We start from the raw sequence: 57,671 nt of genomic DNA, 5'->3' as shown, positions 1-57,671 counted from the left end.
ACAGATGGCTCTGGTCGTCGACCACCGGCCCGCACACCAGGTTGTAGGCGGCGAAATAGCGCGTCACCGCGGCCAGCGGGGTTTCCGGTGTCAGCGTCAGCAGGTCGGTGTCGACGATCCCGCCCACCAGTTCGGCCGGCGGTTCGCGAAGCAGTCGCTGCAGTTGCACGCAACCCAGATAGTGGCCGGTCGGGGTGGCCGTCGGCGGACGTGCCACAAAGACCATGGACGACAGCGCGGGGGTCAGGTCGGGATCGCGGACCCGGGCCAGTGCTTCGGCAACCGAGGTGTCCGGGGTGAGCACCACCGGATTCGAGGTCATCAACCCGCCCGCGGTGTCGGGCGAGTGCTTCAGCAGCCGTCGCACCGAATTGGAGTCGTCGGGATCCATTCGGGTCAGCAACGCCTCGGCATCGTTCGGATTCAGCACCCCGAGCAGGTCGGCGGCGTCGTCGGGATCCATCTCCTCGAGCACATCTGCAGCGCGATCGGTCCCCAGTTGGGACAAAACTTCGGCCTGATCCGATTCGGGCAGCTCCTGCAGGATGTCGGCCAGCCGTTCGTTGTCGAGCGCCCGGAACACCTCGTAGCGGCGTTTGGACGGCAGACCGCGGATGGCGTCGGCGACGTCGACCGGGCGCCGCCCCTCGAACTGGTCCAGCAGTTGTGCCACGGCCTGACCGGGCATGGCCAGGGCAGATGGCGTCAATCCGTGCACGAATTGCCAGTCCACGATGTGTACCGGTCCGCGCCGGCCCAGCCGTCGGTGGGTGCGGACGGCGACCCTGGTCACCAACCAGTCGCGGGTTCGCGTTTGCTCGATGCCCAGATCGGTCACCACCAGGTCGGCGCTGGCCAGCTCCGGCAGGGCCGGGTCGTTGACCTTGACGGGCGTGTCGAGCACTTGGCCGATTGCCAGGACCTCACCCGGCCGCTGTTCGAAGTGGCGTAACGACACGCTGCCGGTGGCGAGTGTCACCGCGTCCGGCTCGATCGCGGCGACTCGCAGGATCGGTATGAAGATGCTGCGGCGGGTCGCCAGATCGACCACCAATCCCAGCACACGCGGTTGCTGGCGGACAATGCTGATGCTGATCACGACGTCGCGAACCCGGCCGAAGGATTCGCCAAGCGGACCCAGCACCATCATCCGCGACAGCCGCGCCACATACACCCTGTTGACCGAGCCCATGATTGAGAGCGTAGGCAGCCCGATGGCAGGTGCTAACGGGAGCTAACGGGTTCTCATGGGACGGAATGCTGAAGGTCGCGACGATCAGATAGACCAGCAGCGTCGCGACGCTGATTACGACGCCGCCAACCGCCAGGCCATAGCCGTCGTCAGGCCATGGCCGTCGTCTCGGGTTTGCTTGATCTGGTTGAGCGTGATCGTGCCCAGCACGACGGACACGATCGAGCCGATGCAGCAGAACACGCCCGCGAACGACGACACCAGCGAGACGATCGCCATGGTGTTGGTGCCCGGCATCAGCCGGGCCCGCCGGGGGCCAACAGCCGCCCAGATAATTCGGCGGCGGGAAATTGCCGTGGGGGAACCAGGCTGCTCAGGGCTTTGCCCACCGGCCGCGGGAGGTGGGGTCGTGCAGTCGTGAGCACCCTCCTCGGGCGAGCCGCCGGAAGCTGTCGTGGTGATCAACCTAGTCGACGGGGCCGGGCCGACGCCCGTGTGCGGGCGGCGCCGGGCGCCCGTGAAATGACGGCAAACTCATTCGTCGGGCTCATTCGTCGGGCACGGCCCTCGCCGGGCGAAATATGGGTAGTACCCGGTGCGAGCCGACCGGTTCGCGGTCGTCCTGATAATGCGCGGACGTCGCGAAGATGAAACGATGGCCAGGGCATAGCAGGGCAGAGGAGAATGAAGACCGATGACTAGCCCATTCCAGCCAGGACAGGTTCCCGGTGCCACACCGCCCACGGGGCCTGCTGGTCGACGGGTTGTGCCCGGATTGCCCACCCCGCCCAAAGGCTGGCCGGTCGGGTCCTATCCCACCTACGCCGAGGCGCAGCGCGCTGTCGACTACCTGTCGGAGCAGGAATTCCCGGTTCAGCAGGTGACCATCGTCGGCGTCGACCTGATGCAGGTGGAACGGGTGACGGGCCGCCTGACCTGGCCAAAAGTGCTCGGCGGCGGTGTGCTCAGCGGCGCTTGGCTCGGCTTGTTCATCGGCTTGGTGCTCGGCTTCTTCAGCCCCAACCCGTGGGCCGCGCTGGTCACCGGCTTGGTGGCCGGGGTTTTCTTCGGGCTGATCACCTCCGCGGTTCCGTATGCGATGGCGCGCGGCACCAGGGATTTCAGCTCCACCATGCAGTTGGTGGCCGGCCGCTACGACGTACTCTGCGATCCACAAAACGCGGAGAAGGCACGCGATTTGCTGGCGCGTTTGGCGATCTGACGCCGGTGCCGGTGGCAAAGGTGAGGCGGCGGCTGGGCGCGGCCGTGCTGGCGGCGCTGATGGTCGCGTCCGCGGTCTCGGCATGCGGGTCGCACAGCCATGGACTAGTGCTCAGCTTCTACACCCCGGCCACCGACGGGGCGACGTTTACCGCGGTCGCGCAGCACTGCACCGAGCAGGCCGGCGGCCGATACGTCATCGAGCACGTGAGCCTGCCTCGATCACCCGACCAGCAGCGACTACAACTGGCCCGGAGACTGACCGGAAATGACCACACCCTCGACGTGATGGCGATGGACGTCGTCTGGACCGCCGAGTTCGCCGAAGCCGGATGGACACTGCCGCTGTCGGAGGATCCCGCCGGGCTGACTGAGGCCGACGCCACCTCCGATACACTTCCGGGCCCGATCAGGACCGCCACCTGGAAGCACCGGCTGTATGCCGCGCCCGTCACGACGAATACCCAATTGCTTTGGTATCGGTCGGATTTGGTGCCTCAACCGCCGGGGGATTGGAACGGCATGTTGGCCGAGGCGGCCCGATTGCGCGCCGCCGGCCAGCCGAGTTGGATCGCGGCGCAGGCGAACCAGGGCGAGGGTCTGGCGGTGTGGTTCAACACCGTGCTGACCAGCGTCGGCGGTCAGGTGCTCGCCGAGGACGGCAAACGGGTCACCCTGACCGACACTCCCGCTCATCGGGCCGCCACCGTCGCCGCACTGCGGGTCCTGAAATCAGTGGCCACCGCACCCGGAGCCGACCCGTCGATCAGCCGCGCGGAGGAGGGCACCGCCCGGCTGGCGTTCGAACAGGGAAAGGCGGCTCTGGAGGTCAACTGGCCGTACGTGTTCGCCTCCCTGCTGGAGAACGCGGTCAAGGGTGGGGTGCCGTTTCTGCCGCTCAACCGCCTTCCCGAGTTGGCCGGCAGCGTCGACAGCGTCGGCACCTTCGTGCCCAGCGACGAACAGTTCCGCATCGCCTACCAAGCCAGCCAGAAGGTGCTCGGCTTCGCGCCCTATCCCGGGGTCGTGCCGGGCCGGCCGGCCAAGGTGACCATCGGCGGGCTGAACCTGGCCGTGGCCAGTACGACCCGCCATAAAGCCGAGGCGTTCGAAGCGGTCCGGTGCCTGCGTAACCTGCAGAACCAGAAGTACGTTTCGATCCAGGGCGGTCTTCCCGCGGTGCGGGCCTCGCTGTACTCCGACCCGCAGTTTCAGGCGAAGTATCCGATGTACGAGATCATCCGCCAGCAGCTCACCGACGCCGCCGTGCGGCCGGCGACGCCGGCCTACCAAGCGGTGTCGCTGCGGCTGGCGGCGGCGCTGAGTCCGGTCACCAAGATCGACCCGGAACGCACCGCCGACGACATCACCGCGCAGGTGCAAAAGGCCGTCGACGGCAAGGGCTTGCTGCCGTGACGCACGCTTTCGTGCGCTCGGGGAACCGCCGGGCCGAACAGCGGCTGGCGTTCATCCTGGTGGCGCCGGCGGCGCTGTTGATGCTGGCGGTGACGGCCTATCCGATCGGTTACGCGGTGTGGCTCAGCCTGCAGCGCAACAACCTGGCTACCCCCGACGAGACGGCGTTCATCGGATTGGAGAACTACCGAACCGTTCTGACCGACCGGTATTGGTGGACGGCGCTGACGGTGACGCTGGCGATCACGGTGGTGTCGGTGACGCTCGAGTTCGTGCTGGGTCTGGCGCTGGCGCTGGTGATGCACCGCACGCTGATCGGCAAGGGGCTGGTGCGCACCGCGGTGCTGATCCCATACGGGATCGTCACGGTGGTCGCGTCGTACAGCTGGTACTACGCCTGGACCCCGGGCACCGGATACCTGGCCAATCTGCTCCCGCACGGTAGTGCCCCGCTGACCCAACAGGTCCCGTCGCTGGGTGTCGTGGTGATTGCCGAGGTGTGGAAGACGACGCCGTTCATGTCGCTGCTGCTGCTGGCCGGGCTGGCGCTGGTGCCCGAGGATCTGTTGAAGGCCGCACAAGTCGACGGGGCCGGGGCTTGGCGGCGGTTGACCAAGGTCATCCTGCCGATCATCAAGCCGGCGGTGGTGGTGGCACTGTTGTTTCGGACTCTGGATGCCTTCCGCATTTTCGACAACATCTATGTGCTGACCGCTGGCGAGAACAACACCGAGTCGGTGTCAATCCTGGGCTACGACAACCTGTTCAAGGGTTTCAACGTCGGTCTCGGCTCAGCGATCAGCGTGCTGATCTTCGGTTGCGTGGGCATCATCGCGCTGACGTTCATCAAGCTGTTCGGCGCTGCAGCTCCAGGGAGTGACGCGGATGGCCGCTGAGCCGTTGAGCGCCCGTCGCACCATGGCCTGGGCCATCATTGACGTATTGGTCGTGGTGTACGCGTTACTTCCGGTGCTGTGGATTTTCAGCTTGTCGCTCAAGCCGACGTCAACGGTCAAGGACGGCAAGCTGATTCCGGCGTCGGTGACCCTCGACAACTACCGTGGTGTCTTCCGGGGCGAATTCTTCAGCTCGGCGCTGATCAACTCCATCGGTGTCGGGTTGATCACCACGGTGATAGCGGTGCTGCTCGGTGCGATGGCCGCCTATGCCGTGGCCCGGCTGGCGTTTCCGGGCAAGCGGGTGCTGATCGGCGCGACGCTGTTGATCACCATGTTCCCGGCAATCTCGTTGGTGACACCGCTGTTCAATATCGAGCGCGCTGTCGGCCTGTTCGACACCTGGCCGGGCTTGATCCTGCCGTACATCACTTTCGCTCTGCCGCTTGCCATTTACACGCTGTCGGCCTTCTTCCGGGAGGTCCCCTGGGATCTGGAGAAAGCGGCCAAGATGGATGGCGCGACACCGGGGCAGGCCTTCCGCAAAGTGATCGCGCCGCTGGCGGCTCCGGGGCTGGTGACCGCCGCGATTCTGGTGTTCATTTTCGCCTGGAACGACCTGCTGCTCGCGCTGTCGCTGACCGCGACCAAGGCGGCGATCACCGCGCCGGTGGCGATCGCCAACTTCACCGGTAGTTCGCAGTTCGAGGAGCCGACGGGATCCATCGCGGCCGGCGCTATGGTGATCACGGTTCCGATCATCGTCTTCGTTCTCGTCTTCCAACGACGGATTGTCGCCGGCTTGACGTCCGGGGCTGTGAAGGGATAGTGCAATGGCCGAGATCGTGCTCGAGCACGTCAGCAAGAGTTACCCCAACGGCGCGGCGGCAGTAGACGACCTCAGCCTCACCATCGCCGACGGTGAATTCCTGATTCTGGTCGGGCCGTCCGGCTGCGGCAAGACCACCACACTGAATATGATTGCCGGACTTGAGGATATCTCGTCGGGAGAACTGCGCATCGATGGTCAACGGGTCAACGAGAAGGCGCCCAAAGACCGCGATATCGCCATGGTGTTCCAGTCGTATGCGCTCTATCCGCATATGACCGTGCGACAGAATATCGCGTTTCCGTTGACCTTGGCGAAGATGAAGAAGGCCGACATCGCGCAGAAGGTCTCCGAGACGGCCAAAATCCTCGACCTGACCGATCTTCTGGATCGCAAGCCCTCGCAGTTGTCGGGTGGGCAGCGCCAGCGGGTCGCGATGGGCCGGGCGATCGTGCGCCATCCCAAGGCCTTCCTGATGGACGAGCCGTTGTCGAATCTGGACGCCAAACTCCGGGTGCAGATGCGCGGCGAGATCGCCCGGCTGCAGAAGAGGCTGGGCACCACCACCGTCTACGTCACCCACGACCAGACCGAGGCCATGACGCTGGGTGATCGGGTGGTGGTGATGCACGGCGGTGTTGCGCAGCAGATCGGCACTCCCACAGAGCTTTACGAGCACCCGGCCAACGTATTCGTGGCCGGCTTCATCGGCTCGCCGACGATGAATTTCTTTCCCGCGACTCTGACGTCGATCGGGTTGACCCTGCCCTTCGGTGAGGTGACACTGGCGCCGGAGGTGCAACAGCTGATCGCCGCCCGCGCGAAAACCGAGAACATCATCGTCGGCGTGCGGCCCGAGCATCTTCAGGACGCCGCGCTGATCGATGCCTACCAACGCATCAAGGCACTGACCTTCCAGGTCGGCGTCGACTTGGTCGAATCGTTGGGGGCGGACAAATACGTCTACTTCACCACCTCGGCTCCCGCCGTGCACTCGGCTCAGCTGGATGAGCTGGAGGCGCAGGGGGAAATGCGCGAAAACCAGTTTGCAGCAAGGGTTTCCGCGGAATCGAAGGCGGCTATCGGGCAGTCGCTCGAGTTAGCTTTCGACACCACCAAACTGGCCGTTTTCGACGCCGACTCCGGTGTCAACCTGACTATTCCCGTTGTAGGGTGATTTTCGGCGGATCTGCTTGTGGTTGGCGTCGAGTGTGCGTCCGTGGTGTCCAACGTGTATCCAGGGCGGCGGAATCGCGAGAATGCCGCCGTCGGCTCACGCTGGGCGCCGTCGGCTCACGCTGGGCGCCGTCGGCTCACGCTGGGCGCCGTCGGCTCACGCTGGGCGCCGTCGGCTCACGCTGGGCGCCGTCAGAGCCAGTTCCGATTGCGGAAACTGAGGTAAAGGAACAGGCAGACGAGGACCATGCTGCTGATCACCGCCGGGTAACCCCACCTGGAGTCCAGTTCGGGCATGAAGTGGAAGTTCATGCCGTAGATGCCCGCAATCATGGTCGGCACCGCAATGATGCCGGCCCAGGCCGAGATCTTGCGCATGTCCATGTTCTGTTGCATACCGACCCGGGCCAGCGCGGCCTGTATCAGGGAGTTGAGCATGTCGTCGTAGCTGGCGATCTGCTCGGCGGCCTCGGTTTGGTGGTCGGCGACGTCGCGCAGGTAGCGCCGGACCTCTTTGGAGATCAGGTCCTTGTTCTCGGTCTGCATCCGCTGGAACGCGGCCGACAGCGGGTTGACGCAGCGGCGCAGCTCGAGCACCTCGCGCTTGAGCAGGTAGATCGGTTCGACGTCCAGCTTGCTGCCGGGCGCGAAGGCAACTTCCTCGATGCTGTCGATGTCGGTTTCGATCAGTGATGTCACTGCCAGGTAATGGTCGACGACGTAGTCGGCGATGGCGTGCATCACCGCGTACGGCCCCAACCGCAGATGTTGCGGATCGGCGTCCATCCGGTTGCGCACATCCGACAGTCCGCCGTGTTCCCCATGCCGGACCGTGATGACGAAGTCGTCGCCGACGAAGATCATGATCTCGCCGGTTTCGACGATCTCGCGGGCGAGCACCACCGAGTCGTGCGGCACGTAGTTGACGGTCTTCAGCACGAGGACCAGCGTCTCGTCGTAGCGTTCCAGTTTGGGCCGCTGGTGGGCGTGCACGGCGTCCTCGACGGCCAGCGGATGCAGCCCGAAAACGTCTGCGACGTCTTGCATCTGGTGATGGTTGGGCTCGTGCAGCCCGATCCACACGAAGGCCTGTTCGCCTTCCAGTTCCCGCTCGCGCACCTCGCGGACGGCATCGGTGTAAGCGTACTTGCCGGGCATCCGCCGTCCGTCGACGTAGACGCCGCAATCAACCAGCGCCTGCGCTGGGGAACTGGGTGTGGGATGGACGTGCTGCGGCCGCGATCGCGCGACCGTCCGCAGCGATTCGGGCAGCGCGTCAAATCCTTGAAACATCCTCAGCCTCCGATCGCAGCGCAGGTCTGACCGGGCGGTGGTCCATGCTACGCCGTTTAGCCACGTCAACGCGGCAGGAGCAGTGCCGGCGCGGGTCCATAGATTACGGACAGGGCCGGTGCGCTAGTTTCGACGCGATACCCGAACCCTTCGTAAGCCTGTGAACCTCTGTTACGCAGACATCTCCCAACAAGGAGCGAACCGACGTGAGCGCAAGTCCCCTCAAGGTCGCCGTCACCGGTGCTGCCGGCCAGATCGGCTACAGCCTGTTGTTCCGCCTGGCCAGCGGCTCGCTGCTGGGTCCCGACCGGTCGATCGAGTTGCGGCTGCTCGAGATCGAGCCGGCGCTCAAGGCGCTCGAGGGTGTGGTGATGGAACTCGACGACTGCGCGTTCCCGCTGCTGGCCGGCGTCGAAATCGGCGCAGACGCCAACAAGATCTTCGACGGCGTGAACCTGGCCCTGCTCGTCGGCGCCCGCCCGCGCACTAAGGGCATGGAGCGCGGTGACCTGCTCGAGGCCAACGGCGCCATCTTCACCGCTCAGGGCAAGGCGCTCAACGAGGTCGCCGCCGCCGACGTCCGCGTCGGCGTGACCGGCAACCCGGCCAACACCAACGCGCTGATCGCGATGAGCAATGCCCCCGACATTCCGCGCGAGCGCTTTACCGCGCTGACCCGTCTGGACCACAACCGGGCGATCTCGCAGCTCGCCAAGAAGACCGGCGTGAAGGTCACCGACATCAAGAAGATGACGATCTGGGGCAACCACTCGGCCACCCAGTATCCCGACGTCTTCCACGCCGAGATCGGCGGCAAGAACGCGGCCGAGGTGGTGGGCGATCAGGCCTGGATCGAGAACGACTTCATCCCGACCGTCGCCAAACGCGGCGCGGCTGTCATCGAAGCGCGCGGCGCATCCTCGGCCGCGTCGGCCGCCTCGGCGACGATCGACGCTGCGCGTGACTGGTTGCTGGGCACCCCCGCGGACGACTGGGTGTCGATGGCGGTCCTCTCCGACGGTTCCTACGGCGTCCCGGAGGGGTTGATCTCGTCGTTCCCGGTGACCACGAAGGACGGCGACTGGACGATCGTCAGCGGTCTGGAGATCGACGAGTTCTCCCGCGGCCGTATCGACAAATCGACCGCCGAGCTGGCAGACGAGCGCAGCGCGGTCACCGAACTGAAGCTGATCTGAGCGGAGGGCGCGTTATCGTCGCGGGGTGAGCGGGGTCCGGACCCCCGGACGCACCGCCCCGGATCAGCCGTCCAGACCGTGCTGTCCGTTAGCGCCGGTTGCGCCCTGACTGCCGGGAGTTCCCGGATTCCCGAGGTTCAAGCCGATCCCTCCGGCGCCGCCGGTGCCGCCCACGCCGCCTGAACCGCCGAGACCACCGGCGGCGCCGGCGCCAGGGCTACCGGACTGGCCGAAGAGACCGGCCGCACCGGCGGCGCCGCCGTTTCCGCCGGCGCCGCCGGCCCCGCCAGCACCGCCATCGCCACCATCGCCGCCATTACCGGCCAGGCCGGTATTCAGCGGTCCTCCGGTGCCGCCCGCGGCTCCGCCGTCGCCGCCGTCGCCGCCGTAGCTGCCGTTGGCGCCGATTCCGCCGTTACCACCGACACCGCCGACGGCCCCGGCGCCCCCGGTACCGAATAGCAGACCGCCGCGCCCACCCGCACCCCCGAAGCCGCCGGCACCGCCCGCGGCCGCGGAAGCACCGACACCGCCGGGTCCGCCGTCACCGCCATCGCCCCCGTATGCCAGACCGCCGGCTTGAGTGGCCGCTCCGCCATTGCCGCCGGTACCACCTGGGGCGCCGACGCCGCCAGCACCACCGGTACCGCCGGCGCCACCGAAAACGGTGCCGATGCCAGTCGTCGTGGTGGCGTCGCCGCCAGTGCCGCCGTCGCCACCGGCCCCGCCGGCACCACCGGCCCCGCCGGCGCCGCCGGCGCCGCCTCTGGTGTCGCCGGCGCCGTTATTCGTGGCGGCTCCGCCGACGCCGCCGTCACCTCCCGAGGCGAAGGTGCCGCCGGCGCCGCCAGCCCCGGCGGCACCTCCCGAAACGGCGCCATTAGCGGTTCCGTCCCCGCCAGGGCCTCCGTCCCCGCCCCCTATGCCCGGGTTGACGCCGTTGTCGCCGTCTCCCGCGTTGCCGCCGTTGCCGTTGGTGTTGTTATGCCCAGGATCGCCGATAGGCGCCCGCTGAACCTGGTGATAACCCGGGTTGACAGCGTCGGCGCCGGTTGCGCCGGCCGCACCGGCCCCGCCCGCGCCGCCGTCGCCCCACAAACCGGCGTTGCCGCCGGCGCCACCATTACCGCCGTTGCCCCCCACGATGCTGGCCGCCCCGCCGGCTCCGCCAGCCCCCCCGTTGCCATAGAACAGCCCGCCATTGCCGCCTGCACCTCCGTTGGCGCCGGCTCCGCCGGCCCCGCCAGCGCCGCCGTTGCCGACCAGCCCGGCCGCACCACCGTTACCGCCCGGCTGGCCGGGAGTGGTACTCGAACCGCCGTTGCCGCCATCGCCGTACAACAATCCGCCGTTTCCACCGTTTTGGCCCGGCCCGCCGTTGGCGCCGTTTCCGATCAGTGGCCGCCCCAATAGCAGCTGGGTGGGCGCATTGACAACATCCAAGGTTTGCTGCAGCGGCGACACGTTTGCCGCCTCGGCAGCGTGATACATCCCTGCACCCGTCGTCAACGTCTGCACGAAGTGGGCGTGGAATGTGCTGACCCGAGCGCTCCACGCCTGGTACTCCTGAGCATGCCGACTGAACAACGACGCTACCGCTGCCGACACCTCATCGGAACCGGCGGAAACCAGCACGGTGGTTGGACCAACTGCCGTCGCATTGACCGCACTCAACCTTGAGCCGATGCGTTCCAAATCCGTTGCCGTCGAAGCTAATAACTCTGGAATCGCCATCACGTGCGACAACGTTGCGCTCCTTGGGGGCCCCTTGAACTACCGGAAGGGGTACACCGTACAACGGACACAACTGGCAGAGCCCGCAGTTTGGTCAAACGCATAGACGTAGCAGGAAACCCGTGTGTTCGCCACCGATCGGCGATAGGGCAGTCGGCGTCGCACCCGGGTAGCCCTGCGCCAAGGTAGATATGACCGCCTCAGCCGTATCCGGCCCATAGGGTTGTGCGCGCGGCAACGTACCCTCATGGCTGTGTCAAACGTCGAGCCGTTAGCCGCGCATAGCTCATCCGCCTCGGGCCCGCAGGTCGCCATCAGGAGCGACGAAATCTTCGCGGCGCATGTAGGCGGCAAGCTTTCGGTAGCGCTGAAGTCGCCGCTGGACACCCAGCGGGCTCTGTCGATCGCCTATACCCCGGGTGTGGCGCAGGTCAGCCGTGCGATCGCCGCCGATCGGACCTTGACTGCGCGCTACACCTGGGCGAACCGGCTGGTGGCCGTCGTCAGCGATGGCAGCGCGGTCCTCGGACTCGGCGACATCGGACCCGCGGCCTCGCTGCCGGTGATGGAGGGCAAGTGCGCCCTGTTCCAGGCGTATGGCGGGCTGAATGCGATCCCGATCGTGCTGGACACCAAGGATCCCGACGAGATCGTCGAAACCCTGGTGCGGCTTCGGCCGACGTTCGGCGCCGTCAACCTCGAGGACATCTCCGCACCCCGCTGCTTCGAGATCGAGCGACGGCTCGTCGAGGCGCTGGACTGCCCGGTGATGCATGACGACCAGCACGGCACCGCGATCGTCGTGCTGGCCGCGCTGATGGGCGCCACCAAGTTGCTAGGCCGCGACATGTCCTCGCTGCGGGTGGCGGTGTCGGGCGCCGGGGCCGCAGGTGTTGCGTGCACGAATCTCCTTCTGGCCATGGGTGTTTCGGACATCACGGTGCTTGACTCGCGCGGCATCCTGCACACCGGGCGCGACGACATGAACAGCGTCAAGGTCGAGATGGCGCAACGCACCAATCCCGACGGTCGCACCGGCGGCCTGGTAGAGGCGCTCGACGGCGCCGACGTTTTCCTCGGGGTGTCGGCCGGCGTGGTCCCTGAAGAGTTGATCGCCACCATGGCGGCCGACGGGATTGTTTTCGCGCTGTCCAACCCGGACCCGGAAATCCATCCCGAGGTTGCGGCCAAGTACGCGACGGTGGTGGCCACCGGCCGCAGCGACTTTCCCAACCAGATCAACAATGTGCTCGCGTTCCCCGGGGTGTTCCGCGGCGCGCTGGACGCCGGGGCGCGCCAAATCACCGAGAAGATGATGGTGGCCGCAGCCGAGGCGATCTACTCGGTCGTCAGCGACGACCTGGCCCTCGACCGGATTGTTCCCAGCCCACTGGACTCGCGTGTCGGGGATGCGGTGGCCAAGGCGGTGGCTCTCGCGGTAGAGCCTTCAGACACCGCAGGGTGAGGATCGGCAGGCTGGCCCCGCTGCTACTCGCCGCCGTGTTGGCGGTGGCCGGCTGCGCGGCCGGCGCCGGCAAACGCCCGGCGGAGTTGGTGGTCGGATCCCGGCCTGACACCGAATCGATGCTGCTGGCCGACATCTATGTGGCCGCGTTGCGGTCGTACGGTTTTGCCGCGCGGGGCGACACCGCCGCCGACCCGATGACGAACCTGGACGCCGGGGCCTTCGCCGTCGTGCCGGCATTCACCGGCCAGGTGTTGCAGAGCTTGCAACCCGGCGCGTCGGCCCGTTCCGACAAGTCGGTTTACCAAGCGATGGTTGCCGCGCTACCCGAGGGCGTGGCCGCCGGCGACTATGCCACCGCCGCCGAAGACAAGCCCGCGCTGGTGGTGACGCCGGCGACCTCGACGGCCTGGGGCGGTAGCGAGCTGGACCTGTTGCCACGCCACTGTGACGGCTTGGTCGTCGGGATGCTCACCGGTGCCCACCCGCCGGCGGCGGTGGGATCGTGCCGATTGCCCACGCCGCGTGAATTCGCTGACTACCCAGCGATGTTGACCGCGTTACGTGCCGGACAGCTGACCGCGGGATGGACAACCACCGCCAACCCCGCGAACCCCGCCGATCTCGTGGTGCTGAACGACGGTAAGGACGCGTTGATCCAGGCTGAGAATGTGGTGCCGCTGTATCGCCGCAACACGCTGACTGATCGGCAACGGCTGGCCATCAACGAGGTGGCCGGTGTGCTGGACACCGCCGCCCTGGTCGAGATGCGCCGCCAGGTGGCCGGTGGAGCGGACCCGCAGGCGGTGGCTGCGGCGTGGCTGGGCGAGCACCCGCTGGGCCGCTGAGGATCGGGGGCATCGAGTCTGCGGCCAGAGACGCCCCGCGCGATCAAGAGGCGCGCTGATCGCAGGCTCGATGCCGGCGCTGCAGGCTCGATGCGACTCGGCGGGATCAGCGGTGCGGCGCCGGGATCAGCTTGCCGAATAGCGGCATGAACAGCCGCTGATATCCCGAACCGGTCACCCGCACCACCAGGTCCAACACCTTTGCATCCGGACCGACGAGCACCCGCGCTTTGTTTTTGCGTACCGCGTCGAGAATGACCTTGGCGGCCCGCTCCGGGCTGGTGCGCGCCGCCCGCTTGTCGAACAGCTTGGCCAATTCGGCGGCATCGAGCCCCTCGGCGGCGGTGGCATTGCGGGCGATCGCGGTCTTGATGCCGCCCGGGTGGACGGTGGTCACCCCGACCGGATGGCCGGCCAGGATCATCTCCTGGCGCAGCGCCTCGGTGAAGCCGCGGACGGCGAATTTCGCCGCGTTGTACGCCGCCTGCCCGGCGCACGAGAACAATCCGAACACGCTGGAGATGTTGATGACGTGGCCGTCCCCGGAGGCGATCAGGTATGGCAGAAACGCCTTGGTGCCGTTGAGCACACCGCCGAAATCGACGTCCATCACCCGGTCGATGTCCTTGAATTCGCAGACCTCGACGTCGCCGGTGTGGCCGATGCCGGCATTGTTGTAGATCTGGTTCACCTTGCCGAAGTGCTCGTTGACGGCGTCGGCGTAGGCCAGAACGGCCTCGCGTTCGGTGACGTCGAGTCGGTCCGCCTTGACCGGCGCGCCGATCGCCTTGAGCATTTCCTCGGTCTGCGCAAGTCCGTCGCTGTCGACGTCGCTGATCGCCAGGCTGGCGCCGGAGCGGCCCAGCTCGAGGGCCAACGCCCGCCCGATGCCCGATCCCGCGCCGGTCACCACCGCGACCTTTCCGGCAAACCCCTCCACGAATCCCTCCTCGGTAACAAGCGACCTACTGCGGCGTCGACCAGGCATGTCAGCCCTGCGAGTCGACACTCGGCTGACTACCCGAACGCCGTGTCGAGGATCTCCTGCTGCTCGACGGCATGCACCTTCGACGAACCCGACGACGGTGCCGACATGGCCCGGCGCGAAATCCGCTTGAGCCCGGTCAGCTTGTCGGGCAACAACTCCGGCAGCTCCAGGCCGAACCGCGGCCAGGCACCCTGATTGGCCGGCTCCTCCTGCACCCAGAAAAATTCGGTGGCATTGGGATAGCGGTCCAGCGTCTCGTTGAGACGGCGTTTGGGTAGCGGGGCCAGCTGCTCGATGCGCACAATCGCGATGTCGTCGCGGTTGTCCTTGGCCTTGCGTGCGGCCAGCTCGTAATAGATCTTGCCGCTGGTCAGCAGGATCCTCCGGACCTTACTGCGGTCGCCGATGCCGTCTTCGTAGGTGGGTTCCTCCAACACCGAACGGAACTTGATCTCGGTGAAGTCCTTGATGTCGCTGACCGCGGCCTTGTTGCGCAGCATCGACTTGGGCGTGAACACGATCAGTGGGCGCATGATCCCGTCCAGAGCGTGCCGGCGCAGCAGGTGGAAGTAGTTCGACGGGGTCGACGGCACCGCGATGGTCATCGACCCCTCCGCCCAGAGCTGCAGGAAGCGCTCGATTCGGCCGGAGGTGTGGTCGGGCCCCTGTCCCTCGTGTCCGTGCGGCAGCAGCAGCACCACATTGGACAATTGGCCCCACTTGGCCTCGCCAGAGCTGATGAATTCGTCGATGATCGACTGTGCACCGTTGACGAAATCGCCGAACTGCGCCTCCCACAGCACCAGGGCATCCGGGTTGCCCACGGTGTAGCCATATTCGAAGCCGACGGCGGCGTACTCCGACAACGGCGAGTCGTAGACCAGGAACTTGCCGCCGGTGGGGGTGCCGTCCTTGTTGGTGGCCAGCAGCTGCAGCGGCCAGAACTCCTTGCCGGTGTTGCGGTCGATGATCACCGAATGCCGTTGGGAGAACGTGCCGCGGCGGGTGTCCTGCCCGGAGAGCCGTACCAGCTTGCCCTCGGCCACCAGCGACCCCAACGCCAGCAGTTCGGCGAACGCCCAGTCGATCTTGCCTTCGTAGGCCATTTCCCGGCGCTTTTCCAGCACCGGTTGGACGCGCGGATGCGGGGTGAACCCGTCCGGGAAGGCCAGGAACGCATCGCCGATGCGGGCAAGCAGCGCTTTGTCCACCGCGGTGGCCAGGCCGCGTGGAACCTGCTGCTCGGACTCCACCGACATGCTCGGTTGCACGGCGTGCTTCTCCAGCTCGCGGACCTCGTTGAACACCCGCTCCAGCTGGCCCTGGTAGTCGCGTAGCGCATCCTCGGCTTCCTTGAGCGAGATGTCGCCGCGGCCGATCAGGGCTTCGGTGTAGCTCTTGCGGGCCCCGCGCTTGGTGTCGACGACGTCGTACATGTAGGGGTTGGTCATCGACGGGTCATCGCCCTCGTTGTGCCCGCGGCGCCGATAGCACAGCATGTCGATGACGACGTCCTTGTGGAATTCTTGCCGGAAGTCCACGGCCAGGCGCGCCACCCACTCGCAAGCCTCCGGGTCGTCGCCGTTGACGTGGAAGATCGGCGCGCCGATCATCTTGGCGACATCGGTGCAGTACTCGCTGGACCGCGAATATTCCGGCGCGGTGGTGAAACCGATCTGGTTGTTGACGATGATGTGGATGGTCCCGCCGACCCGGTAGCCGGGCAGATTGGTCAGGTTCAACGTCTCGGCCACCACACCCTGGCCGGCGAAGGCGGCATCACCGTGCAACATCATCGGGACCACGGAAAAGCGCTGTTCGCCGTCGGAATCCAGCAGATCCTGCTTGGCCCGCACCAGGCCCTCCAGCACCGGGTCGACAGCCTCCAGGTGCGACGGGTTGGCGGTCAACGACACCTGAATGTCGTTGTCGCCGAACATCTGCAGGTACACCCCGGTGGCGCCGAGGTGGTACTTGACGTCGCCGGAACCGTGCGCCTGCGACGGGTTCAGGTTGCCCTCGAACTCGGTGAAGATCTGCGAGTACGGCTTGCCGACGATGTTGGCCAGCACGTTGAGCCGGCCGCGGTGCGGCATCCCGATGACCACCTCGTCGAGACCATGCTCGGCGCACTGGTCGATCGCCGCGTCCATCATCGGGATCACGCTTTCGGCGCCCTCCAGCGAGAATCGTTTCTGACCCACGTACTTGGTCTGCAGGAACGTTTCGAACGCCTCGGCGGCATTGAGCTTGCTCAAGATGTATTTCTGTTGGGCCACAGTCGGTTTGACGTGTTTGGCCTCGACCCGCTGCTGCAGCCACTGCTGTTGTTCGGGCTCGAGGATGTGGGTGTACTCCACGCCGACGTGGCGACAGTAGGCGTCGCGCAGTATCGAGAGCACGTCGCGCAGCTTCATATAGGGCGATCCGCCGAAGCAGCCGTCGACCTTGAACAACCGGTCGAGGTCCCACAGCGTGAGCCCGTGGGAGCACACGTCGAGGTCGGGGTGGCTGCGGAACCGGGTTTTGTCCAGCCGCAGCGGATCGATGTCGGCCATCAGGTGGCCGCGGTTGCGGTAGGCGGCAATGAGTTCGATGACCCGGGGGTTCTTGTCGACGATCGAGTCCGGGTTGTCCGAGCGCCAGCGCACCGGCAGGTAGGGGATGCCCAACTCACGGAAGATCTCGTCCCAGAAATCGTCGGCGAGCAGCATCTGGTGGATGGTGCGCAGGAAGTCCCCGGATTCCGCGCCCTGGATGATGCGGTGGTCGTAGGTCGACGTCAGCGTGATCAGTTTGCCGATGCCCAGCTCGGCGATGCGCTCCTGGCTGGCTCCCTGAAACTCGGCCGGGTATTCCATGGCGCCGACGCCGATGATGGCGCCCTGCCCGGCCATCAGCCGCGGCACCGAGTGCACGGTGCCGATGGTTCCGGGGTTGGTCAGCGAAATCGTCACGCCGGCAAAGTCTTCGGCGGTCAGCTTGCCATCACGGGCGCGACGCACGATGTCTTCATAGGCGGTGACGAACTGGGCGAATCGCATGGTCTCGCAGCGCTTGATACCGGCCACCACCAGTGAGCGTTTGCCGTCTTTGCCCTGCAGGTCGATCGCCAGGCCCAGATTGGTATGCGCCGGGGTGACGACATTCGGCTTGCCGTCGACCTCGGTGTAATGGCGGTTCATGTTGGGGAACTGCTTGACCGCTTGCACCAGCGCATAGCCCAGCAGGTGGGTGAACGAGATCTTGCCGCCGCGGTTTCGCTTGAGCTGGTTGTTGATGACGATCCGGTTGTCGATCAACAGCTTGGCCGGGACGGCACGGACACTGGTCGCCGTCGGCACGTCCAGCGACGCCGACATGTTCTTGACGACGGCCGCCGCGGCGCCGCGCAGCACCTGCAGCTCGTCGCCCTCGGCCGGTGGCGGCGCAGCGGCCTTGGTTGGAGCAGCGGCGGGTGAGCCGTTGCCCGCGCCCGCGGCGCCGGCCGGCTTTGTCGCGGGCCGGACGGGCTCTGCCGCGGGCCGGACGGGCTCGGGCGGCGGGGCGGTCGCAACTTGCTGGTTGTCGGCCGGGGCGCTCTGAGCCGGCTCGGGGTTGTAGTCAACCAGGAATTCGTGCCAGCTTGGATCGACCGAGGAGGGGTCGTCGCGGAACTTGCGGTACATCTCCTCGACCAGCCATTCGTTTTGCCCGAACGGTGAACTTATGTTGGCCACGGCCGCTGCTCGCCTCGATTCTCTGTTCTTGACGTCCTACAAGCGCCATGGCGCGACGCCTGCGATTTCTTGCCCGCCCCGGCTGATGGGGCACCTCATACCCATGGCGGTCCGGCACGCTGCCGCCTCATAAAGGCTAACGCTTTGCTGGCGATTCGCCAGAGACACCCGAGCCGGCCTGCCCGCTAGCTGGCGTCCCGAACAGTCGGCAGTACGTACAGCGTGACCGGCCAGCGAGCCGGCGGCGCGCCGAACGCCGAGCGCGCATTGCGGACCAGCTTTTTGCCCACCAACCGGTTGCCGATGGCGCCGATGACAGCGCCGATGCCGGCCGGCAACAGCTTGCCGAACATCAGCGCCCCGCGCTTCAGCGCGAATCTCTTGGCGAAATACTTGAACATCCGGGTGTTGAACTTCGACACCGCCGGGAGTGGCAGTGACGCAACGCTTTCCGAGACCCAGCCGCCGCTGGTGCGACCGGAACCCATCAGCTCGGCAACCGCACTCTTGCTGTTGTCGCCGACCAGCACCGCCAACACCAGGGCACGACGCCGTTCCCGGTGGTCGAGTGGAATGCCGTAGACCGAGGCCAGCGCCAGCACCAGGAGCGCGGTGGCCTCGAGGAAAACCGCGGTCTCGCCGGCCGCCGCGAGCAGCGCGGCCAGGGTGCCGATTCCGGGCAAGGTGGCGACGATACCGATGGCCGCGCCACTGGCCGTCACAGCGGCCACGAAGCGTTTCTCGATCTTGGCGACAATCTCGGCCGGGCCGGCAGCCGGGTGTGCTCGACGCAGGCGGGCCACGTACGCCTCCGCCGCCGGGGCCTGAACATGTGCGCTGCGTTCGATGACCTGTGCCAACGCCCGCGAGGACGCTTTGGGCCGGCCGGTGGCGGCCGGCTGCTCGTCGGGGTCGGACCTCTTGGTTCGTCGAGCGCTCATGTTGCCTCTCCTGGGAACGGCGTACCTTCAGGCTAACCCGGATGTTTGGTGGGGTTGACGTGGTGGCCTGATCGGTCCGGATCGTGGTTCTCGACTCTGATCAATGGATGGCGGACGTGAGGGCGGGTCCTCATCCAAGCGCCAGCACTACCGCCGTATCGAGCATGACCCTGCCGGGATCGTGGCCGGCCATCGGCTGACGCCAGGGCTCTAACAACTCCGACAACGCGCCGGTCAGGCCCCCTGGTTCCACACGGCAGGACAGCAGCACCGGCGTGCGACACGACACTGGTTGCCCGGCTATCCGCCGACTCCTTCAGATTGGTGCTCGATGAAAGCCGTAGACATGACCGTCACCCGCTGGCTTGAGGATTCCTGCACAGGGAAGGCGGGGTCAGCGTGGGGCGGTGACTCGACGCGCTTCGACGTGTTGTCTGCGCTGTCAGATGCCGCAGGCTGAGCGTGGTTTCGCTCAAGGCGTCCTCCCTGCCATAAAGCAGCTCACCGTCTCCGCCGTTTCCGCCTGCGCCGCCCGGGATACCGTCGCCGGCACCCTTGCCGCCGGCTCCGCCGTTGCCGCCTGCGCCGCCGTTGCCGGCCGGTAGTCCGCCGTGGCCGCCAGGGGGATCCAGGCACGAGGTGGTTGACGTGGCTTAGGATGACCCGGTCGTCAGCAAGCCGAAATTATCGAAGTGCACGGCACCTTTCTTCGTTCAAGACCCTGCAATCAACTACAGCCTGCGTGGCAGCGGAGGCTAACGCTGGCGCACGGGTTGCGCGCCGAGCGGAGTTGCGACTCCAGGGCATTCAGGCGCATGGCGGTCGAAAGGGCGCTCCGGAATAATGCACGTGGATTCGGTAGCCGAAACGAGGTGGGTAGATGACCACGGCCACGAGCCGGATGCCCGCAGCCAGCTACTCGGGGAGCCCGTGGAACGCGCTGTGGTCGATGATGATCGGCTTTTTCATGATCATGCTCGATTCGACCATCGTCGCCATCGCCAACCCGACCATCATGGCGGTGCTGCACGTCGGCTATGCCACCGTGGTCTGGGTGACCAGCGCCTACCTGCTGGGGTTTGCGGTGGTATTGCTGGTGGCCGGCCGCCTCGGCGACCGGTTCGGGCCCAAGAACCTGTACCTGACAGGACTTGCGGTGTTCACCGCCGCATCGATGTGGTGCGGCCTGTCGGGCAGTGCCGGCGCGCTGATCACCGCTCGAGTTGTGCAGGGTGTGGGCGCCGGGCTGCTTACCCCGCAGACGTTGTCGATCATCACCCGGACCTTTCCGGCTGCCCGTCGCGGTGTCGCGATGAGCATGTGGGGAGCGACGGCGGGCGTCGCCAGCCTGGTCGGGCCGCTAGCCGGGGGGGCGCTGGTCGGCGGGCTGGGTTGGGAGTGGATCTTCTTCGTCAACATCCCGATCGGCGTGCTCGGGCTGGCGCTGGCGGCCTGGCTGGTCCCGGTCCTGCCGGTGCGGGCACAACGGTTCGACCTGATCGGGGTGGCGTTGTCCGGAATCGGCATGTTCTTGCTTGTTTTCGGGCTGCAGGAGGGTCCGTCCGCCGGGTGGCAACCGTGGATCTGGGCGGTGCTCGTCGCCGGCCTGGGATTCATGTCGGCGTTCGTCTACTGGCAATCGCTCAACCGACACGCGCCGCTGATCCCGCTGGAGATCTTCCGGGACCGCGACTTCAGCCTGTGCACCGTCGGGGTGGCCATCACCGCGTTCGCGACCACGGCGATGATGCTGCCGCTGATCTTCTATGCGCAGTCGGTGTGCGGGCTGTCGCCCATTCGCGCTGCTCTGCTGATTGCACCGGTGGCGATCAGCAGCGGCGTGCTGGCACCGTTCGTCGGCCGCATCGTCGACACGTCCCACCCACTGCCGGTGGTCGGGTTCGGCTTTTCGGCACTGGCGATCGCGATGACGTGGCTGTCGATCGAGATGGAACCGGATACCCCCGTCTGGCGGCTGGTGTTGCCTTTTTGCGCGATAGGCGTCGGGATGGCGTTCGTCTGGTCGCCGTTGGCCGCCACCGCCACCCGCAATCTGCGGCCCGACCAGGCCGGCGCGAGCTCCGGCGTCTACAACGCCACCCGGCAGATCGGGGCGGTGCTGGGCAGCGCCAGCATGGCGGCGTTCATGACGTCGCGGATCAGCGCCGAGATGCCGCCCCCACCTGACGGGGCGCCCGGATTCGGCGGCGAGGGTGGCGGCCTGCAGTTGCCCGAGTTCGTGCGCGCGCCGTTCTCGGCCGCCATGTCGCAGTCAATGCTGTTGCCCGCGTTCATCGCCTTGTTCGGAATCGTGGCCGCGCTGTTCCTGGTCGGCGGCACCGGTGCGACGGCCTCGCGCCGGCTGCTGCCGCAAGGGGACCACGGCGACGACTATCAGGAGTCGGACGAGGATTTCGATGACGACGATTACGTCGAGTACATCCTGCAGCCGGAACCCGATCGGTGGCACCGGTCGGATGGCGAAATCCCTTGGGCTTATAGGCAATCTTGCGGCGAACCGGTAGACGTCCCCAGCGACGTCGTGCGCAATGGCTCGCACATCGACTCGTCACCGCAGACATCGACGCCGTCGCTGCTCGGGTCAGGCCAGTCGGCATACCGCGCGCATTACCTCGACGATCCACACGGCCCCGCCGGCTAGCGTTTTCTCCGGCGTTGCCCCGCTGGGGGTGACGGGCGGGGTGGCGGTCGAGGCCGTGGTGGTCGGCGTCGTCGTGCTCGTCATCGGGGGTGGCGTGACGCCACTGCCTGTGCAGGCCTGGCCGTTGATCGTGCAGTTCGAGGGTGTGCGGCCCAGAATGACGTCGCGTCACTGACCCGCCGGTCGCAGGCGATCGCCAATTTGCAAGCGGACGGCACGGCCGCGGGTAACCCGGTGCGCGTCTCGTTCACGCTTACGGTGCTTCCGACCGGTCTGACCGCCGACGGGCTACGGGTGGTGCAGAACGCCATTGCCAACGGTGTAGACATCGGCCAGGTGGACGTGATGGCGATGGACTACGACGACCCGGCCTTCGATTACAGCGGCAAGATGGGCGACCTTGCGATTCAGGCGGCCCAGCGCGTCCACGATCAGCTGGCTCCGCTGTATCCGTCGAAGTCCGACACCCAGGTCTGGGCGATGGTGGGAGTGACACCGATGATCGGAGTCAACGATGACCCCAGGGAGGTGTTCACGGTTGCCGACGCCGACAAGCTGACGGCTTTTGCCCGGCAAAAGGGCCTGGGCCGGCTTGCCATGTGGTCGGCCAACCGCGACTCACAATGCCCGGCCGAACTCCGCAACCGTCGAACACGTGCAGCGGTGTGACGCAAACCGCCTGGGCGTTCTCGAGTTCCTTCAAGCAGTTCGGCGGGTGATCGAAGTCGGTTGCGTCAGCGCGCCGCCCCGTTGCTATGGGGGTGGCCTCGAGGTCAATGCCAGGAAGGCCCCCAAGTCGATCAATCCCGCGGGTGTGGTCGGCAGATATTGGGTCAGTATCTCGGAGCGCACGACAACCGCCGCGTACTGTGCCCGGCTGATGGCCACATTGAGCCGATTCCTGTTGAGCAGGAACGACATTCCGCGGGGAACGTCGTCTGCCGAGGAGGCTGTCATCGAGATGAAGACGACTGGTGCCTGCCCGCCCTGGAACTTGTCGACGGTGCCGACTCGGATTCCGTCCAGGCCGGCGGACCTCAATCGCTGCCGCAGCAACCCCACTTGGGCGTTGTACGGCGCCAGCACCAGCAGGTCGGAAGCCGCCAATGGCCGGGTACCGCGCTCGTCGCTCCACGACCGTCCGAGCAGCGCCAGGATCTCGGCCAGTATCGCCTCGGCCTCTTCCGGGCATTCGATCGAATTACCTTGGTGTGCAACAGAAAGCGCATGCACGCCGGGCTGGTAGCCAGCAACGCGGCGGGCGGTGGTGCACGCGGCGTGGGACTGCAATCTGCCCTCGTACGACAGCATCGAAACGGCAGCGCAGACCGCCGGATGCATTCGATATGAGCGGTCCAGAAAATAGCCACGCTCGTCGGGCAGAGTGCGCTGCCCGTCGACCAGCCAATCCAGCGCGGAGGCGTCGACTGGTTCGGGATGAGTGCCCTGACTGACCTGAGGAAGCTGTTGCGGGTCGCCGAGCAGCAACATGTTCGTCGCCGCCGGCGCCACCGCGATGGTGTTGGCCAGACTGAACTGGCCGGCCTCGTCGATCACCAGCAGATCCAGGCTGCCGCGGGGCACGCGTTGCTCGTTGGCGAAATCCCAGGCGGTGCCGCCGATCACGCATCCCGCATGGTCAGCGATGAATGCCGGGTAGTGCTTCTCGTCGATCTGCTGCCAGCGCGGAGCAGTGCGGTCATACTTTTTCTTGGCGACGCACCCGGGATCCAAGTCGGCGTCGATCACACAATCCAACAGGTTCTCCACGGCGGCGTGTGATTGCGCGACGACGCCGATGCGCCAGGAATGCTCGACGACCAATCGCTTGATCACCCGTGCGGCGGTGTGCGTCTTGCCTGTCCCCGGCGGTCCATGTACCGCGACGTATGAGGCGTCCAGTCCCAGCACCGCCACCGTAATGTCGGCGACGATGTCGGTTCCGCGCGGTAGCCGGGTGCGCGGCGGATGCCGCAGCAGCACGTCGACCAGCGCGGTACGGGGCAGTCGTGGCAGCCCGCCGGCGACCGCGGATGCGGTGGCCTCGATGGACTTGCGCAGCACCGTTGTCGGTACGGGTGGCCCGGGAGTCAGCGCGAACGGCAGTTGCTCAAACGTGTTGCCGTCACTGCCGGTTCGCTCCAGGATGACCACCTCGGTCGGCAGACCGGGGTCGTCGACCCCGACAACCTCGGCGTGGCCCGCGGCCCGACGGTCGGGGTCGTCGCTGATGCCGGGCGGAGCCGGCGGGTTATAGAGGGCGAACACGCTCGTCTTGAGGTCGCCACGCGCCAGCCCGCCGGTCAGCCGCACCCGCCGTTGCGGTTTACGCGCTCGCGCAGGCGTATGCCAGGCGGCAACCACCGACGTTTCGTCGGCAACGAAAACGTCTGTGCTGTCCGACCATTCGTCGAGCGGGTAGTTCAGCCGGTCGAAGTGCCCCCACCAGAACGGCTTATCCTCGCGGCGGTGGTAGCCGCGCGCCGCCGACAGCAACGCGACAACGTTCTGTTCCGGTGTGCGGTTGGTCGCTGCGTCGTCACCGACGAAGGTCGCCAATGCTGCGGCCAACTCATCGTGATCTTCGACCCTGCCGCTGTCGGCAACCGGCTGGACCCCGATCGGTGTGACCCCTGCTTCCCAAGCGCGCATCAGTAACCAATCGCGCAGTTCGCGGGTGGAGCGGCAGTCGTAGTGGTTGTAGTCTTCGATCTCCTTGAGCACCGCCGCGGCCTCATCCGTGCAGCCTTCGGCGCGTAAGTCGCAGTAGCGCGCGTAGCAGGTGATCGAGTCGGCTGCCGTCGTGACCTCACCGGCACGCAACCGGGCGCCCATATAGAGCGGCTCCAGCGCCTTGAGGCTGAACGACTCCGCGCCGGCGCGAAGACTTTTGCGCACCAACGGGTAGAGGTCGACGAGAACACCGTTGCGCAACAGCTCGTCGATGTCGTCCTCACCCACGCCGTAGCGCCCGGCAAGCCGCAGCAGTGCCGTTTTTTCGTAGGGCGCGTAATGGTAGATGTGCATGTTGGGATGGCGACGGCGACGTTTGGCAACCAGCGCCAGAAAATCCTTGAGGGCCTGACGTTCCTGTGCCCGGTCGTGCGCCCATAGCGGCTGGAAGGCTCCCGCCGGCCCGGCTTCCAATACGCCGAACAGGTATTCCAGCCCCCACTCGTGGCCATCGGCGGTCCACAGCGGATCGCCTTCGAAGTCGAAGAACAGGTCGCCGGCGTCGGGTTCCGGCAATAGCGCCAGCGGCTGCGGGTCGACGATCTCGTATTGCGGTTCACCAGTATTACGTTGCCGCACTTGTAGTTTGGCTTGCGCGGTCAACTTGCCGAGGACGCTTGGAGCCAGGCCCGGCACCGGTTGGGTGTGTTCGGCCAGCTTGTCGATTGTGGTGATGCCGGCGTCTAGCAGCTTTTCCCGCTGGGTGACACGCATACCGGCCACCAGCAGCAGGTCGTCGGTTGCGCGCAGTTGCTCGGTACACAGCGGACAGCGAAAACAGGCGCGAACGCCAGGATCGTCCCAGCACACCGCGGTGCCCGAGGCGTAATGATTATCGAGCAGCCGCTGCAATACCGCGCGCTGGGACCGGTAAACGGGGATCAGGTCGCTAATCCGGTACCGCACGACGGTGCCGTCGCCAAGCTCCAACTCGGCCTCCGGCGCTACCGGCACCCCGCAGCCGGCTAGTGCGTCAGCGTAGGCCGCCAGCTGCAGCAGTGCGGTGACTTGAGGTGAGCGCGCCAGCTTGGTGTCGGCGATCCGATAGCGTTCACCGTCTCGGATCAGGAAGTCGGCGAACCCCACGAAGCGGCCGTCGAACAGCGCAGCCTGATACACCACCCGGGCATGGTTGGCGATGGCGTGCCGAGTCGCCGCGGCGGCGGCCGTCAGCCCGGCGAGTGTGTATGCCGGACGGCCGATGACAGCGACGCCGTCGCCGAACTCGTCGCGCAGTCGGTCGAGGCGGCGTCGTTCGTGTTCGTTCCCCAGTACGGCTGCTCTGGCGAGCAGTTCGTCCGCAACCGGCGCTGCCGGGCCGCGGCCGAGCTTCGCGTCGAAATCCCTGAGCAGCGCATACTCGCAACGCGCGGCGGAGGCGAGATCCGATGCGCTGTAGACCAGGGTGTCGTCGCTGAGGAACACAACCGCAACGGTAGGTCAAGGGTCCGACATCGATGGCGAACAGGCGTAAACGCCTTGTTGGCTTTGGTGGTAGGAGCACGCCGCCGGGGGGCGGGGGCGGGCCAGGTGCCGCCGCTCGGTGCGAAAAGCCGGTGATCTGACCGGAAATCTGGCGACCATGCTCCGCGACTTATTCGGTTACCCGCCTGGTGTGTTGCCGAGGACTTCGACGCCGCTGCCGTTCCACCGGAATTTCACCAGGCTGTTCAAGCCGGTGATCCCGCCGGAGTACGTCAACGCGACCGTGTCTCCCGTGGACTGCGACTCGTCCACACCGGTGAACCCGTAGGTGTCGGGGACCCCCTGCTTGATGAATTGGCCAAGGTGGAACATCACCGCGCGGGTGGTGGGATTGGTGTCGTTTGTGTTGGCCTTGACGATCACCGCGGACAGCTGCGCGCACTCGTTATAGTTGCCGGCCAGCGGTTCCGGATTCCAGGGCTGCTGACTGCGGGGATCGCGAGGCAGCTCGGACACGACCCGGACGATTGCGGGCGAGGCGAGGTTGACCGCACACGGGTCGGCCGGGGCCGCACTACTGGTGGGTGGGAGAGCCGCCGCCGACGACGGGGTCGTCGGGCTCGACGCGCTGGAGGCAGCGACCGGAGGTGTGGTTGCCTGCGGCGTCTTCGCGACCGTGGAATCCCCCGAACCACAGCCCGTCAATGTCGCGGCGACCAATGCCGTCGCAGACACGCCTATCAGTGGCGCGGCACGGCGGGGGAGCGACCACACGACGGGAACCGTACCGCGATCGGGCTGCAGATTGTGTCAGGCGTGGCCGTGCCAGCGAGATCCGGCGCGGGCTGGCCCGCCGCATTCACCCCGCACGGTCCGTCGGTGGTTTGAGGTGAAGCCTGAATCACAGGTGCCACAGGTGTCACCGGCGGACACAGTGTTGTCGGTTTGCCCGGCTACCAGCGACACTCTTCGAAGCGAATGTGCGGCAGCGTGATTTGCTCAAAGCCGGTCAAATAGGCACACCCGACCTCGGGGTGATTGCAGCAGTTGTCAATCGTGAGCCAGGTCGGTGTACTTCCTGTCCGCGTCAGCGACGCGGTGCTTGTCCGACGGGGCGACACGGAATACCGATATGCCGAATGACTGCCGCGAAAAGCATTGCATCGAGCCACAATCTGCGACTACCTACTTGACCGGTGGCGGCATCGGCGCGTACTTCGACGCCTCGACGACCCTGAAGGTCGCCTTCTTCATCGCATCGTGCTTGTCGCTGGCTACGAAAACGAACATGTCCTTCCGGGTGGCTTGACCCGGCGCAAGCACCTCGACGAAAGCGGTGTCGCCTGCGATGCGATTTCCGCTGGCGTCCAAGGCTTCAACGTCGACGCTGAAGGATGCGCTCTTATTGCTCTTGTTGCGAAGCGTGACAATCATCTTGCCGGACCTGTCCGGATTGTCATCGGTGACAAATTGACCGAACTGGACGTCGAGATCGTTCCGCAGAATATCTTCCGTGCTCTGGCCAGTTATGGCCTTCCGTGAGTCGCCTCGGTCCTTGAAGGAGTTGGCGATGACAACAATCCAAAAGGTCGCCAGGATCAGTGCCAGCACGCACAGGAGCGTGCCGGCAATGGCCATGGCTTTGCCTGCCCGGACTCCTTTGCTCGCCCGAATCATCGCGATGACGCCACACGCAAGGCCCACCACGGCGAACGGAAAGGCCGCTATCCCGAGGGCGGGAACCAGCCCTAGACAAGAACCGAAGACGCCACACAAAAGAGCAGTCACCGCGAAACCGTTGCCTCTTTGTGGCTGCGGCGGGTGCTGCGAAGGAACTTGCGGGGGCAGCCCACCCGCTGCTGGGGCATGTTGCCACGCTTGAGGTGGCGGTTGGGAAGACATACAGACCCCGATCGGTGAAAGCGTCGTTGCTGATGGACGGAAGCTAAGCCGCAGTGCTTGCGGCACCAGTAGTGCCAGAAGTCCCTGACCAGAAGCTAAATGGCCCTTTCCGGCCAATTGGGCCAAGACGGGACGAGGCCAGGCTCTGTAGCAGGACAAAAACCCCCGACGGGCGGCGGCGGGAGCCGCAAACGCTCGCTGCTCTCGCCGACAGTGATCGCCGTCGGCGTGATTGTCTACCGTGCGGCGTTGGTTGCCATGTTCCTGGCGCACGTTCGTAAGGTGCCGTCGATGCCGAGGGCATCTGTGGACACCCGAATTCGTCGTCGAGATATCGAATCACCGCGGCCATCCCCCTTGGCGGCCGATCGGCCGCCGTGCCGTACGGCATAGCGGCGGATCCCGGCTAAACTCCGTGTGAAATGCTCACCCCGGACAACATGCCCGTCGCCCCTCCCGACACCTTCGTCGACCTGCAGATCCATCCCTCGGTCTTGCGGGCGATCGCTGGCGTCGGCTACGAGTCGCCGACGGCCATCCAGGCCGCGACCATCCCGGCGCTGATGGCAGGTTCCGACGTGGTGGGGCTGGCGCAGACCGGCACCGGCAAGACCGCCGCGTTCGCGATCCCGATCCTGTCCAAAATCGACGTCACCAGCACGGCGACCCAGGCGCTGATTCTGGCGCCCACCCGGGAGCTGGCGCTGCAGGTCGCCGAGGCGTTCAGCCGCTACGGGGCGTATCTGCCGAAGCTCAACGTGCTGCCGATCTACGGCGGGTCGTCGTATGCCGTGCAGCTGGCAGGGCTGAGGCGCGGCGCGCAGATCATCGTCGGTACGCCCGGTCGTGTCATCGACCACCTGGAGCGCGGGACCCTGGACCTGTCCCGGGTGGACTATCTGGTGCTCGACGAGGCCGACGAGATGCTGGCCATGGGTTTCGCCGAGGACGTCGAGCGCATCCTGTCCGACACCCCGGAATACAAACAGGTGGCCCTGTTTTCGGCGACCATGCCCCCGGCGATCCGCAAGATCACCACCAAGTACCTGCACGACCCCCTGGAAGTCACGTCCAAAGCGAAAACAGCTACCGCGGAGAACATTTCGCAGCGCTATATCCAGGTAGCCGGTCCGCGCAAGATGGACGCCCTCACCCGAGTCCTCGAGGTCGAGCCCTTCGAGGCGATGATCGTATTCGTCCGCACCAAGCAGGCGACCGAGGAGGTTGCCGAAAAGCTAAGGGCTCGAGGTTTTTCCGCGGCGGCCATCAACGGCGACATTCCGCAGCAGCAGCGGGAGCGGACCATCACTGCGCTGCGTGAGGGCGGCCCCAACGGCATCGACATCCTGGTCGCAACCGACGTGGCGGCCCGCGGACTCGACGTCGAACGCATATCGCATGTGCTCAATTACGACATCCCGCACGACACCGAGTCCTACGTGCACCGCATCGGACGCACCGGCCGGGCCGGTCGTCCCGGGGCCGCGCTGTTGTTCGTCTCCCCACGCGAACGCCACCTGCTCAAGGCGATCGAAAAGGCCACCCGGCAAACGATGACCGAGGCCGAGTTGCCCACGGTCGAGGACGTCAATGCCCAGCGGGTGGCTAAGTTCTCAGACTCGATCACCGACGCGCTCGCAAAACCTGGCGTCGCGCTGTTCCGCAAGCTGGTCGAGGACTACGAACGTGAGCATGATGTCCCGATGGCCGACATCGCCGCGGCGTTGGCGTTGCAGTCGCGAGACGGCGAGGCATTCCTGCTGGCACCCGAACCACCACCCGAGCGGCGCAGCGAGACCAAGAAACCCGCAAGCGACCAGCATGCCGAAAAGCGCAGAAACGGCCCGGCGCTGAGCACGTACCGGATCTCGGTCGGCAAGCGTCACAAGATCGGACCCGGAGCAATCGTCGGCGCGATTGCCAACGAAGGAGGGTTACACCGCAGCGAATTCGGCCACATCAGCATCGGGCCGGATTTCTCGTTGGTGGAGCTGCCGGCGAAGCTGCCACGCGCAACGCTCAAAAAGCTTGAAAGCACCCGGATTTCAGGCGTGCTGATCAACCTTCGGCGAGATGGGCCGGTGAAGGCAAGCCGCTACGACCGCGGCAAACCACGACGGAAACGCATCGGATGACCCTGTCCAAGGCCGAGGACGACCAAGGCGGACTCGAGCAGATCTCACACGTGGACCGCGTCGCGTCGCTGACCGGAATCCGGGCAGTCGCCGCCCTTTTGGTGGTCGGCACCCACGCGGCTTACAGCACCGGCAAGTACACCCACGGCTATTGGGGCCTGGTGTCGTCCCGGATGGAGATCGGTGTGCCGATCTTCTTCGTGCTGTCCGGTTACTTGTTGTTCCGTCCCTGGGTGCGCTCCGCCGCCACCGACGGCCCTCCACCTTCGTTGAGCCGTTATGCCTGGCATCGGGTCCGGCGGATCATGCCGGCCTACGTCGTCGTCGTGCTGATCGCCTACGTCATCTACCACTTCCGCACCGCCGGGCCCAACCCCGGACACAGCTGGATGGGGCTGGTGCGCAACCTGACGTTGACCCAGATCTACACCGATGGCTATCTCGGTTCCTATCTGCATCAAGGGCTGACCCAGATGTGGAGCCTGGCGGTGGAGGCAGCTTTCTACGTGGCGCTCCCATTCCTGGCCTACGTGCTCCTGGTGCTGGTCAGCCGGCGGCGCTGGCAGCCCAGGTTGATGGTCGGGGCGCTGGCGGGAATGGCAACCATCACGCCGGTCTGGTTGGTCCTGATTCACACCGTTGGCTGGTTTCCCGACGGAGCTCGCCTCTGGTTACCCAGTTACCTGGCCTGGTTTCTCGGCGGCATGATGCTGACCGTCCTGCAGGCCATGGGAGTGCGCTGTTACGCGTTTGCCGCACTGCCGTTGGCCGTCATCTGCTATTTCATCGCCTCCACGCCGATCGCCGGCGCGCCCACGACCTCGCCGTCGGCGGTGACCGAGGCAGTGGTCAAGGCGTGCTTCTACGCCGTGATCGCAACGCTGGCGGTGGCACCGCTGGCCCTCGGCGATCAGGGCTGGTACTCCCGGTTGCTGGCCAGCCGACCGATGGTGTGGCTTGGTGAGATCTCCTACGAGATCTTCCTGGTCCACCTGGTGACCATGGAATTCGCCATGGTTCACGTGGTCCGCTACCGGGTATACACCGGATCGATGCTGAACCTCTTCATCGCGACGATGGTGGTGACCATCCCTGTGGCATGGCTGCTGCACCGCTTCACCCGAGTCAAGACGTAGGTGTCGGCGCCGTCCGGTCGTTCAGCATTTTAGGTTACCCTGCCCTAAATTGATGCGAACGCGACGAAGGAACGACAACTCATGACCGAACACAAGGCATCACGGGGCTGGCAGGGTGCGGTGTTGAAGCTCATGCGGGCCGGTGACTACCGGCTGACGGTGACTGGCTGGCGCGAGATCAGCCCCCACTACCTGCGGTTGAGCTTCGACGACGGCGGGATGTTGGGTGAACATGCCGTGCATCCGACCATGTGGATCCGGATGTGGTTCTCCGATGGCGACAAGTCGCACCAGCGTGGTTATACGCTGGTCGACCCCGATCCGGCTGCGGGTGCATTCGACGTCGAGTTCGCCCTGCATGAGGGCATCGCGTCGGACTGGGCACGCAACGCGCAACCCGGCGACACCATCGATGCGACGGTGCTGGGCAGCAAGTTCGCCATCCCGGATCCGCCACCCGGCGGCTACGTCATCGTCGGTGACACCGCATCACTGCCGGCGATCAACTCCTTGCTGGAATCGATCGGCGAGGCCCCCGCGCGAGTGTTTCTCGAGGCCGGCTACGACGAGGACAAATCGCTACCGGTCGCCCGCACCGACGACGTCACGTGGGTGGATCGCAAGGACGACGGCAATGCGCTGCTCGAGACGGTGCGCGGGGCGGCATTCGACGCGGGCGATCACTTCGGCTGGGTTGCCAGCAGCACCCGCACCACCCGCTCGGTCGCCAAGGCACTGCGTGAGGACTTCGGCATTCCGCGCAAATCTATTAAGGCACAAGCCTATTGGATGGCCTGACCGGCGAAGCGGCTCAGGTCGACCCCGGCCAGCGAATCGAACGGTGACCGCCGGCATATGGGGCGTTCCTCTCGACGCGTAACAGCCGATTACTTCCGCATCACCGGCACCGTCGGGATCCTTGGCTCCACCGGAACCCGGTGTATGGGCGGTACGGGCCTCGGAGTGGGTGTCGGAGGTGGCGTGGGCCTCGGAGGTGGCGGCGGCGTCACCGGCGGCGTGGTGGGCGGCGGGGTCGTGGGAGGCGGCGGCGTCACCGGCGGCGGGGTCGTGGGCGGCGGCGGCGTCACCGGCGGCGGCGTGGTGGGAGGCGGGGTCGTGGGCGGCGGGGTCGTGGTCGGCGGGGTCCCGCATGGCGGTATGGGTATCCGCGGCAGGCCTCGCAGTAACTGCTGAATGGGGAACAACTGCGACCAGGCCTGTGAGACGCCGACGTGGTATCCGAACATCGCCGAGACGTCCCGGGCCCACATCTCCTCATATTCAGCTTCCATTGCCGCGATCGCCGGCATGTTGAATCCAAAGATGTTGGTATTTGCCAGGGCTCGGGTGATGGCCCGGTTGGCGGCAATAATCACCGGCGACACCGTGGCGGCGCACGCCGCCTCGAAAGCCGCCACCACGGCGCCGGCTTGGCAGGCTGCCCCCTCGGAATGGGAAGCAGCGGTGGCGAGCCACGCCGCATACGGTGCGGCCGCCTCGGTCATCTTCGCCGCCGCCGCACCCTGCCACGCTCCGCACGCCAGGTCGGAGGTCACGGACGCGAATGACGCTGCCGCCGAGCGCAACTCGCCCGCCAACTCACCCCAGGCCGTTGCCGCCGTAAGCATTGGCCCCGATCCGGCGCCAGAACATAACAGGGCCGAATTGACCTCTGGCGGAAACATGGCGTACGACATCGTCGATCCTTCCTTACCGGCACCTCACCCAGTTGCTTTCGCGCACGTATCCGTGCACAGCCGGCGTCCACGCCGGCAGGCCCCTTGACTGCCTACCAAATCCGGTCGTTGAGGAACCGGGTTCTCAGCTGTCCGTCGATAACGGCGAGCGGCGCACGGCCAACCTCGGCAACCGGCCGGCCAGCGGCAGGGTGGGCCGTCTGCTGCGCTTACCGACATGCCGCGAAACCACCTCCACCCCGGCTGAACATTCCAGTCTGGTCGCCGAAGCGCCAAGCCCCCGGCGCAGGATTCGCCTTATCTTAGAACGCGTAGGCCGTGACCAAAACGGGATTCAAGAAAATGCGGCCGATGCAGCCGATACAGTGCTCCGGCGGCACGCCGATGAACGAAGCGCCTTAGCGGCAGGTGTTTTCGCATGCCCGAACCCGGGCGTCGGTACCGGCGGAAGTCGCGGGTTGCCGCGGGAAGCTCGATGGTCATCTGGGTGGCGCGAACGTCCGGCAGCCGCATCATGACGTTGTGAAGTGGCTATGGGGAGGCCGATACCGGGGCAACGACGGGGACGACGAAATCTTCGATCATGGCCCGCTCGTCGGCTTCGTCGCGTCCCGGGAACGTCAGCAACGAGATGATCACGCGCACCGCCCAACGGGCCCGGCGCTCGACGGCGGCTCCGCCAACGGAGCCGAGCGACTGCAGGAACGCAGCAGCCAGGGCGGCGATCACCTCCGACTGTCCGGCCAACTCGCCGCCGATCGGCGGACGGGTCGCGGCAAACCACGCCGCCAGCGCGGGGCTCTCGCGCACCATCCGCAAGGTGGCGGCGATGCTCGCGACGAGCCGTTCTTGCGGATCCTCGACCCCGCTGATCTGCTGCATGATTTCACGACCGAGCCGCCTGGTCTCCCGGTGCACGTAGGCAGTACGCAACGCCTCGCGGCTGTCGAAGTACCTGTACAGCGTCGCACGGGAACATCCTGCGGCCCTGGCGATCTCGTTCATGCCGATCGAGGCCGGGTCGCGCACAGTGTAGAGCTGCGCGGCCGCGTCGAGGATGCGGTCTGCGGCCACCTCGGTGCGGCGCGCGGCCAGCCAATCGGTTCCGGCCATTACGACTTCACCCGAAACGGCACCGACAACGGCCGGCGGACGTAGCTTCCCCCGGACCACACGATTGCGGGCTCGTCGATTTCGAAGTCCGGGCAGCGCAGCAGCAGTTCGGTCAGGGCGACCCGTGACTGCATGCGCGCCGCGGCGGCACCCAGGCAATGGTGGGCACCATGACTGAAGGTCAAGATGTTGCGTGGGCAGCGGGTGACATCGAGTTCACCTGCGTCCGACCCGTATTGGCGCTCGTCGCGATTGGCGGACCCGTACAGCAGCAATACCTTGCGGCCGGCCGGGACGGTGGTGTCACCGATCGTCACGTCGTTGGTCACGGTGCGAGTCAAGCCCTGTACGGGCGAGGTGAGCCGCAGTAGTTCCTCGATTGCGTCGGGTATGCGTTCTGGTTGGTCCACCAGCAGCTGCCGCTGATCGGGCCGCTGCTGAAGCAACGGCATCGACCCGCCAAGCATTCCGGTGACGGTGTCGTTGCCACCGGTGACCATGGTGAACGTAAAGGCAAGAATCGAAAGAGTGCCGGCGATGTCGCCGTCTGCCCCGACCCCGGCGGCGACCAGGTGTGAAATCGTGTCGTCCCCGGGTTCGGTTCGGCGGCGCTCGATCAATCCGGTGAAGTAGGCCATCATCGAGCCGACCGCATCGCCGACCGTTTCCAGTGCGCCGGCGATGCCGCCTTCGCCGGTGTTGGCCGCGACGATGGCTTGGGTCCAGCCGTCGAACTGGGCCCGATCCTCTTCGGGCACCCCGAGATAGTGCGCGACCACCATCGACGGCAGGGGTTTGAACAGCTCGGCGGCAATGTCGCCGCCGCCGTTGGCGCGCAGCCTCTCGATGCGTTCGACGACGAACTCTTTCACCTTGGGCTCTACCGCCTCGACTTGGCGTGGGGTGAAACCGCGCGATACCAGCTTGCGAAACTCGGTGTGCAACGGCGGGTCCTGCATCACCATCGGCGGGTTGTCTTGCAGCCCAATCAACTCCAGCTCACCGTAATTGACCGTGAGCCCCTGTGCGGAGGAGAACGTCTGATGGTCGCGGGCCGCTGCCCAGACGTCGGCGTGCCGGGACAGCACGTAGTAGTCATGGTCCGGACTATCGGGCGGGACGACATGGTGGACCGGGTCGTGGTCTCGCAGTGCCCGGTACATCGGCCAGGGATTGGCCCATGTTTCAGCGGTGGCGAGCTGAAACACCGGCGGAGCACCATGAGACACTGCAGCTATCATGTCTCATTGATACGACAATGGTCGGTTATATGTCAACAGTGCGCTCCTGGGCAGTGCCGGTCGAGTCACATCAGCCACACGAGTCTTCGGCGGCGTGAAGTGTGTCTGATGAACGGCAAATCCGTTGCACACCTTCGCTTTACTTGCGGGTCTCTGACCTCGCCCGCCCCCTGCTCGATCGGCAGACTGCTAGCGAATGTGCATCCAGGGATTCGAATGCGCGCCCTTGGCGGAGCTCAGGCGTCTGGCCGCGCCGTCGCCGCACACTCGGCGCCCTGGCGGCACACTCGGCGCCCTGGCCGCACACTCGGCGCCCTGGCCGCACACTCGGCGCCGTCGCCGCACACTCGGCGCCCTGGCGGCACACTCGGCGCCGTCGCCGCATGAACCGCCCCGCGCCGTAGCCACGGTCCGCGACCGATCAGATCCCGCTGCCGGGGTTGAGGATGCCCAGCGGGTCCAATGCCTGCTTGATGCGCCGGTTGAGATCCATCGCGTCAGGCCCGAGGTAACCCGCCAGCCACGGCCGCTTGAGCCGGCCGACGCCGTGTTCGCCGGTGATGGTGCCGCCCAGCCCGACGGCCAGGTCCATGATTTCGCCGTACGCGAGCTGGGCGCGCTCGGCCATTGCGATGTCTGCGGGGTCATAGACGAGCAGGGGGTGGGTGTTGCCATCGCCGGCGTGGGCGATCACCGAGATCATCAGCTCGCGTTGGTCGGCGATCCGCGCGATCCCGGTGACCAATGAGCCCAACGCCGGCAAGGGCACCCCGACGTCTTCCAGCAATAGCGATCCCTTGGTCTCCACCGCCGGAATGCAGAATCTGCGGGCGGCGACAAACGCCTCGCCCTCATCCGGATCATCGGTCGAAAAGACTTCTGTCGCACCGTTGTCGGCGAAGACGGCGGCCATGACCGCGGCGTCCTCGGCGCCGGCGCCACCGCGCTCGTCGGAGCCGGCCACCAGCATGGCCGCCGCGCCGCGGTCCAGGTCCATGCGCATGGTGTCCTCGACGGCGTTGATGGCCACCGAGTCCATGAACTCCAGCATCGACGGGCGAAGCCGCGCCGTGACGCCGAGCACCGCGTCGACGGCCGACTCCACCGAGGCAAAGCTGGCGACCACGATGCTCGACGCATGCTGCGCGGGCAGTAGCCGCAACGTCACCTCGGTGATGACGCCGAGCGTGCCTTCGCTGCCGACGAACAGCTTGGTCAGCGAGAGCCCGGCCACATCTTTCAAGCGGGGCCCGCCCAACCGGACCGCGGTGCCGTCGGCCAGCACCACCTGCATGCCCAGCACATAGTCGGTGGTGACGCCGTACTTCACACAGCACAATCCGCCGGCGTTGGTGGCGATATTGCCCCCGATGCTGCAGATCTCGAACGACGACGGGTCCGGCGGATACCAGAGGCCGTGTTCGGCGGCGGCCTGCTTCACCTCGGCATTGAACAGGCCGGGCTGGCATACCGCGGTCCGGGTGACCGGGTCGATGGTGATGTCGCGCATCTTCTCCGTCGACAGCACGACGCCGTCGTCCAAAGCGGTGGCCCCGCCCGACAATCCGGTGCCGGCTCCGCGGGTGACCACTGGTACCCGGTTGGCGGTGGCCCAACGCAGTACGGTCTGCACCTCGTCGGTGCGGCGCGGCCGGACCACGGCAAGGGGCTCGCCCGCCGACGGATCCAATGCGCGGTCGTGACGGTAGCCGTCGGTCACCGCGGGGTCGGTGACCACCATCCCGTCGGGCAGCGCGGCGATCAAACTGGCCAGCGCCGGTGCGTTCAGGGCGTCGACGGCGTTCACCGAACCGATCCTACGGCGGCCGCTGTACAGTGAAGCGGTCCTGGGACGGGTTCGGGCAGAGTTGGTGTCGGTTGTTTGGAGGAAGGAAACTCGGCAAGGTCGGTGTTCGCGCGTTTGCCGATGTGTTGAGCGCTGAGCAGTCGATCATCTCGATCACCATCGCCAACCCGAACCCGGTCAGTAACACCGAGGTTGGACGCTGCGGCTGCGGGTCATACCGGAAACCGAGCCGTGGTTCGAGGCAAACCTGACGGCGGTGTTCCCGGAGTCGACCAGGCCGCGGCCCGGAATGCGACTGGCGGTGATCTATGACCCGAAAGATCACAACCGAATCGAACTGGACCACCAGCAGGCAGCAGCCGGTGTGGCCATGGACGCCGTCACCGCGGTTGCGCAACCGGACCTGGCCGACACTCAGGTGCTGGGGATGCCCCTTGGCGACATCATCCGCCAAGCCATGGCCGACCCGAACGCGTTGCGGGAAACGATGATGCGCCGGGGCATGGAGATGCAGGACCAGGCGGTCAATGTGGTCTGGTCCAGCGCCCCACCGCATAGCTCGGAACCGATCGACAGGTTGGAAAGACTGGCCGCGCTCAAAGAGCGCGGCATGCTCACCGACGCGGAATTCGAGCAGCCGAAGCGCCGCATCCTCGGCAGCTGACCGGCTACACCGGCGAACTTTGCCGAGGCATCTCTTCGGGCGCGCGGTCCAGTTCCCGAAGCGATGGGAGGCGCGTGCACACCAGTCCGGTCAGCAAGATCGGTAGCGCCAACGCCAAGAACGTCACATTCAGTCCGGCGGCATCGGTCAGCGGGCCGGCCAGCAGTAATCCCAACGGGCCGGCGGCATAGGCCAGCGACGTCATCACTCCGACCACCCGGCCGCGCAGATAGTGCGGTGCCCGGGTTTGCATCACGTAGTTGTAGATGGGCTGGATCGGCCCGTAGACCAGCCCGATCACTGTGCAGCACACCAGGATGACCGGCAACGGTGGCAGCAGTGCGATGACAGCCGTCGCGCCACCAAGGGTGAGCACCGCGGTGAGCATGATCGTGCGCCGGCTCACGTAGTTCGACACCGTGGCGTAGCCGAGCGCGCCGACCAGGCCGCCAAGACAGATCGCCATCAACACCGAGCCCAGCTGGGCCGGTTGGTGGCGGTCGGCGAAGTACTTGGGGAACAGCACGCTTTCCATCGGCAGATACAGCGCGGTCACGCTCAGGTCGATCAGGGCCAGCGCGCGCAATACCCGCAAACTCCACACGAAACGAAGTCCCTCGGCGACCCCGGAGACCAGCCCGTCGGGGCGGGCCGTGTGATGCGGCTTGCCGGTGCCCTCGAGTCGCAGGGCGGCAATGGCCAGGATGGACAACCCGAACGCCACCGAGGTGATCCACATCGTGTTGATGCCGCCGACCGTTGCGATCATGACGCCGCCGATGCCCGGACCCACTACAAAGGCGAGGTTGAGGATGGCCTCGTAGATGCTGTTGACCCGATCCAGCGACCAGCCCGCCCGGGCGGCGGCCTCGGGCAGCATCGACTGGCGGGCGGTTATCCCGGCCGGGTCGAAGGCGGCCGAACAGGCGCCCAGTGCCGCAAGCACAGCCACGTTGACGGCGCCGGTGCCCAACGCCCAGGCCACCAGCGGGACGGCGGCCACCGCGGTCCCGGATAGGGCGTCGGACACCATCGACACCCGGCGACGGCCGAAGTAGTCGACCGCGGTGCCGGCGACCAGCGTCGAGAACAGCAGCGGCAGGGTGGTCGCGCCGGCAACAATCGACGCCTGCCCCGCGCTGCCTTCGCGCTGCAACACCAGCCACGGGAATGCCACGATCGAGATACCGTCGCCCGCACACGCCATCAAGGTGGCGAACAGGATCAGAAATACCGGGCCGCGGCTGCTGTTGTTGTCCATGGGTATCGCGGCTGAATCTAACGCCATAGCCGTATCGGGGACCACTGAATTTCGCCCGCCGTGCACGATGTTGGTGTGCTCATGCATCCGAATACCGGCCGGGCATTCGGGTCTCCGGTCGATCCCGGCACCGGCTGGCCGGGCGATCCGGCGACACCGCAGACCCCGGTGGCGGCCGATGCCGCACAAGTCGTGCAACTGGCCGGCGCGGCACGCTCGATTCGCGAACTCGATGCCCTGGTCAGCGTCTGCCGGGCCTGTCCCCGACTGGTGGGCTGGCGGGAACACGTCGCCGCCGGCAAACGCCGGGCCTTCGCCGATCAGCCCTATTGGGGACGGCCGGTCCCGGGCTGGGGGTCGGAGCGGCCGCGGCTGTTGATCGTCGGCCTGGCCCCGGCCGCGCACGGGGCCAACCGGACCGGGCGCATGTTCACCGGCGACCGGTCCGGAGATCAGCTGTATGCGGCGCTGTACCGCGCCGGCCTGGTGAACCAACCGACCAGCGTCGACTCCGCGGACGGCTTGCGCGCCAATCAGATTCGGATCGTCGCGCCGGTGCGATGCGCGCCGCCGGCCAACGCGCCCACCCCGGCCGAGCGGTTGGCCTGCTCGCCCTGGCTGGACACCGAGTGGCGGCTGGTTGCCGACGACGTCCGGGTGATCGTTGCCCTGGGGGGGTTCGCCTGGCAGGTCGCGTTGCGGATGTCTGGCGCGCTCGCCAAGCCCAAGCCGCGGTTCGGTCATGGTGTTGTGGCCGAGGTGGGGTCGAGACTGCGATTGCTCGGGTGCTACCACCCGAGCCAGCAGAACATGTTCACCGGTAAGTTGACTCCGGAAATGCTCGACGACGTAATCCGCGACGCCAAGACTCTGGCAGGAATTGAGTAAGGGTGCGAACAGTTCTGGTTTCCGGTGCCAGTGTGGCCGGTACTGCGGTTGCGTACTGGCTTGGGCAGCAAGGCTATTCGGTCACAGTGGTGGAACGCCACGCCGGGCTGCGGCCGGGCGGCCAGGCGATCGATGTCCGCGGTCCGGCGCTGACGGTGCTGGACCGCATGGGGCTGCTGGCCGCAGCGCAGGCGTGCAAGACTGGCATCCGCGGCGCCTCGGTGGTCGATCGTGACGGCAACGAGTTGTCCCGGGACACCGAATCGACACCGACCGGCGGCCCCATCGACAATCCCAATATCGAGCTGCTGCGCGACGATCTCATCGAATTGCTCTACGGCGCAACCCAACCGGGGACCGAGTACCTCTTCGGCGACAGCATCACCGCGTTGGACGACGACGGCGCCTCGGTCGCGGTGGCCTTCGAGCGCGCCGATGCCCGCAGCTTCGACTTCGTGATCGGCGCAGACGGATTGCATTCCAACGTGCGCCGGCTGGTTTTCGGTCCCGAGGAGCAATTCATCAAGAGGCTGGGCACTTTCGCGGCGATTTTCACCGTGCCCAACTTTCTGGAGCTCGACTATTGGCAGAAGTGGCATTACGGGGACGCCACCATGGCCGGGGTCTACAGCGCGCGGGGCAACACCGAGGCCCGCGCCGCACTGGGATTCATGGACCCGGATCTGCGGATCGATTATCGCGACAAAGAGGCTCAATTCGCCGAGCTGGAACGTCGGATGGCCACCGACGGCTGGGTTCGCGCGCAGCTGCTGCATTACATGAAGTCGGCGCCGGATTTCTACTTCGACGAGATGTCGCAGGTCGTGATGGACCGCTGGTCCAAGGGCAGGGTCGCGCTGGTCGGCGACGCGGCATACTGCTGTTCGCCGTTGTCCGGACAAGGGACCAGTGTTGCCCTGCTGGGCGCCTATATCCTGGCCGGTGAGCTCGCGGCCGCCGGCACCGACTACCAGCGCGGCTTTGCCAACTACTACGCCGAATTCAGCGGTTACGTCGAGCGCAACCAATGGCTGGTCAGCGACAACATCCCGGGTGGCGAACCGATACCTCAGGAAGAGTTCGAACGCGTCGTGGACTCGCTCACGCTCGAGGACTACCAACGGCGCTGATCCTGCCGCGAAATCGTCGGCCGTGATCGGCACATCGGCCACACCGCCGGTCGCCATGCGCCGCGCTGTGGGTGTGATCGCTCACAGTGGCACGTGTCGCGGTCGAGGTCCCGAGACGTCTCCGCCGGCGCCGGTAAACTTTGTGGCGGCTAGGTGGGTTCGGTCCGCCAGCCCCTTCTCCCGGTAGTCGATCAAGCCGCGCTGCATCGCAAACCCATTGCCTCCAAATAACGGTGAGCTTCGACCGTATCCGGTAGTCCGTGACTCGCCGACACCAGCCAAGACGGAACAAGGAGCCTTTGCGTATGGTTCACCGCTATAGCTACCGCGTCGTCTGGTCACCTGGACACGACAAATACGCGGCCCACTGCAACGAGATACCGGTCGTGTCGTCATTGGCCAGCACTCCGCAGGAAGCTCTCGACCAGATCGTGCGACTGGTTGCCGACCATGACGATGCCACGGACGGCCCGGTCACGAGCGCGATCGTGGAAAGGCCCGCCATCGCTGGGGAGATGCCCGCCGGCTCACCACGATCGCGGCATCGGCCGCGGGTGGTACCTCGGTGGCGCACCCGCTGCTGAGCCGACGAGAGCTGGCTGCGGGTCGACCGGCTCGCCGGCCGCGGCGGGCGTCAAGCCGGATCCGGCACATGACTGTTGATCCACTGCACCACCTCGTCCGCCGGTAACGGCGGACTGTGCACGAAACCCTGGGTGATGGTGCAGCCGTAGCGCCGCAGCGCGCTCAAGGTCACCTCGTCTTCGACTCCTTCGGCAACCAGGTCCGCTCCCAGGCTGTGGGCCAGCGCCACCGTCGACCGCACGATCGCAACCGACCGCGGATCCAGGGCCAGTCGCGCCACGAACACCCGGTCGAGTTTGAGTTCGTCGACCGAGACGTCCTGCAAGCGTGCCAGCGACGACCACCCGGTGCCGTAATCGTCGAGCGAGATGCGAACGCCTAGGTGCTGCAACGCCGCGACGGTATTACGGGACCGCACCGAGTCGGCGAGGGTGCTTTCGGTGATCTCGACAATGAGAGCGTCCGCGGGCACGCCGTGGGCCTTCAACAGCCCCTCGATCGTGCCCTCCAGATCCAGGTCAAGCAGATTTGTCGTCGAAAGGTTAACGGCGACCGTCAAATTCATGCCCTGGTCACGCCAGGACCGGAGCTGGGCGAGCGCGAGATCGAGGGTGCGGTTGGCCACCCTGCGCATCAGCCCGGCACGTTCGGCGGCGGGCAGGAACTCCTCGGGAAGCAGCATTCCGCGGCTGGGGTGCTGCCAGCGCAGCAGTGCCTCGACGCTGTGGACGCTACCGTCGTCGGCGTTGACCTTGGGCTGATAGTGACAGGTCAGTTCGTTACCGTTCAACAGCGCGGCGCGTAGATCATCGACGAGGGCGGGATCGCTGTCGCGATACAGCTCAAACGCCGGGTCGTAGGCCACGACTTTGCTTTTGGCGCCTTTGGCGTGCGGGATCGCCGTCTCGGCGCGGTTGAGCAGCTCCTGCGGATGGTCACAGTGGTCGGGGTAGAGCGCAATGGCGATGCGGGCATCGACCTGCACGGTCACCGGATCCAGCCGGAACGGTTCACCGAAGGCATCGAGCAGCCGACCCGCCTGGGCGCGTGCGGCAATGAGATCCGCGCCTTCGCCCAGTAGGATCGCGAACTCGTTGTCACCGGTGCGCGCCAGCAGATCTTCCGGACGCACATACTGTGACAAGCGATTCGCGATGCGGCACAACAACTCCTCGGTCATGTGACGACCGATCGAACCGGTGATCTCGTCGAACTCGGAGAGATGCAGCAACAGCAGCGCTCGACGTGCTGGGGCTCTGGGCGCCAGGTCCGGCGCGTTGACCGACAGCGCGGTCAGGGCTGTCGCCAGCGAACGCCGATTGGGCAGCGCTGTCAACTCGTCGGTCATGGCGTGCTGGTGGGTTTCGGCCAGCGCGCTGACGTCGCGGAAAGCCACCGAGAACCGCGCCGCGACCGCGATCAGGCTCAACGCGGCCAAAGCGCCCGCGATCCGCGAGTGCGGGCCCAGCACAATGACTCCCAGCGCCACGACGGTGCAGGCCACGGGCGCGGCGTACGAACCGAGTCCACGCTTCGGTGCGGGCCCCGCCGACGACCAGGGCGCCCAGCTGGCCATCGCCACCAGTAGCGAAGACGCGGGCCACAGGGCATCGAACCAGGTTCCCATCCGGTACGAACCGGCGGCGGTTTCGAAGAGATACAGGGTGTCGGCGGCGGCGAACAGCGTGAACCCGGCGACCAGCAGAATCCAGCGAAACTCGTTGCGCAAGCCCAGGATCGGCAGCATGCCCGCCGCAAGGGCCAGGAGGACCAGATCGCCCCACGGATAGACCAGGCCTACCAGCACCGTGGCCGGTGCGCGGGCCGCCGCCGCATGAATGGGCCCTGCGGTCAGGGCGGCGGCAACCGCGGCGCCGGCCAATCCACAGATCAGGGAATCGAGGCGCACCCCAACCGGCACCCTCTTCAGCCGCGCCCGCATGAGCAGCAGCAACCCGGCGTAGCCGAACGGATAGAACGCCAGGTAGAGCGGATCCGCTAAGGACGGCGACTGACCATCGGGCACCCACAGCCAGTAGACGATGTCGCCCGAAGCTAAGCATGCTTGTCCGGCCGCAATGAGCGACCAAGCCACCCGGCCGGCGGCAACGTGATAGGCGCGAGCGGCAATCACCGCAGCCGCCAGCAGGGTCAGCGCCGGATACCAGGATTCGGCGAAGACCCTGTGACCGCCATGCACGGTGAGCGCGGTGTAAACGGCGACGCCGATTGTCAGTAGCGCCAGGGCAATCCGGACGCCCACGGGCGGCCACCAGACTCTGCGGCGCGGCGGACGGTCCCGTTGGGCCGGTGTTGCCGCCGCGTTGCCGGCCAACCGCCGCAGCAGCGGTGCCGTCTTGTCCTGTGCAGGCTCGGAAGGACGGCACGTGTCCGCGCCGGCCCCGCGGGCGGAGGCGTTTCCCGGGGCGGCTGACGGGGTGGCTTCCGGGGTGGCCCGGATGGTCGATACCGGCGCATTGGGATGCCGTGCGTGCGCGTCGGGGAAGGGCGCATCAGGCACGAAACTGCGGATCCGTTCGCCGCCTTCGCGTTTGGCGGCATACATGGCCAGGTCGGCATGCCGGAGAAGCTCGTCGACGGTACAGCTCGATCCCGCGGTGGCGACCGTATACCCGATGCTGGGACGTACCGTGACCGGAACGCCGTCGATGACGATCGCCGCGTCGAATGCGTCGAGTACCCGATGCGCCGCGGCTTGTGTCTCCTCGACGGAGCCTTCGATGAGCACCGCGAACTCGTCCCCGCCCAGCCGGGCGATGGTCGCCGTTTCGTCCAGGGAAGCGGTCAGCAGGCCGGCGACCCGAACGAGAAGCTCGTCGCCGGCCGGATGACCCAGGGCGTCGTTGACCTGCTTGAAGTTGTCCAGGTCGAGGCATAACACCGCGATCGGCGTCGGGCGCTGGTCCCGAGCGGCGATGGCTCGTTCCAATCGGTTGAGGAACCGGGTCCGATTGGCCAGACCGGTCAGGCTGTCGCGAAACGCCTCCTGCGCCACCTCGGCCAGCAAAGCCTGGTTCTCGACCAGGACGACGAGCTGGCGGGCCAGCGCCGCAGCCACCAGAATGCCGAGTGCGGCGAACAGGAACGGCCACCGCCGCACCTGGTCCATGAGGTGGCCCAGGCCGATCGCCGCGGCCAGCACCAGCGGTAGGTACGGCAACCACAGCCGGATCCGGGACGTGACCTCCGCACCCGTCTCGCTCGCCTCGTCCGAAACGGCGGTCGAGGATTCCCTGAGACTGGCCAGCGCGGCCAGCGCCACCAGTCCCAGGCCGGCGACTCGGGGCAGGTCGACCAGCTCACCGGTGTGATAGCTGCCGATCCCGGTCTGGAACACGATCACGATGTCGGCGCCGCCGATAACGGTGATCCCGGCGGCTAACAGGCTCAGGCTGGGCCGCCCCCCGGAGAGGGTTCGCGACAACACCAGAATCGCAGCCGTCATGACGACGACATCGGCGAGGACATGGGTGAAAATCACGGCCCGCGAGCTGCTGGCGTCGCGTACCACGGTGTTGAGGATGAATACCCACGTGGCCACGAACAACGACGTCGCGACGATGACACCGTCGAGGATCAGCCGCCAAGGCACCCGGCGAACGGACTCGGACAGCAGCAGCAACGACGCCGTGGCTCCGACGGGATACCACAGCAGCGCCGTCTCAGCCGCCGTCGGGTGTGCGGCGTGATCGAGCGGCGGGCACGCCTCGAACAGTGCGCAGATGACCTCACCGATCGCCCACCCCGCCAGCGCCGTTGTCAGCGCCAGCCATCCCCATCTGCGTCGCCCGGCGGCCGCGCAACGGGTCGCGTTGCCGGCACATCCCGCGGTGAAAAGCAACGACAACACCGGCACAAGCTGGTTGGCCGGCCGAGCCGGGTAGGCTCCCGGCCAGCCCCCGATCGATACTGCCGCGGTCAGCGCCACAGCGATGGCGTATCCGCCGCCAACAAGCCAACCAGCGCGCGCCGGCAGTCCGAAGCGCCCCCCCGGATTGGGCGTGCCGCGTTTCATAGCCGCTCCAGTCGCTTCGCACCCCATTGCCGGTGACAACTGGCAGCTTCACCGCGCGCTCTAGCGCAGGATAATCCGTTACGACCGGTCCGGCTTGACTACGACCGCGTTTGCCGGGCCGGGGTCAACGCAAAGATCGGGATGGGCCGCGGCGTCCGGCGCTGGTAAACGGTGTATCGATTCGCGGTGTTCTTGTTGGCCAGCTGCCACATCCGGGAGTAGTCCGCGTCGTCCGGGATGACCCGTCGTGCGGTCACCGCCAATCGCCGTGGGCCGAGGTTGATTTCGCATTGCGGATGCTTGCGCAGGTTGTGGTACCAGCCGGGGTGGCGATCGGCTCCGCCGTTGGAGGCGACGATCAGATACGAGTCGCCGTCGCGCGCGTAGGCGAGCGACGTGGTGCGCGGCTGGCCGGTCTTGGCGCCAACGGTGTGCAGCAGCAGGCAAGGTGGAACACCCGGGATGCGGTGCCCGATGCGCCCATTGGTCTTCTGGTAGACCGTGTCATGCAGTCGCAACAGCGGCGCGCCGACTAGTCGCTCGAACGGCGTGAGATTGCTCATGGTCCAGCCTTACTGGCTCGTGTCGATCCGGGCCAGCGCCTCGCGCAGCATTCGCCCGGTGGCCTCACGGTCCGGGTCGCGGCGTAGCACCATCGCCTTGGCAAGCGCCAGCTTGTCGCCGTTGCGCCGCGGTAGCACGTGCAGGTGAATGTGGAACACCGTCTGGAAGGCGGCGCTGCCGTCGTTGATCGCGATGTTGGTAGCGTCGGCCAATTCCGTCGCGCGGGCGGCCTTGGCGATCCGCTGGCCGATCGTGACCATGTCGGCCAGCGTGTCCGGCGGGGTGTCGGTGATGTCCACGGTGTGTCGTTTGGGTAGTACCAGGGTGTGGCCGCGGCTGAATGGGCGGATGTCGAGGATGGCCAGATAGCCGTCGTCTTCGTAGATCGGAATGGCTGGGGCTTCACCGGCGACTATCGCACAGAACACGCAGGGCATAGGGCCCACGGTACTGCGCCCGACGCCGATCCTTCCGGACGGACCCGCAGCCGGCGACGCTTGGGGGAGCACCTGGAACCGCCCGATCGAGCGGGATACGCTGCGGCAGTGGACCCTAACGATCTCGCCTTCGTCGGCGCGGCGGAGCAGGCGCAAATGCTGGCAGACGGTGAGATCACCGCACCGGTGCTTCTCGAGGTCTATCTGGAACGAATCGAGCGGCTGGACAGCCAGTTGCGCGCCTACCGAGTGGTGCGCTACGACGGCGCGCGCGAGGAGGCCGAGGTGGCCCAGCAGCGCCTCGACGCCGGCGAGCGGCTGCCGCTGCTCGGCGTACCGATCGCGGTCAAGGACGATGTGGACCTCGCCGGAGAGGTGACGACATACGGCGGCGGCGGGCACGGTCCGGCGGTGACGGCCGATGCGGAGCTGGTGCGCCGGCTGCGCGCCGCGGGTGCCGTCGTCATCGGCAAGACCAATGTGCCCGAGCTGATGATGATGCCCTACACCGAGTCGCTGACCTTCGGTGCGACCCGCAACCCGTGGAACCCCTCCCGGACTCCCGGTGGCAGCAGTGGCGGCAGTGCCGCCGCGGTCGCTGCCGGGTTGGCACCGGTGGCGTTCGGATCCGACGGCGGCGGGTCGATCCGGATCCCGTCGACCTGGTGTGGAGTGTTCGGGCTGAAGCCGCAACGTGACCGGATCTCGTTGGAGCCGCACGACGACGCGTGGTACGGGCTCAGCGTCAACGGCCCGATTACGCGTACGGTGCGGGACGCCGCGCTGCTGCTCGACGTGACGACCGCGGTGCCGGGTCCCGAGGGCGAATTCGTGGGGGCCGCCGCACGCGAGCCGGGACGGCTGCGAATTGCCTTGAGCACCAAGGTTCCTACGCCGCTTCCGGTCCGGGTTGGCAAAGCGCAACTGGCAGCGGTCGACCAGGCGGGGGCATTGCTGCACGATCTCGGCCACGACGTGATCATTCGCGACCCCGACTATCCGGCCGCGCTGTACGCCAACTTTTTCCCCCGCTATCTGCGCGGTATCAGCGACGACGCCGACGCGCAGGCTCACCCGGAACGTCTGGAAGCGCGCACCCGCAACATCGCCCGGATGGGGTCGTTCTTCTCGGACCGCCGGATGGCGGCGCTGCGCGCCGCGGAAGCCGCGCTCAGCAGCCGGATCCAGTCGATCTTCGACGACGTGGACGTCGTCGTCACCCCGGGTACGGCGGCCGGCCCACCGAGGATCGGCGCCTATCAGCGCCGGGGAGCGGTGTCGACGCTGCTGCTGGTGGCCCAACGGGTGCCCTACCAACAGGTCTGGAATCTGACCGGCCAGCCCGCCGCCGTGGTGCCGTGGGACTTCGACGACGACGGCATGCCGATGTCGGTGCAACTCGTCGGCCGGCCCTATGACGAGGCGACCCTGCTGTCGCTGTCGGCGCAGATCGAAGCCGCCCGGCCGTGGGCGCACCGGCGACCGCCGGTGTCATAACAACGACACTGGAGGACACCGTGGAACACGTGCCCGAGCCGGTCGGCCGCGATATCGCCGATCTGCTCGACGGGCTCGACGGTACGGCGCGCGCGGAGCGCGCCGAGCTGATCGCGTGGCTGCTCGAACAGGGCATCACCGCTGACGAGATCCGGTTGGCCAACCCGCCGCTGTTGCTGGCCACCCGCCGGCTGATCGGCGACGACGGCACGTACGTATCCGCCCGCGAGATCAGCGAGACCTACGGCATCGACCTCGCGCTGCTGCAGCGGGTGCAGCGCGCCATCGGTTTAGCCAGAGTCGACGACCCGGACGCGGCCGTACATATGCGAGCCGACGGTGAAGCCGCCGCAACCGCGCAGCGGTTCGTGGAGCTGGGGCTGAATCCCGATCAAATCGTCATGGTGGTGCGGGTTCTCGCCGAGGGCCTGTCACACGCCGCGGAGGTCATGCGCTATACCGCGCTGTCGGCGATCATGCGTCCGGGGGTCACCGAGGTGCAGATCGCCCAGGCGTCGCAGGCGCTGGTGAGCCGGATCGTGCCGCTACTCGGCCCGATGATCCAGGAAATGCTGTTCATGCAGTTGCGGCACATGATGGAAACCGAGGCCGTCAATGCCGGTGAGCGAGCTGCCGGCAAGCCGTTGCCGGGCGCGCGCCAGGTCACCGTCGCTTTCGCCGACCTCGTCGGCTTCACGAAACTCGGTGAGGTGGTGTCGGCCGAGGAGCTGGGGCATCTTGCCGGCCGGCTGGCAGAGCTGGCGCGTGACCTGACCGCTCCGCCGGTGCGGTTCATCAAGACGATCGGTGACGCAGTGATGTTCGTCTGCCCGGATCCGGTGCCACTGTTGGACACGGTCCTGAAGTTGGTCGAGGTCGTCGACACGGATGCGGCGTTTCCCCGGTTGCGGGCAGGGGTTGCGTCCGGCATGGCGGTGAGCCGGGCCGGTGACTGGTTCGGCAGTCCGGTGAACGCGGCCAGCCGGGTCACCGGGGTGGCGCGGCCGGGCACGGTGCTGGTCGCCGATTCCGTCTGGGAGTCCGTGGGTGACGGAGCGGGGTTCGAGTGGTCATTCGCCGGCACCCGTCGCCTCAAGGGCATCAAGAATGAAGCCAAGTTGTTCCGGGTGCGTCGAGGCGACGGCGGCGACCGGCGGCCCTGATCGGGCAGGCCGCCCCGGAGGACTAGCCATCGCGCATATGGGCAGGCCCGGAGCGACTCTCGGGGGCGTCTGGCTCCGTCTTACGCGGATCCTGCGCTGCCGGATCTCACCCCGATTTCCGGCACTTGAGTTCGGTCGCTTCCGGGCCTGCTTCGCTACCAAAAATACAACTGCGCATTACCCGATAGCAATGGCCTTCCGGCCCGCCCATGGCATGAGCAGGGCCCCGTGCGGCTTGGACGTTCACCGCCAGCGAACTTTATTCCATAACAGTTATTACGGTGTAATCATGTAATTATGAAAGTACACCATATGCACGGACACCGGCACGGGCGACCCGGAGGCTGGCAGCAAGCCCAGCAACCCGATGCCAGCGATGCGGCCGAATGGTTCGCCGGACGTCTCCCCGAAGATTGGTTCGACGGCGATCCCACGGTCATCGTCGACCGCGAGGAGATCACGGTGATCGGCAAGCTTGCCGCACCAGAGGATTCCGGAACGGAGCAGAGTCCGGCACGCGGGAAAGGACGAGCCTCGCGGTTCCGGGAGGAAACTCGCTCCGAGCGGATGCGAATCGCCGATGAGGCGCAGGATCGCTACGGACGCAAGGTGTCCTGGGGCGTGGACGTCGTCTCCGGCACCGGCACCGAGCGGATCCTGTTCACCCACATCGCGGTTCCGGTGATGACCCGCCTGAGGCAACCGGAGCGTCAGGTGCTGGACACGCTGGTCGACGCCGGTGTCGCGCGGTCACGCGCCGACGCCCTCGCGTGGTCGGTCAGGCTGGTCGGCGAGCACACCGAGGAATGGCTGGCCAAGTTGCGCACCGCCATGGCGGCGGTGGACGACCTTCGCGCCCAGGGACCCGATCTGGGGAATTAGCCCCCTACTTGGTTTCCTTGTTGACCTTGGCGATGATCTGGTCGGCGATCTGGCCACCCTGATCGGTGATCTGGTAACCGCAGGCGTTGATGTCGACGATCACGTTGTTCGCCACGCTCATCGCACGCTGGCACTCCCAGCCGTCAGCGCCCTCCTGGGTGTCGATGACCGTCATCTTCGGCGGGCTGCCGACCACGTCGGCGAACGTCCACCGGTAGGTCTTGCCTTGGTTGGTGACGGTCACGGTCTTGCCCGCACAGTTTTTCCATTTGCCCGCCGCAGACTGCAGGAACGAGCGAGCTTTGTCGGCCGACGGAAAGGCCACCACGGCCTGGTTGACCCAATGGTCGTAGGTGTCCCCGGGTTCCGACGACACCAGACCGCTGATTCCGGTGTAACCCGTGCCGGCGTACACCGGATCCTGGCTGGTATACAAGGCCGCCTGGCAGTCGGGCAGCGACAGTGTCACCGGAGAAGTGTCCATCGACGTGATGGGCTTTCCCGGCTGAATGTTCGACGCGCCCATCACGGAGTTGATTTCTGAGGGGCTCAGCAACAGCGCGCTGAGCCGGTCCTCCGAGATCGGTTTCGGCGGCGGCGCCGGCTTGGGTCGGGTGACGAGCCAGATGCCCACTCCTCCGACGACCAGGACGAGCACGATGGCGACGGCTGCCACGATCGGCCCCGGGTTGCGGTTCCGTGATGCCGACGGCTGCTGCCCCTGATTCCAGGCCGGTGGGCCGGGGGGTTGCTGCGGCGGCGGTGTGCCCGGCGGAGTCCCGCCCCAGCCGCCGCCCTGGTAGAACGCCGGGGTGGGGGTCGGCTGGCTGGCCGGCATCGGGCCGCTCGTCGGGGCCCACGAGGGTTGGCCCGCGGGCGCGGCTGGTGGCGGGGTTGGTGCCCGCCCGGGCGGCGCCGAGGCCCCGGCGGGTCCCGGCTGTCCGGGACCCGCCGAAGGTCCTGACGAGGGCCCCGAACCGGCCCCGGCGGGGTAATACGGTGGCTGGCGTTGCGGGGCGGGTCGCGGTGCCGGCGGAGCGGGGGCCGGAGATGCCGAGGGCGCCATCCCGGTGGCCGGCATGGTCGGCGGCGCGACGGCTGTGGGCGGGCCGGGCAGGGTGGCTTCCTGGCTGCGGCGCAGGATGTCGGCAGCGTGGTCTTGATCGGGGTCGCTGAGCGCCTCGTGGGCCGCCAGCGCCAAGTCTCCCGCACTGGCGTAGCGGTCCTCGGGCTTTTTGGCCATGCCGCGCGCGATCACCGCGTCGAAGGCCTTGGGGATGCCCGAGCGCAGGGTGCTGGGCTGAGGGATGGGATCCATCAAGTGAGCGGTGACCAGCATGCTGGCGCTGTCGGCGCGGTAGGGCGGACTCCCGGTCAGGCATTCGTGCAGCACGCAGGCCAATGCATAGATGTCGGCGCGGTAGGTGACTTCGTCGTTGGAGAAACGCTCGGGCGCCATGTATTTCCAGGTGCCCACCGCGGTGCCCAACTGGGTGAGCTTTTCGTCGGTGGTGGCGCTGGCGATGCCGAAGTCGACCAGGTAGGCGAAGTCGTCGCGGGTGACCAGGATGTTCTGCGGTTTGACGTCGCGGTGCATCACGCCGGCGGCGTGCGCGGCGTCGAGGGCGGAGGCGATCTGGGTGATGATGGCCACCGCTCGCGGCGGGGTCAGCGGGCCGAAGCGCTTAAGGATGTGGTCCAGGTCGGTGCCCTCGATGAGGCGCATCTCCAGGTACATCTGCCCGTCGATTTCGCCGTAGTCGTGGATGGGTACCACGTGGGGTTCCTGCAGCCGGCCGGTGATGCGCGCTTCACGCTTCATCCGCTCCCGAAACACCGGGTCCTTACTGAATGTTTCCGACATCAGCTTGACCGCGACCGTCCACTCTTTGACCGTGTGTTCGGCCTCGTAGACTTCGCCCATCCCGCCGCGGCCCAGCAGCCGCTTCAGGCGATAGGGCCCGAATGTCGACCCGACTCGCGAGCCCTGCGCGTCACTCATCGCTGATCCTCCCGGTCACGCCGCGATGCCGCAGACACTATCAACAACAGTCAGCCAGGCGCGTCAGCCGCGAGGCCAGGAAATGGCCCGGAATAGCCAGGGCCGGCGGAAGACCGGCTCCCGTACCGCGATCCGACAACCGTGTCGCGCATCGCTTGGAGCCCGCCCCCCGGCACCCGCCCGGCGAACATCCTTTCCCGGGGCCCGTTGGCGCCAAGAAGTCCGCAAGAATGCGGCAAGCGCGTAGGCAGAAGCTCTCCTCAGCTGTCGAGTCAGCTGTCGAGAAGGGAAGAGACAGATGCCTACCACTGCCCGGACCGGCTTGAAGACCCGCGTGGCCGTCATGTTCTTGATGACCGCCTTGGTCGGGTTTGCGGCAACGTTCCCGGCGCAGTGGCGTACCAGCGCCGGACGCGCCTGGTCCTTCGGGGTGTACTACATCGGATACCGGCTGTTGTCGGTACAGCTCTCCTGCGGTTCGCTGGCCGTCAGCGCGGTCCCGTTCGTCGTGAAGCACGCCTGACAGCCCGGTTCACTTGCGGGCTTTGCGTTGCGGGTCGAGCCGCCTGAGTTGTACAGCGATGAGCATCACCAGCACGATCGCCTGCACCAGGCAAGCTCCGGCGGCGAGCAGCCAGCTACTGACCTTGTAGTCCCACAGCGGATCCTGGTCCCCGCCCGCGGTGCGGCGCAGGTCGTTGAGATCGACGGTGGCGGCGGCCATGGCGTAGGCCCACCGGGACGGGGACAGCCAGGCCAGTTGCTCGAGCGGAGGCCGGCCTTTGACCCCGAACATTCCGCCGCACAGCACCAGTTGGGCCATGACCACCAGTACCAGCAGCGGCATGCCCCGATCGGCGTTGCCGATCAGCGCCGAGATCAGCAGGCCGATGATCATCGAGACCACGGTGACGGCAACGACGGCCACCGCCACCTCGAGTGTCGGCCAGGGCAGCACGACCGATTGGTCCGGTGCGGGCAGGAACGCCGGGCCCAGGAATCCGAGGATGAGTCCTTGGATGGTGGTTAGTGCGGTCAGGACGACGAGTTTGGAGGCTAGGTAGGCGCTGGCGGATAGGCCGATGCCGTGTTCGCGGCGGTAGATGGCTTGTTCTTTGACGATTTCGCGGATGGAGGCCGCGCAGCCCATCAGTGCGCCGCCGATGATCAGCAGTACCAGCAGTTGGGAGGGTTGGGTTGAGCGTTCTTCGATGGCTTTGGCCAGTGAGAGTCCGGCGTTGCCGGGTACGGCGTGGGCGAACAGGCTCAGCAGCAGCGGCAGGGCCAGCAGGAACACCGAGTATTGGCGGTCGGCGGCGATGACGGCCAGGTAGCGCCGGCACAAGATGGCGAATTGGGCCAGCGCGCTTTGTTGGGCCAGGGCTTTGGTGGTGGGCGCTGGTGGGGGTGGGCCGGGTTTGGGGGCCGGGTGGGCGGTGACGGCGGCGTGTAGCGGTGAGGCGTAAAAGCGCGCGGTCCAGTCGGTGGTGGTGTCGCGTTCGAGCAGGGTGAACAGGTCGGCGAAGTCGGTGCAGTGGAAGTAGCTCAAGGCTTGCTGGGGTGGGCCGAAGTAGGCCAGCCGGCCCCCGGGGGCCAAGATCAGCAGCCGGTCGCACATGTTGAGGTGGGCGATGTTGTGGGTGACCACCACCACCGAGCGGCCGTCGTCGGCCAGCGTGCGCAGGGTCTGCATGACCGACTTCTCATAGCCGGGGTCGAGCCCGGAGGTGGGTTCGTCCAAAAACAGCAGCGAGGGTTTGGTCAGCAGTTCCAATGCGACGCTGGTGCGTTTACGCTGCCCGCCCGACAGACTGTCGATGCGCTGATCGGCCTGGGTGGACAGGCCCAGTTCGGTCAGCACCTCCTGGATGCGCTGGTTGCGTTCGGCGGCCGACACGTCGTGGGGAAAACGCAGCCGCGCAGCGTAATTGAGCGCGCGGCGCACCGTCAGCGGGGTGTGCAAGATGTCGTCTTGGGGCACGAACCCGATCCGGTGGCGCAGCTCGGCGTAGTTGTCATACAGGTCACGGTCGTCGTAGCGCACGCTGCCGCTGGTGGCCGGGCGGAACCCGGTCAGCGCCCCCAGCAGCGTGGATTTACCGGCCCCGCTGGGCCCCACCACCGCCAACAGGCTGCGCTGGGGCAGGGCAAAGCTGACATCGGCCAACAACACCTTGGATTTTTTGGAGCCCTTGTTGGTGACCACCCGCAGGTTGGCGGCCTCATAGGAGATGTCGCCGGTGTCAACGTATTCCACCAGCCGATCCCCGGACAGATGCAACAGCTGATGACCGATGCCGACAATGTCGCTGGGCCCCAGCAGCGCCCGGCTGATCCGGGTGCCGTTGACGTAGGTGCCGTTGGCGCTGTTGTTGTCGACCAGCTCCCACTGACTGCCCGAACGGCGCAGCATCGCATGCCGGCGCGAGACCAGCAGATCATTGAGCACCACATCGTTGTCGGGGCCACGCCCGATCGTCACCACCAACTGATCAATGGCATGCACCGCCGTGGGCGGGCGGGCCACCGTCGTCTGACCCACCACCGCCACAGGCTGCGGCGCCGCCGCCTCGGGCCGCCCGCCCGGCGCCAACTGCACCAGCTCACCCGAGGACGCCGACCCCAACATCACCGACACCGGCCGCGCAACGGCCACCCGCTCGACGCGGGCGCCCTCGACAAACATCCCATTGCTGCTGTGGTTGACCAAAACCCAGCCCCCCGGGCCCGGCTGCAACACCGCATGATCACGCGACACCCGCGGATTATCCAACCGCACATCAGCCTCAGCCGACCGACCAATCGTCCACACCCGATTCGGCGTGGCATGCCAGACCCGCCCACCAGCACGCACCTCCAACCGGGGCACATCCATCACGACCGCCTCGGTCCTACCCTCCATACCCAGCCTCCGGCACCTCCACCCCACAACCCCAAACCACTCACCACCCCACGGCGACAATCTTCAGGGCGCGCGTGCGATGCCGCCCCGGAGTCTCGACCGCAGCAGCCCCTAGTTGCAGTACCAGGTCCCGATCCACCCTGAGGTACCGAGGTTCTTCGCGGCGTCTTGCTCTGCGGCCAGCAGCGTAGGCCCGTAACCGCCCGCATGATCACCGCGGCTGTTCTCGGCGATGGCGCCGCAGTCGGTGAAGGTGACGAGCACCTTGCAGTCGGAGTAACCGCATGCGCCCAACGCGGCGCTCTCCGCGGCGGCCCTCGACGGGGCATGCTTGGTGCGGCCAAACACTTTTCCGGACGGCGAGTAGGCGATCGCGCCCACGTACCCGTCGGCCTCGGCTGCGGGCGCCAGCGTGAGGATCATCGCCGTCACCGCTACGAAGTTGGTCACTGAAACCGCAGCTCGGCGTTGAAAAGCGGTCAATGCCATGGTGGTTCCTTTCCAGGTTCGGTGGTCCGGCAAATGCTGAAACGAGAGGGGGCTCGATGTCGGGTTGGGGCCGGCTATGCCGGTTTGGTTGCGGTGACTTGCTTGCCCCAGTCGGACATGGTCATCGTCACGGTCCCGTTCTGGACCGGGCTGATTTCGATCTTGACGAGGTGATAAGACCCGTCCGAGGCGATCCAGACGGTGGTGGGTGTGCCCTGCGCGTCCTTCGGGCTCAGGCGCGCCCCGGCCAGTGTGGTGATGTCGTCGGCTGACGACGTCCCGCTGATCTTGGTGGTCGGGATCCCGTTGATCTGCTCGCTGCCAACCACTTTCGGGTTTTGCAGGTCGGAAAGCAGTTTGGCCAGGCCGCGATTCGGGTCGAGCAGGGTCGACACGTCATAGATCGACGCACCGTTGCCGTAATCGGCGTACGTGCCGGGGTCGGCGACGTCGGAATAGAGATGCCCGTCGACGTAGACGAACTTCGAATCGACCGGGTTCTTGCCGACGACCAGCGTCGCGGTACCGGTGGCGACGGTTTGCGGCGTGTTGGAGACGTCGCCGTCGAGTTTGGTCACTGCGAGGTTCGGCACCGAGCCTTGCACCGTGAGGCTCACGTGCATCCCGGTGACCTTGGCCATGACGTCGGCAGCCTGTTTGACGGTACTGGCGGCGTCGCCATTGGCCGGGCTGCTCGACCCGCCGCCTGCGCCCTTGTTTGAGCCGGAACATCCGGTGAGCACGAGTGCCGTCGCGGCGACGGCGGACACGGCCGCCGCAGCGGCGCGAGACCAGCGCTTCATAGACATCTCCTTCGTCGAGGCAACGGCACGTTGCCGCGGGCAAACTCAGCTGGAGGCAGCGCCAAAGCCAGGCGACTTAGCGTAAACCCGCCGATATCGGCTTGACTACCCCTTCGTCGGTCTTGGTGGCGAGAGGGTGATCGCCGTTGGAGCAAAGCGGCAAGCCGGCGACGCCGCACCGATGACCGGCCCGCAACCAGACTGGTCAGCAACACCGTCAGGCTCGCCGCGCCGATCGCGCGGGCTTACTTACGGCCCTTTCGCTGGGGGTCGAGCCGCTTGAGTCGCACCGCCAGCAGGAGCACCAGGACCACCGCCAGCGCCGCGCACATACCGGCGGCGGTGAGCCAGTGACCGCGGTCGTGATCCCATAGCGGGTCTTCCGCGCCCGGGTGCAGGAAGTTCACCCCCACGGTGGCGGCGGCCATGGCGTAGGCCCACCGGGACGGGGACAGCCAGGCCAGTTGCTCGAGCGGAGGCCGGCCGTTCACCGCGAACATTCCGCCGCACAGCACCAGTTGGGCCATGACCACCAGTACCAGCAGCGGCATGCCCCGATCGGCGTTGCCGATCAGCGCCGAGATCAGCAGGCCGATGATCATCGAGACCACGGTGACGGCAACGACGGCCACCGCCACCTCGACCGCGCCCACCAGATGCTGTTGTGTTTCGTCGGCGTGCTGCGGCAACAGCACGGAGCTATCGGGGGGAGGCAGGAACAGCGTCCCCAGGAATCCGAGGATGAGTCCTTGGATGGTGGTTAGTGCGGTCAGGACGACGAGTTTGGAGGCTAGGTAGGCGCTGGCGGATAGGCCGATGCCGTGTTCGCGGCGGTAGATGGCTTGTTCTTTGACGATTTCGCGGATGGAGGCCGCGCAGCCCATCAGTGCGCCGCCGATGATCAGCAGTACCAGCAGTTGGGAGGGTTGGGTTGAGCGTTCTTCGATGGCTTTGGCCAGTGAGAGTCCGGCGTTGCCGGGTACGGCGTGGGCGAACAGGCTCAGCAGCAGCGGCAGGGCCAGCAGGAACACCGAGTATTGGCGGTCGGCGGCGATGACGGCCAGGTAGCGCCGGCACAAGATGGCGAATTGGGCCAGCGCGCTTTGTTGGGCCAGGGCTTTGGTGGTGGGCGCTGGTGGGGGTGGGCCGGGTTTGGGGGCCGGGTGGGCGGTGACGGCGGCGTGTAGCGGTGAGGCGTAAAAGCGCGCGGTCCAGTCGGTGGTGGTGTCGCGTTCGAGCAGGGTGAACAGGTCGGCGAAGTCGGTGCAGTGGAAGTAGCTCAAGGCTTGCTGGGGTGGGCCGAAGTAGGCCAGCCGGCCCCCGGGGGCCAAGATCAGCAGCCGGTCGCACATGTTGAGGTGGGCGATGTTGTGGGTGACCACCACCACCGAGCGGCCGTCGTCGGCCAGTGAGCGCAGGGTCTGCATGACCGACTTCTCATAGCCGGGGTCGAGCCCGGAGGTGGGTTCGTCCAAAAACAGCAGCGAGGGTTTGGTCAGCAGTTCCAATGCGACGCTGGTGCGTTTACGCTGCCCGCCCGACAGACTGTCGATGCGCTGATCGGCCTGGGTGGACAGGCCCAGTTCGGTCAGCACCTCCTGGA

44 protein-coding genes and 1 pseudogene (2 of these 45 running past the window's edge) are annotated in these 57,671 nt (G+C 66.6%); 22 read left to right on the top strand and 23 right to left on the bottom strand.

Annotated elements, in window-relative coordinates; genetic code table 11:
- Both MKAN_RS06615 and MKAN_RS32705 read right to left on the bottom strand, forming a co-directional pair.
- Positions 1-1,192, bottom strand: partial view of a magnesium transporter MgtE N-terminal domain-containing protein gene (locus tag MKAN_RS06615; RefSeq protein WP_023366451.1) — the 5' portion only. The gene continues 116 nt to the left of window position 1, outside the view; only the first 1,192 of its 1,308 coding nucleotides appear in the window; it begins with the start codon at positions 1,190-1,192; its stop codon lies off the left edge, out of view.
- Between the two features lie 61 nt (positions 1,193-1,253).
- Positions 1,254-1,553, bottom strand: a pseudogene (locus MKAN_RS32705) (DUF4190 domain-containing protein); the annotation flags it as partial.
- A gap of 333 nt (positions 1,554-1,886) precedes the next feature.
- Here MKAN_RS32705 and MKAN_RS06605 point away from each other — a divergent pair.
- Genes MKAN_RS06605 through MKAN_RS06585 form a run of 5 tightly spaced genes read left to right on the top strand, consistent with a single transcriptional unit; the run spans position 1,887 to position 6,731 of the window.
- Positions 1,887-2,414 carry a general stress protein gene (locus MKAN_RS06605; protein WP_023366448.1) on the top strand — a complete coding sequence of 176 codons (528 nt, stop codon included), beginning with the start codon at positions 1,887-1,889 and terminating at the stop codon, positions 2,412-2,414.
- A 59-nt stretch (positions 2,415-2,473) separates the two neighbouring features.
- Positions 2,474-3,829, top strand: a complete 1,356-nt coding sequence (locus tag MKAN_RS06600; RefSeq protein ID WP_080674205.1) for an extracellular solute-binding protein — start codon at positions 2,474-2,476, stop codon at positions 3,827-3,829.
- Complete coding sequence (locus tag MKAN_RS06595; RefSeq protein WP_023366444.1) at positions 3,826-4,725, top strand: carbohydrate ABC transporter permease; 900 nt, start codon at positions 3,826-3,828, stop codon at positions 4,723-4,725. Before MKAN_RS06600 ends, MKAN_RS06595 begins: the two co-directional genes overlap by 4 nt.
- 4 nt (positions 4,726-4,729) lie before the next feature.
- Positions 4,730-5,554, top strand: coding sequence for a carbohydrate ABC transporter permease (locus MKAN_RS06590; protein WP_099184961.1), 825 nt, complete (start codon positions 4,730-4,732; stop codon positions 5,552-5,554).
- A gap of 4 nt (positions 5,555-5,558) precedes the next feature.
- Positions 5,559-6,731 (top strand): ABC transporter ATP-binding protein, encoded by a 1,173-nt coding sequence (locus MKAN_RS06585; protein ID WP_023366440.1) that lies wholly within the window; start codon positions 5,559-5,561, stop codon positions 6,729-6,731.
- A 191-nt stretch (positions 6,732-6,922) separates the two neighbouring features.
- Here the strand turns inward: MKAN_RS06585 and corA are convergent, their stop codons facing one another.
- Positions 6,923-8,023, bottom strand: a complete 1,101-nt coding sequence (gene corA, locus MKAN_RS06580) for a magnesium/cobalt transporter CorA (RefSeq protein WP_023366438.1) — start codon at positions 8,021-8,023, stop codon at positions 6,923-6,925.
- A 206-nt stretch (positions 8,024-8,229) separates the two neighbouring features.
- On the opposite strand from corA, the gene MKAN_RS06575 reads away from it, so the two are divergent.
- Positions 8,230-9,219, top strand: coding sequence for a malate dehydrogenase (locus MKAN_RS06575; RefSeq protein WP_023366436.1), 990 nt, complete (start codon positions 8,230-8,232; stop codon positions 9,217-9,219).
- A 63-nt stretch (positions 9,220-9,282) separates the two neighbouring features.
- Here the strand turns inward: MKAN_RS06575 and MKAN_RS06570 are convergent, their stop codons facing one another.
- On the bottom strand, positions 9,283-10,953 hold the full coding sequence (locus MKAN_RS06570) for a PE family protein (RefSeq protein WP_122503285.1): 1,671 nt from the start codon (positions 10,951-10,953) through the stop codon (positions 9,283-9,285).
- Between the two features lie 247 nt (positions 10,954-11,200).
- On the opposite strand from MKAN_RS06570, the gene MKAN_RS06565 reads away from it, so the two are divergent.
- Both MKAN_RS06565 and MKAN_RS06560 read left to right on the top strand, forming a co-directional pair.
- Positions 11,201-12,418, top strand: coding sequence for an NAD(P)-dependent malic enzyme (locus MKAN_RS06565; RefSeq protein ID WP_023366432.1), 1,218 nt, complete (start codon positions 11,201-11,203; stop codon positions 12,416-12,418).
- Positions 12,415-13,266 (top strand): glycine betaine ABC transporter substrate-binding protein, encoded by an 852-nt coding sequence (locus MKAN_RS06560; protein WP_023366430.1) that lies wholly within the window; start codon positions 12,415-12,417, stop codon positions 13,264-13,266. The genes MKAN_RS06565 and MKAN_RS06560 overlap by 4 nt, the downstream gene beginning before the upstream one ends.
- A 106-nt stretch (positions 13,267-13,372) precedes the next feature.
- On the opposite strand, the gene MKAN_RS06555 is transcribed toward MKAN_RS06560, so the two are convergent.
- The 3 genes from MKAN_RS06555 to MKAN_RS06545 form a co-directional block, all read right to left on the bottom strand.
- Positions 13,373-14,206, bottom strand: a complete 834-nt coding sequence (locus tag MKAN_RS06555; protein ID WP_023366428.1) for an SDR family NAD(P)-dependent oxidoreductase — start codon at positions 14,204-14,206, stop codon at positions 13,373-13,375.
- A 77-nt stretch (positions 14,207-14,283) separates the two neighbouring features.
- Positions 14,284-17,973, bottom strand: coding sequence for a multifunctional oxoglutarate decarboxylase/oxoglutarate dehydrogenase thiamine pyrophosphate-binding subunit/dihydrolipoyllysine-residue succinyltransferase subunit (locus MKAN_RS06550; protein WP_023366426.1), 3,690 nt, complete (start codon positions 17,971-17,973; stop codon positions 14,284-14,286).
- A gap of 185 nt (positions 17,974-18,158) precedes the next feature.
- Positions 18,159-18,914 carry a hypothetical protein gene (locus MKAN_RS06545; protein ID WP_023366424.1) on the bottom strand — a complete coding sequence of 252 codons (756 nt, stop codon included), beginning with the start codon at positions 18,912-18,914 and terminating at the stop codon, positions 18,159-18,161.
- 880 nt (positions 18,915-19,794) lie between these two features.
- On the opposite strand from MKAN_RS06545, the gene MKAN_RS06540 reads away from it, so the two are divergent.
- Genes MKAN_RS06540 through MKAN_RS06535 form a run of 3 tightly spaced genes read left to right on the top strand, consistent with a single transcriptional unit; the run spans position 19,795 to position 22,245 of the window.
- Positions 19,795-21,576 carry an MFS transporter gene (locus MKAN_RS06540; RefSeq protein WP_023366420.1) on the top strand — a complete coding sequence of 594 codons (1,782 nt, stop codon included), beginning with the start codon at positions 19,795-19,797 and terminating at the stop codon, positions 21,574-21,576.
- A gap of 40 nt (positions 21,577-21,616) precedes the next feature.
- The gene (locus MKAN_RS32495) at positions 21,617-21,751 is read left to right on the top strand and encodes a hypothetical protein (protein WP_258042695.1); all 135 of its coding nucleotides are present in this window, start codon (positions 21,617-21,619) and stop codon (positions 21,749-21,751) included.
- 59 nt (positions 21,752-21,810) lie between these two features.
- A complete protein-coding gene (locus MKAN_RS06535; RefSeq protein ID WP_129111704.1) occupies positions 21,811-22,245 on the top strand; it encodes a glycoside hydrolase family 18 protein in 435 nt (144 codons plus the stop codon).
- 84 nt (positions 22,246-22,329) lie between these two features.
- Here MKAN_RS06535 and MKAN_RS06530 read toward each other — a convergent pair whose 3' ends face one another.
- The 3 genes from MKAN_RS06530 to MKAN_RS06520 all read right to left on the bottom strand — a co-directional run bounded on the left by MKAN_RS06530 (position 22,330) and on the right by MKAN_RS06520 (position 27,522).
- Positions 22,330-25,734: a TM0106 family RecB-like putative nuclease gene (locus MKAN_RS06530; protein ID WP_023366414.1), complete on the bottom strand. Its 3,405-nt coding sequence runs from the start codon at positions 25,732-25,734 to the stop codon at positions 22,330-22,332.
- Between the two features lie 177 nt (positions 25,735-25,911).
- Positions 25,912-26,508 carry an LppP/LprE family lipoprotein gene (locus MKAN_RS06525; RefSeq protein ID WP_036392488.1) on the bottom strand — a complete coding sequence of 199 codons (597 nt, stop codon included), beginning with the start codon at positions 26,506-26,508 and terminating at the stop codon, positions 25,912-25,914.
- A 411-nt stretch (positions 26,509-26,919) separates the two neighbouring features.
- On the bottom strand, positions 26,920-27,522 hold the full coding sequence (locus MKAN_RS06520; RefSeq protein WP_129111703.1) for a DUF4190 domain-containing protein: 603 nt from the start codon (positions 27,520-27,522) through the stop codon (positions 26,920-26,922).
- 536 nt (positions 27,523-28,058) lie between these two features.
- Here MKAN_RS06520 and MKAN_RS06515 point away from each other — a divergent pair.
- The 3 genes from MKAN_RS06515 to MKAN_RS06505 all read left to right on the top strand — a co-directional run bounded on the left by MKAN_RS06515 (position 28,059) and on the right by MKAN_RS06505 (position 31,705).
- The gene (locus MKAN_RS06515; protein ID WP_023366408.1) at positions 28,059-29,771 is read left to right on the top strand and encodes a DEAD/DEAH box helicase; all 1,713 of its coding nucleotides are present in this window, start codon (positions 28,059-28,061) and stop codon (positions 29,769-29,771) included.
- Positions 29,768-30,907, top strand: coding sequence for an acyltransferase family protein (locus tag MKAN_RS06510; RefSeq protein ID WP_023366406.1), 1,140 nt, complete (start codon positions 29,768-29,770; stop codon positions 30,905-30,907). The genes MKAN_RS06515 and MKAN_RS06510 overlap by 4 nt, the downstream gene beginning before the upstream one ends.
- Before the next feature lie 81 nt (positions 30,908-30,988).
- Positions 30,989-31,705, top strand: coding sequence for a siderophore-interacting protein (locus tag MKAN_RS06505; RefSeq protein WP_023366404.1), 717 nt, complete (start codon positions 30,989-30,991; stop codon positions 31,703-31,705).
- Positions 31,706-31,794: 89 nt separating this feature from the next.
- On the opposite strand, the gene MKAN_RS29370 is transcribed toward MKAN_RS06505, so the two are convergent.
- The 4 genes from MKAN_RS29370 to MKAN_RS06475 form a co-directional block, all read right to left on the bottom strand.
- Positions 31,795-32,604 (bottom strand): PPE family protein, encoded by an 810-nt coding sequence (locus MKAN_RS29370; RefSeq protein WP_080674026.1) that lies wholly within the window; start codon positions 32,602-32,604, stop codon positions 31,795-31,797.
- Between the two features lie 531 nt (positions 32,605-33,135).
- Entirely contained in the window at positions 33,136-33,717 is a 582-nt protein-coding gene (locus tag MKAN_RS06485) for a TetR/AcrR family transcriptional regulator (RefSeq protein ID WP_023366397.1), read from the bottom strand.
- Positions 33,717-34,958, bottom strand: coding sequence for a cytochrome P450 (locus tag MKAN_RS06480; protein WP_023366395.1), 1,242 nt, complete (start codon positions 34,956-34,958; stop codon positions 33,717-33,719). The genes MKAN_RS06485 and MKAN_RS06480 overlap by 1 nt, the downstream gene beginning before the upstream one ends.
- Positions 34,959-35,379: 421 nt before the next feature.
- Entirely contained in the window at positions 35,380-36,747 is a 1,368-nt protein-coding gene (locus tag MKAN_RS06475) for an FAD-binding oxidoreductase (RefSeq protein WP_036392832.1), read from the bottom strand.
- 274 nt (positions 36,748-37,021) lie between these two features.
- On the opposite strand from MKAN_RS06475, the gene MKAN_RS06470 reads away from it, so the two are divergent.
- Positions 37,022-37,429 (top strand): SHOCT domain-containing protein, encoded by a 408-nt coding sequence (locus tag MKAN_RS06470; protein WP_198036527.1) that lies wholly within the window; start codon positions 37,022-37,024, stop codon positions 37,427-37,429.
- A gap of 4 nt (positions 37,430-37,433) precedes the next feature.
- On the opposite strand, the gene tap is transcribed toward MKAN_RS06470, so the two are convergent.
- Complete coding sequence (tap, locus tag MKAN_RS06465; RefSeq protein ID WP_036392835.1) at positions 37,434-38,690, bottom strand: multidrug efflux MFS transporter Tap; 1,257 nt, start codon at positions 38,688-38,690, stop codon at positions 37,434-37,436.
- Between the two features lie 60 nt (positions 38,691-38,750).
- Between tap and MKAN_RS06460 the strand changes: the two genes are divergently transcribed.
- The 3 genes from MKAN_RS06460 to MKAN_RS06450 all read left to right on the top strand — a co-directional run bounded on the left by MKAN_RS06460 (position 38,751) and on the right by MKAN_RS06450 (position 41,292).
- Entirely contained in the window at positions 38,751-39,578 is an 828-nt protein-coding gene (locus tag MKAN_RS06460) for a uracil-DNA glycosylase (RefSeq protein WP_036392495.1), read from the top strand.
- Between the two features lie 2 nt (positions 39,579-39,580).
- Positions 39,581-40,708, top strand: coding sequence for an FAD-binding protein (locus tag MKAN_RS06455; RefSeq protein WP_023366385.1), 1,128 nt, complete (start codon positions 39,581-39,583; stop codon positions 40,706-40,708).
- 305 nt (positions 40,709-41,013) lie between these two features.
- Positions 41,014-41,292, top strand: coding sequence for a hypothetical protein (locus MKAN_RS06450; protein ID WP_023366383.1), 279 nt, complete (start codon positions 41,014-41,016; stop codon positions 41,290-41,292).
- A gap of 50 nt (positions 41,293-41,342) precedes the next feature.
- On the opposite strand, the gene MKAN_RS06445 is transcribed toward MKAN_RS06450, so the two are convergent.
- The 3 genes from MKAN_RS06445 to MKAN_RS06435 all read right to left on the bottom strand — a co-directional run bounded on the left by MKAN_RS06445 (position 41,343) and on the right by MKAN_RS06435 (position 46,330).
- Positions 41,343-45,329, bottom strand: coding sequence for a bifunctional diguanylate cyclase/phosphodiesterase (locus tag MKAN_RS06445; protein ID WP_023366381.1), 3,987 nt, complete (start codon positions 45,327-45,329; stop codon positions 41,343-41,345).
- Positions 45,330-45,427: 98 nt separating this feature from the next.
- A complete protein-coding gene (locus MKAN_RS06440; RefSeq protein WP_023366379.1) occupies positions 45,428-45,892 on the bottom strand; it encodes a nitroreductase family deazaflavin-dependent oxidoreductase in 465 nt (154 codons plus the stop codon).
- Positions 45,893-45,901: 9 nt separating this feature from the next.
- Positions 45,902-46,330 (bottom strand): HIT family protein, encoded by a 429-nt coding sequence (locus MKAN_RS06435; RefSeq protein ID WP_023366377.1) that lies wholly within the window; start codon positions 46,328-46,330, stop codon positions 45,902-45,904.
- A gap of 108 nt (positions 46,331-46,438) precedes the next feature.
- Between MKAN_RS06435 and MKAN_RS06430 the strand changes: the two genes are divergently transcribed.
- The 3 genes from MKAN_RS06430 to MKAN_RS06420 all read left to right on the top strand — a co-directional run bounded on the left by MKAN_RS06430 (position 46,439) and on the right by MKAN_RS06420 (position 49,872).
- Complete coding sequence (locus MKAN_RS06430) at positions 46,439-47,827, top strand: amidase (RefSeq protein ID WP_023366375.1); 1,389 nt, start codon at positions 46,439-46,441, stop codon at positions 47,825-47,827.
- Positions 47,828-47,835: 8 nt separating this feature from the next.
- Positions 47,836-48,990, top strand: coding sequence for an adenylate/guanylate cyclase domain-containing protein (locus MKAN_RS06425; protein ID WP_371686068.1), 1,155 nt, complete (start codon positions 47,836-47,838; stop codon positions 48,988-48,990).
- Positions 48,991-49,287: 297 nt separating this feature from the next.
- Positions 49,288-49,872 (top strand): hypothetical protein, encoded by a 585-nt coding sequence (locus tag MKAN_RS06420; RefSeq protein ID WP_036392501.1) that lies wholly within the window; start codon positions 49,288-49,290, stop codon positions 49,870-49,872.
- Between the two features lie 4 nt (positions 49,873-49,876).
- Here MKAN_RS06420 and MKAN_RS06415 read toward each other — a convergent pair whose 3' ends face one another.
- Positions 49,877-51,874 (bottom strand): serine/threonine-protein kinase PknH/PknJ, encoded by a 1,998-nt coding sequence (locus tag MKAN_RS06415; RefSeq protein ID WP_023366369.1) that lies wholly within the window; start codon positions 51,872-51,874, stop codon positions 49,877-49,879.
- A 298-nt stretch (positions 51,875-52,172) separates the two neighbouring features.
- Between MKAN_RS06415 and MKAN_RS06410 the strand changes: the two genes are divergently transcribed.
- Positions 52,173-52,397, top strand: a complete 225-nt coding sequence (locus MKAN_RS06410; RefSeq protein WP_023366367.1) for a hypothetical protein — start codon at positions 52,173-52,175, stop codon at positions 52,395-52,397.
- A gap of 9 nt (positions 52,398-52,406) precedes the next feature.
- On the opposite strand, the gene MKAN_RS06405 is transcribed toward MKAN_RS06410, so the two are convergent.
- From MKAN_RS06405 to MKAN_RS06390, 4 genes are all read right to left on the bottom strand, one after another.
- Positions 52,407-54,776 carry an FHA domain-containing protein gene (locus MKAN_RS06405; RefSeq protein ID WP_023366365.1) on the bottom strand — a complete coding sequence of 790 codons (2,370 nt, stop codon included), beginning with the start codon at positions 54,774-54,776 and terminating at the stop codon, positions 52,407-52,409.
- Between the two features lie 111 nt (positions 54,777-54,887).
- Complete coding sequence (locus MKAN_RS06400) at positions 54,888-55,226, bottom strand: DUF4189 domain-containing protein (protein WP_225722862.1); 339 nt, start codon at positions 55,224-55,226, stop codon at positions 54,888-54,890.
- Positions 55,227-55,339: 113 nt separating this feature from the next.
- Positions 55,340-56,068 (bottom strand): LppX_LprAFG lipoprotein, encoded by a 729-nt coding sequence (locus MKAN_RS06395; protein WP_023366361.1) that lies wholly within the window; start codon positions 56,066-56,068, stop codon positions 55,340-55,342.
- 245 nt (positions 56,069-56,313) lie between these two features.
- A protein-coding gene (locus tag MKAN_RS06390) for an FHA domain-containing protein (protein WP_023366359.1) crosses the window boundary here: on the bottom strand, positions 56,314-57,671 show its 3' portion. It continues 1,033 nt past the right edge of the window; the window shows 1,358 of its 2,391 coding nt (coding positions 1,034-2,391); its start codon lies off the right edge, out of view — the gene reads right to left on this strand; the stop codon is at positions 56,314-56,316.

The organism is Mycobacterium kansasii ATCC 12478 (assembly GCF_000157895.3).
Lineage (GTDB): Bacteria > Actinomycetota > Actinomycetes > Mycobacteriales > Mycobacteriaceae > Mycobacterium > Mycobacterium kansasii.
The sequence above is the reverse complement of the archived record's forward strand: the minus strand, read 5'-3'. Positions and strand labels throughout refer to the sequence as shown.

Excerpts from the sequence above, each read along its gene's own strand:
- MKAN_RS06410 (WP_023366367.1), top strand. The coding sequence starts at position 52,173 with ATGCCTACCACTGCCCGGACCGGCTTGAAGACCCGCGTGGCCGTCATG.
- MKAN_RS06445 (WP_023366381.1), bottom strand. The coding sequence starts at position 45,329 with ATGAAACGCGGCACGCCCAATCCGGGGGGGCGCTTCGGACTGCCGGCG.
- MKAN_RS06600 (WP_080674205.1), top strand. The coding sequence starts at position 2,474 with ATGGTCGCGTCCGCGGTCTCGGCATGCGGGTCGCACAGCCATGGACTA.
- MKAN_RS06405 (WP_023366365.1), bottom strand. The coding sequence starts at position 54,776 with ATGGAGGGTAGGACCGAGGCGGTCGTGATGGATGTGCCCCGGTTGGAG.
- MKAN_RS06435 (WP_023366377.1), bottom strand. The coding sequence starts at position 46,330 with ATGCCCTGCGTGTTCTGTGCGATAGTCGCCGGTGAAGCCCCAGCCATT.
- MKAN_RS06515 (WP_023366408.1), top strand. The coding sequence starts at position 28,059 with ATGCTCACCCCGGACAACATGCCCGTCGCCCCTCCCGACACCTTCGTC.
- MKAN_RS06565 (WP_023366432.1), top strand. The coding sequence starts at position 11,201 with ATGGCTGTGTCAAACGTCGAGCCGTTAGCCGCGCATAGCTCATCCGCC.
- MKAN_RS06605 (WP_023366448.1), top strand. The coding sequence starts at position 1,887 with ATGACTAGCCCATTCCAGCCAGGACAGGTTCCCGGTGCCACACCGCCC.
- MKAN_RS06485 (WP_023366397.1), bottom strand. The coding sequence starts at position 33,717 with ATGGCCGGAACCGATTGGCTGGCCGCGCGCCGCACCGAGGTGGCCGCA.
- MKAN_RS06570 (WP_122503285.1), bottom strand. The coding sequence starts at position 10,953 with ATGGCGATTCCAGAGTTATTAGCTTCGACGGCAACGGATTTGGAACGC.
- tap (WP_036392835.1), bottom strand. The coding sequence starts at position 38,690 with ATGGACAACAACAGCAGCCGCGGCCCGGTATTTCTGATCCTGTTCGCC.
- MKAN_RS06505 (WP_023366404.1), top strand. The coding sequence starts at position 30,989 with ATGACCGAACACAAGGCATCACGGGGCTGGCAGGGTGCGGTGTTGAAG.
- MKAN_RS06420 (WP_036392501.1), top strand. The coding sequence starts at position 49,288 with ATGAAAGTACACCATATGCACGGACACCGGCACGGGCGACCCGGAGGC.
- MKAN_RS06545 (WP_023366424.1), bottom strand. The coding sequence starts at position 18,914 with ATGAGCGCTCGACGAACCAAGAGGTCCGACCCCGACGAGCAGCCGGCC.
- MKAN_RS06415 (WP_023366369.1), bottom strand. The coding sequence starts at position 51,874 with ATGAGTGACGCGCAGGGCTCGCGAGTCGGGTCGACATTCGGGCCCTAT.
- MKAN_RS06585 (WP_023366440.1), top strand. The coding sequence starts at position 5,559 with ATGGCCGAGATCGTGCTCGAGCACGTCAGCAAGAGTTACCCCAACGGC.
- MKAN_RS29370 (WP_080674026.1), bottom strand. The coding sequence starts at position 32,604 with ATGTCGTACGCCATGTTTCCGCCAGAGGTCAATTCGGCCCTGTTATGT.
- MKAN_RS06540 (WP_023366420.1), top strand. The coding sequence starts at position 19,795 with ATGACCACGGCCACGAGCCGGATGCCCGCAGCCAGCTACTCGGGGAGC.
- corA (WP_023366438.1), bottom strand. The coding sequence starts at position 8,023 with ATGTTTCAAGGATTTGACGCGCTGCCCGAATCGCTGCGGACGGTCGCG.
- MKAN_RS06510 (WP_023366406.1), top strand. The coding sequence starts at position 29,768 with ATGACCCTGTCCAAGGCCGAGGACGACCAAGGCGGACTCGAGCAGATC.
- MKAN_RS06395 (WP_023366361.1), bottom strand. The coding sequence starts at position 56,068 with ATGAAGCGCTGGTCTCGCGCCGCTGCGGCGGCCGTGTCCGCCGTCGCC.
- MKAN_RS06440 (WP_023366379.1), bottom strand. The coding sequence starts at position 45,892 with ATGAGCAATCTCACGCCGTTCGAGCGACTAGTCGGCGCGCCGCTGTTG.
- MKAN_RS06450 (WP_023366383.1), top strand. The coding sequence starts at position 41,014 with ATGGTTCACCGCTATAGCTACCGCGTCGTCTGGTCACCTGGACACGAC.
- MKAN_RS06480 (WP_023366395.1), bottom strand. The coding sequence starts at position 34,958 with ATGATAGCTGCAGTGTCTCATGGTGCTCCGCCGGTGTTTCAGCTCGCC.